The sequence below is a fragment of the Desulfovibrio sp. genome (genome assembly GCF_009712225.1).
Taxonomy (GTDB): Bacteria; Desulfobacterota; Desulfovibrionia; order Desulfovibrionales; family Desulfovibrionaceae; genus Desulfovibrio.
Genome location: NZ_WASP01000005.1, coordinates 186,110 through 237,228 on the forward strand (window position 1 = coordinate 186,110; position 51,119 = coordinate 237,228).

Below are 51,119 nucleotides of genomic sequence, written 5' to 3' on the forward strand. Positions count from 1 at the left end.
GGGGTGCGGCAGCCCGGGCCCCCCCCCCGCCTGTTCGTTTAATCGCTGGCTTCGTCAACCAGATAGACAATGGAGTAATAGGGAATGCCGCCGTGCAGCGAAAGACCGATCTGGCAGGTGCGGCTGGACGAATAGCCCACCTCGCAGGTGCTTACCTGCATGCGCAGGCCCTTGAGCGCGGCCTCGTTGAGTTCGGGGTGGGTAAAGCCACGGTCGCCAGCCCAGCCGCAGCAGTTGATGCCATCCGGCACCACCACTGTTTCGGCGCACTTGCGGGCCAGTTCTTCCAGCTTGCCCTCAAGACCCATCTTGCGCATGGAGCAGGTGGCGTGCAGGGCCACGGTTTTGGGCAGCTTCTTGAGCTTGAGCGTGTCCATGAGGTTCTCAAGAATAAACTGCACCGGTTCCATCAGCTTGATACTGGGGTCGAGGGTCTGCTTCATGTGCAAGAGGCAGGGGCTGGTTTCGCACAGCACGGGGTATTCGCCGTAGTTGCTGGCCTGGCGCAGGGCTTTTTCCAGCTCCTGTTCCTTTTTGTGGGCAGCATCGGCCAGGCCCTTGCTGGCAAAGGCCATGCCGCAGCACAGCTTGTCCAGGTTATTGGGCAGAATGACATCGTACCCGCCCTTGAGCAGTACGCTGATGACGGCTTCTGGCTCTGTACGGCGGTCGCTGTGTTCCTCGCCGGGGCCCATGTTTCGGGCAATGCAGCTGGGGAAATAGACAACCTTTTTGGCATTGGCCGTGTAGGGCGAGGGCAGAAAGACCGAGCGCCCGCCCTTGGGCATGTTTTTGTTCCACAGTGGCACCTTGTTGAAGGTCAGGCAGCGCAGCAGGCGCGAGCCGTCGCGCATGAGGGTGGTGCCAAGCATGCGGTGCAGGGTATCCACGCCGTTGAGCGCAATGGACATGGCCTTGCAGGTTCCCGCAAAGTGGTCGGCGATGGCTCCGGCAATGTTCTTGCCGAGCGAACCGGCGTCCTTTTTGCGCAGGCTTTTGATGAATACACCCGTATCCACGCCAGCGGGGCAGCGGGGGCGGCACAGGCTGTCTGTGGCGCAGGTGGCCTTGCCCATGTATTCGTAGCCCTTTTGCAGGGTTTTGAGCTCGCTGCTGCCGGGGTCGGTGGCGCGCAGGCGGCATATTTCGCGGTACACGGTAATGCGCTGGCGCGGCGTGAGCGTAAGATCACGCGAGGGGCAGACAGATTCGCAAAAACCGCATTCCATGCACTTGTCCACCAGTTCGTCGGCGGGGTGCAGGGGCTTGAGGTTTTTGAGGTGCCCCTGCGAATCACTGTTGAGCAGCACGCCGGGGTTGAGAATATTTTTGGGGTCGAGCAGGTTTTTGATGCCCTTCATGATGGCGTAGGCCTGCGTGCCCCACTCCAGTTCCACAAAGGGCGCGATGTTGCGGCCAGTGCCGTGCTCCGCCTTGAGCGAGCCATCGTACTTTTCCGTAACCAGCTTGCAGAAGTCTTCCATAAAGCCTTTGTAGCGGGCCACCTCTGCCGGCGCGCCAAAGTCCTGCCAGAACACAAAGTGCAGGTTGCCGTCGCGCGCGTGCCCAAAGAGCGGGGCCACCGTGTAGCCGTGGCGGGCAAACAGCTCCTGCAGGTCGGTGGCGGCTTCGCCCAGCCTGTCGAGGGTAAAGGCCACGTCTTCGATAACAATGGATGTGCCCACAGGGCGCATGCCGCCCACCGAGGCCAGAATGCCCTTGCGGATAAGCCACAGCTTTGTGAATTCCTCGGGCTTGTCGGTAAAGGCATAGGGGCGCACAAAGGTTACGCCGCTGAAGGCAGCGTTGATGGTGGCAATGTTCTTTTCAAGCTGCTCGTGGGTGGAGGCGCGGGTTTCCACCAGCAGTGAGCACACTTCGTCGCCCAGGGTTTCCAGCCCCTCGGGAAGGCCGGGGGTTCCCTCGACGGACCGAAGGGAGGCCCTGTCCATAAGCTCTGCCGCTGCCACGGGCAGGGTTGCCACGGCAGATGCCAGATCGCAGGCGGCCTTGACTGTGGGCAGGAACAGCAGGGCGGAGGCCTTGAAGGGGGCTTCTTCCACTGTGCGGTAGGTCACTTCGGCGATGAAGCCCAGCGTGCCTTCCGAACCAACCATGACATGCTGCAAAATTTCAAAGGGATCTTCGTAATCAACCAGGGCGTTGAGGCTGTAACCCGTGGTGTTTTTGATCTTGAACTTGCGGCGGATGCGGTCTGCAAGCTCCGGCTTGTCCATGATCTGTTTGCGCAGGTCACTAAGCCCGTTGAGAATATGGGCGTGGGTGCGGGCAAAGGCAGCGCGGCTTTTGGCATCTGCCGTATCCAGCAGCGTGCCGTCGGACAGCACCATGCGCGAAGAAATCACGGTCTTGTACGAGTTGTCGGAGGTGCCGCAGCACATACCGCTGGCATTGTTGGCAAAAATGCCGCCGATAAAGCAGCTGTCGATGGAGGCTGGGTCAGGCCCGATTTTTTTGCCAAATTCTGCCAGAATCTTGTTGGCACCAGAACCGATGATGCCGGGCTGCAGTGTTATGCGCTCTGCCCCCTCGCCCACGCGCCAGTTGCGCCAGCCCTTGCCGATGCGCACCAGCACCGAATCAGAGACCGCCTGCCCCGAAAGGCTTGTGCCCGCCGCGCGAAAGGTAACAGGCACACGCATGCGGTCGGCCAGACCCACCAGTTGCACCACCTCGACCTCGTCCAGCACATCCACCACGATTTTGGGAATCAGGCGGTACACGCTGGCGTCTGTGCCGTAGGCAAACCGCCGCAGGGGGTCTGTGTGAATGCGGTCTTTGGGAATAAAGTCCGAAAGGGCTTCCTTAAATTCCTTGTAGGGAGATGCAAGCATGGACAAACCTCCGTGGCGGCTCATGCCGTCATTGCGTGGGCGCTGATGGTGCGCTGGGGGAATTGCTGCCGTTCAAAACCTGGATGGGACCCCGGCAAATGTGCGTATGCGGGGATGTGCTGATCTGTAAATGACAATGAATTAACAGTAACAATTATTGGGGCGGATGGCTACTGTTTTGGGAGCTAAAAGCACTTAAGGACAGGCAAACCTTGTGCCTCTGCCGTCCATGCGCTACAAAAAAATAAAAACAGTTAGCTGATGTCTGTTTATTACGCCCTTGCAGCCGCGCAGGGGCTCGGGGGATTGTATATCTGTTTGGGGGTTCGTGGGTTCTGTTATCTGACCCTTACTGAGGAGGCTTCATGAAACCACTGATCGTCGCTTGCTGTGTTTCTCTGGCCCTGTTGCTGCCCTCGGCAGCCCTTACCTGCACCACTACCATTGTCACCAGGGGGGCCAGCGCCGACGGCTCGGTGATGGTCAGCCATTCGGACGATAACGACCTTGGGGACCAGTCCATCGTGTATGTTCCAGCCCGTGACTGGCCAGAGGGTGCGCAACGTCCCGTATACGATTCTGCCGTGGCCGTGCAGGAAAATCCCGCCACCAATACCTTTCTTGTGCCGCGCCTTTCCGACTCAAAACGCGCGCCCGGCTATAACCACCCCGATACACCGCACACGATTCCCATCGGCTTTATCCCGCAGGTGCGCCATACCTTTGCCTACATTGATGGCAACTACGGCATCATGAACGAGCACGGCCTCATGTTTGGCGAATGCACCGACGGCGCGCACAATACCTGCACGGCTGAGCCGGGCAAGCGCATCTTTTATTCGTCCGAGCTTTCGCGCGTGGCGCTTGAGCGCTGCAAAACCGCCCGCGAGGCCATTGAGCTGATGGGCGCACTCATTGAACAGTACGGCTACTATGGCACTGGAGAAACCCTGCCTGTGGCCGACAAAAACGAAGCCTGGGTCATGGAAATGGCTCCCTCCCCGGCGGGTACGGGCGGCCTGTGGGTGGCCCAGCGCGTGCCGGACGGCCAGTTTTTTGTGGCAGCCAACGAATTTCGCATCCGTGACATCACGCCCGGCAATCCCGACCAGATGTATGGCAAAACCCTGTTTGCCACGGTTGAGCGCTACAACATGCGCAGCCCCAGAGACCCCGCCAAGCCCATGGACTGGCTGGCTACAGTGAGCGACGGCGAATACAACCATCCCTACTACTCGTTGCGGCGCGTATGGCGGGCGCTCTCCATGGCGGCCCCCTCGCTCAAACTGCCCGCCTGGGTAGAGAGTGGTACAACCCGCGCTTACCCTTTCTCCATCAAGCCTGACAGACCGCTGACGATTGACGACCTCAAGCGCATGCACCGCGACCACTACGAAGGCACGGACTTTGACCTCACCAGGGGCGTGGCAGCGGGGCCTTACGGCAATCCCAACCGGTTTCTCGGCCCCAAGGACCCCAGCGGCGACGTAACCCCGGCCTCAAAGCTAGAAGGCGCGTGGGAACGGCCCATGGGCATGTTCTACACCGGCTACACCTATATTGCCCAGTATCAGCCCAAAGCTCCGGAGCCGCTCTCGCTGGTGTGCTGGATGGCGCTGGCCCCGGCGGCGGAATCGGTATTTGTGCCACTGGCCGTTGCGCCCATGCCTGCAGGCTATGAACAGGGCGACACCCGCCGCTTTGCCAACGATTCGGCCTGGTGGGCCTATGCGCTGGTGAGCGAATATGCCAACACCCGCTACGACGCTGTTTCAAAGGATATTCAGGGCAAGGCCGCAGGCATGGAAAAAGCCTTTACCGCCCGCGTGGCCGCCTTGCAAACAGAGCTTGCGCCCAAGGCGGCGTCTGCCCCGGCACAGGCACAGGCCGCCTTTGCCAAGGCCCTGCGTGCACAGGCCGAGGGTGCTGTGCGCGACTGGCGCGAGTATTTTCCGCAGCTGGTGGCGCGGTATTGCCAGGGCTTTATCAACAGCCCCGACAAAATGGCCCAGAAAGTTGGCTATTCCGATGAATGGCTGCGCCGTACAGATTATTACAAGGGCCCGATTTCGTATAAAAAGCCCCGGCAGTAGGCTTTGCAATCTGCCAAACATGTCAGGAGGAATGCTGTATGCAATGCAATCGTCGGCGTTTTCTGCAATCCATGGCAGTGACGGGCGCGGGCCTGTGCCTGCCCACACTTGGCTGGGCGGGCTTTGACCCCCTGTGGAAACCGGGAACAGTCTGCGCCAACCCCATTGATGTGACCGTGTTTGAAATGTTCAAGATCGGCCCCGGCCCCTCAAGTTCGCACACCATCGCGCCCATGGCGGCGGGCAACGACTTTATCGGCCTGTGCGCCAAACTGCCGCAGGAACAGCTGGCCCAGGCAGATGCCATCAAGGTGCACCTGTACGGCAGCCTTGCGGCCACGGGCAAGGGCCACGGTACAGACCGCGCCGTGGCGGCGGGCCTGCTTGGGCAAAAACCCGAGGAGTGCAAGGCCGAATTTCTGGATAACCTGTTTGTAAAACCGGACGACACGCGCACCGTGCTGCTTGGCCCGGCCAAAATTTCGCTCAAGGATTCGGACGTTATTTTTGAGCAGGGAACCATCGAGGCCCCGTTCAGCAACGTGCTGATCATTGAGCTGCTGGGCAAGGGCAAACAGCTGGCCTCGCGCGAATACTATTCGGTGGGCGGCGGCTTTTTACAGTGGAAGGGCTGGAAAGCACCGGAAAAAGGCAAGCCCGTGCATGCCTTTGATTCCATGAACGGCCTGCTCGAAATAGTGAAGGCCACAGGCAAGAGCATTCCGCTCATCATGCTTGAAAACGAGATGGCCATCACGGGGCAGTCGGAGCAGAACATCCGGCAGGGCGCGCAGCGCATCATCCATGTTATGGACAGCTGCGCAGTCACGGGCCTAGGGCTGGAGGGCAAGCTCAAGGGGCCGTTTGGCCTTGAGCGCCGCGCCAAGCTCATGCTCGAACAGGCCGCCCGTTCGCCGGAGCAGGCCGATGCCTTTGCGGCGCGTCTTTCTGCCTACGGGCAGGCGGGCTCGGAAGAAAACGCCATGGGCCACCCCATTGTTACCGCGCCCACGGCGGGCTCGGCGGGGGTTATGCCTGCGGTGGTGCATATGCTCATCAAGGAGCGCGGCAAAACAGAGGCCCAGCTTGTGGACGGTCTGATGGTTGCCTCCATGGTAGGTACGCTCATCAAGCGCCACGCCAGTGTGGCAGGCGCGGATGTGGGCTGTCAGGGCGAGATAGGCTCTGCCTCAAGCATGGCGGCGGCCATGTTGGCGCAGGTGATGGGCGAAACGCCCGATGTTGTGGAAAACGCCGCGGAATTTGCACTGGAGCACCACCTTGGCATGACCTGCGACCCGGTGGGCGGCTATGTGCAGATTCCCTGCATTTCGCGCAACGCCATGAGCTCTGTGAAATCGTGGAACGCCTGGATGATGGCCCGCACCGGGCAGGGAACCAAGCACCCTGTGGGGCTCGACCTGTGCATACGCACCATGAACCAGACCGGCCGCGATATGAAGGACGACTACCGCGAAACCGCCAGGGGCGGGCTGGCCTTGTTCTATACGCAGAGCTGCTAGCGCTTCAAACAATCTGCAAGTCAAAAATCAAGAGAGCTGGAACCTTCGCAGGTTCCAGCTCTCTTGATTTACGTACAGGTAAAATGGCGGAGGGGGAGGGATTTGAACCCCCGGAAGGCTCACACCTTCAACGGTTTTCAAGACCGCCGCGATCAACCGCTCTGCCACCCCTCCGCAGGGGTGTTTTCTCCGGGTTGGTGCAGTGGCGGCCTAAAAGCCGCGTACACGCCGGGAGAAAATGTCGACGGCGCAATTACCCTGTTTGCAAGGCAATAGCGCCGCCGAAAAAATTGTGCCGCTACGCCACTTACTTAATGGCGTCTTTCAGGCCCTTGCCGGGCGTGAACTTGGCAACCTTGCTGGCAGGAATGGTGATTTCCTTGCCGGTGCGGGGGTTGCGACCCTTGCGGGCGGCGCGCTCAACCACTTTGAAGCTGCCGAAACCGGTGAAGGTCACGGATTCGCCAGAGGCCAGGGCTTCGCGCAGCGAGGCCACCACGGCGTCAAGAGCTTCTTCGGCTTTGGCCTTGGTGGGCAGGCCGGCTTTGGCATGGATTTTTTCTACAAGCTCAGCTTTGGTCATGATGCTACTCCATAAAGGATTTCGGTTATTCCCTGCTAGCCGTACCGGGCAACATGCCAGATTGCTGGTTTGTGACCCGATTCGTCGCACTCAAATGAAACTGTCGCCAAAAAGCCGCCAAGGCCTTCTAGCGTCATGGGGGAATCGTAAGCAAAACCGCTTCCGCTGCGGTCAGAACTTTTGTTTCCTTACGTTAGGGGCGGTTTCATGTCAACGAAAAACCGCAGAATCCCGCGTCCGCTCTAGCTTTTCAAGCAAAACCGTTTAGCTGAACAGTAACCGGGAAAATTCTAAAGCCGCACAGTTTGTTTTTTATCCTGCTGAAATATAATGCTTATACAAGCTGGCTACAGATCCACCAGGCTCACTTCGCCATGACCAAGCTCGCGGCCCAGAAAAAGGCTGCCGGTGCGGGCAAAGCGGGCGGTGTTGTCTGTGGTCAAAAATCTGTAATGGGCGGGGCCGTTGCCCTGGCACAGCAGGTTTGTGGCCTTGAGCTCTTCTGCCACTCGCAGGGCTGTGGTGGCGGCAGAATCCACTATGCGCACCTGCGATCCAACCACGTTTTGCAAGGCCTCCTGCAAAAGGGGAAAGTGCGTGCAGCCCAGCAGCAGGGTGTCGGGTGCGGCTGTGCCGGTGGCGCAGGTCTCGTTGGTGCTGTCCGAAAAAATGTCGGCAAGGTAGCGGCTGGCCACTCCTTCAACAATGGGGCCGTTCATCCAGCCTTCTTCTGCCAGCGGTACAAACAGCGTGCAGGCCCGGCCAGTGACAACGGCCTCTGGCCGGATGCGGGTAATGGCCTGCTGGTACGCGCCGCCAGAAATGGTGGCCTCTGTGGCAACAACCACAATATGGCCATTTACGCTGGCCTGCGCTGCCGCCTGCGCGCCGGGGGCCACAACGCCCATGACCGGCAGGGGGGCAAACTGCTCGCGCACGGCTTCAAGCGCCGCCGAGGTAGCCGTGTTGCAGGCGATCACCAGCATTTTTACGCCCATGTCCACCAGCTTTTGGGCGGCCTTGAGGGTGTAACGTATGATGGTGTCCCGCCCCTTGGTTCCGTAGGGCAGGCGGGCTGTGTCGCCAAGGTAGAGCAGGTCTTCGTGGGGCAGGCGTTCTGCCAGCGCCTTGAAAACCGTCAGGCCGCCCATGCCCGAATCAAACAGGCCAATGGGCAACCGCGAAGAATCGTTCATTGCATTTCCTTTACAGTGCCGCGTGCGCAACTGCCTGCGCACGCTTGAAATTTGCGCCAGCCCGAAACAGGCAGAGCGCCCCTGGCTGCCGTGGCAGGCCAAAGACGCTCCGTCCAGAAACTTGTGGGCCAGATTCTCTGGTCAGAAAAATCCGGGCGGCTGCGGCGCTAGAAACCTTGGCCCAAATAGCGCATGGCTGTAAAGAGCAAAACTACGGCCAAAAGCGCCTTAAGCGCGATGGAGGGCACATACTTCTGGCAACGCGCACCGGCGTACATGCCGCACATACCGCCCAGCCCCACCAGCATGCCAAGGCGCCAGTCGGGCGCGACGGCCATGGCCGGGTACAGCGGCGCAAGCATCGCATAAAACGACACGCCAGCCACAGATGTTATAAAGGTGGCAAACAGGGTAGAGCCTGCAACCACATAAACGGGCAGGCCAAAAAACGAAACCAGAAACGGTGCCATGATGGCCCCGCCGCCGATGCCGTAAATGCCGCCGATAAGCCCCACCACAAGGCTCAGCAGCATCAGGCCGCGGGTGGCGACCACGTACTTGGTTTCCTGAAAAACAAAGGCAACTTCCTTCATGTTCCAGTACAGCACGTTGCAGCACATGCGCCTGCCGTTTTTGTCTTCGCACACGGGCGAGTTTTCTTTCTTTTCCTTGCGCGTCCACAGCGAGGACCTGCCCTGCCATGTGGTCAGGGCCATGCGTCCGCCTATGTAAAGCAGCACAAGGCCTGCAAATATCTTGAAGCTATGCGGGTTGGGCAGCAGATTTATGCGTACGACTGCCCCAATAAAAACACCGGGCAGCGTGCCCAGGGCAATGGTAATGGCCAGCGGCCACACCAGCCGCCCCTCTCGCCAGTAGCGCCACACGCCAGATGGACAGGCAATAACATTAAAGAACTGGTTGGTGGCGCTGACGCTGGGGTTGGTATAGCCCAGCACGCTCATCTGAAAGGGCAGCAGCAAAAATGCGCCCGAAATACCGCCCATGGAAGTGATAAAGGAGATGCCAAGAGCCACGGCAAAGGGAACGACCGGGTTGCATTCAATACCAGCAGTGGGAAAGTACATGCGGGCCTCCTGCACTTGTGGCAAGCTATCTATCTTTAAAAAAAGAATTTTATCTGTCTATTGCACATCCTCATGTTCACGGTTTTTATATTAACCGTGAATATTGAGATTGTCACGTAATTCACTACCTGTTTGCTTGTTTTTTTATGGCCCGAATCTGGCGGGGCGTGTCCACTGTGCGCGTTGCCTGCGCAAAGGCAAAAAGGTATACTCTTCTTTTAAAAGCCACTAGCCGCCATTCCCCCCACGGCAACAACAAGCAGAGGATGCACCATGCTGGCCATTCTGGATTATAAGGCAGGCAACCAAACGAGCGTGCGCCGTGCCCTTGAGCATTTGGGTATACCTTGCGCCATCACAGCAGACCCCGCAACGCTGGAAAGCGCCCACGGCATCATTTTTCCCGGTGTTGGCGCGGCCGGTCAGGCTATGCGCGCCCTGCACCCCACCGGACTCGACAATCTGCTGCGCGATGCCGTCAAGCGCGGCCAGCCCCTGCTGGGCATTTGCCTCGGCTGCCAGATTCTGCTTGACCGCAGTGAAGAAAACGACACCAAGACGCTCGGCATTGTGCCTGGCCTGTGCCGCCGTTTTGAAGACAACATGGTTGAAGAGAACGGAACGCCCGCGCCCATTCCGCACATGGGCTGGAACAGCCTGAATGTCACCGCCCCCTGCCCCCTGCTTGAAGGCGTGGCACCCTCGGCGGAATTTTACTTTGTGCACAGTTATTATGTGGAGCCAGACCCCACCTTTGTTATTGCCACAACCACCTACGGCAAGCAGTTCTGCTCTGTTTACGGGCGCGACGGCCTGTGGGCCACCCAGTTTCACCCCGAAAAGAGCGGGCGGCCCGGTCTGACCATTTTGCGCAACTTCTACGATTACTGCGAGGCCCGTCATGCTCAGTAAGCGAGTCATTCCCTGTCTGGATGTGCGCAACGGACGGCTGACCAAGGGCGTAAAGTTTGTGGGCAATGAAGACATCGGCGATCCCGTGGAAACCGCACGCCGCTATTATGAGGAAGGTGCGGACGAGATCGTTTTTTACGACATCACGGCTTCAGCCGAGGCGCGTGGTATCTTTATTGATGTGGTTGAGCGCGTGGCGGAACAGATTTTCATTCCCTTCTCTGTGGGCGGCGGCATTTCTACCGTGGCCGACATGCGCGCCGTGCTGCTGGCTGGTGCGGAAAAGGTTTCTGTCAATTCCGCTGCCGTCAAGGATCCCCAGATCATCAGTGACGGGGCCGATGCCTTTGGCTCGCAGGCCATTGTGGTGGGCATGGACGTGCTTGCCGTGCCAGTGAGTGCTGAAATTCCTTCGGGTTACGAAATTGTCATCCACGGTGGCCGTAAGCGTATGGGGATAGACGCCATTGCCTGGGCACGCCGCTGTCAGGATCTGGGCGCTGGTGAACTGTGCGTCAATTCCATTGATGCCGACGGCACCAAGGACGGCTACGAGCTCAAACTCACCCGCGCCATTGTCGACGCCGTGTCCATTCCCGTCATTGCCTCCGGGGGCGCTGGCGAACCGCGCCATATGCTCGAGGCAGTAACCGAGGGCGGGGCCTCTGCCGCGCTCATCGCTTCCATTGTCCATTACGGGCAGTATTCCATTCGTCAGTGCAAGGAATACATGGCCGAACACGGGGCCAAGGTGCGCACCACCTGGTAGCCTTGCAGATTGCAGGGCAAAATCCGTTGAGGCAATGAGGGCTACACCCGGAAAGAACCATTATGAGTGATAGATATGATTGCGCCACAGGGCAGGTTCCTGCAGCGCTTGCAAAAGTGCTGGGTGGGCTGCCGCGCGTTGCGGTGGCCTATTCCGGCGGGCTGGACAGCCGTTTTCTGTGCCACGCGGCCCTGCTGTGCGGCTGTGATGTGCTGGCCGTGCACGTTTTTGGCCCGCACATTCCCCCGCAGGAAAGCGCCGGGGCCACTGCCTGGGCGCAGCAGCGCGGCTTGCCCCTGCGCACTGCCCGGTTTGATCCTCTGGCCCTGTCAGAGGTGGAAACCAACAGTCCCCAACGTTGCTACGGTTGCAAGACCGGCCTTGTGAACCTGCTGCGCGGTGAGCTTGCAGTCATTGCGGGCGAAGGGCAGGGGCGTGTGCTGTGTGATGGAACCAATGCGGACGATCTGCTGGCATACAGGCCGGGGCTGCGCGCTCTGGAAGAAGGCCGCGTGCGTTCGCCGCTGGCCGAGGCCGGGCTCAGCAAGGCCGCCATTCGCGAGGCAGCCCGCGCCACAGGGCTGGACAGGCCCGAGCAGCGCGCACGGCCCTGTCTGCTCACGCGCATGGCTTACGGCATGCGGCCGGATGCAGCCACACTGGCGCGGCTTGCTGCTGCGGAGGAAGATCTTGCAGAATCTGGTCAGCTGGGCGATTTTCGGCTGCGGCTCACTCCTGAACCCGTGTTGCAGGCAGAAAAAATGCCAGACCATCTGCTGCCTCGGGTGCAGTGCATTTTGCAGCATCTCGGATTCTGGCCCTGCAAGATGGAAATCGGCGGCAACATCAGCGGTTTTTATGATGCTGGCGGGGTTGGTCGCAAATCATAACACATCTTGCATGTTTTTGGCCTCAAGTGGCTGTTTTCGGCCCCACATGCGCCTCAGGGCTGGACTTTGCCAATAAAAGGGCCTATGAATACCCACTTATATCAACGGGGCTTGCCCCTGGAGGGAACCATGGCACATAAGAAAATTGAGCGTAAGAAAGAACTGGATCGCCGTCGTAAGCGCCGTGAAGAGCGCCTGAAGCAGCGCGTGCGCGAAGCCAAGGCCGCCAAGGCCTAAGCTTTTACACGGGAACCGGCGTTCCGACGGCTGCGAATCTGCGCGCCGTCACAAATATGGTGCTCAGCCCGGCTGCCTTAGCGGCAGCCGCGCAGGGCGCAAACCAGCAGCAGCGGTCAGCGCGGCGGCATGCCGTGTCATGGCCTTTTTAGCATTACCATGCCTATCTACGAATATCAGTGCCCCAAGTGTCAGCATACGTTTGAGGAATGGGTCAAGGCATCGGAATCCCACGGGCAGGAACCCTGCCCCAAGTGTGGTGAGTCTTCGCCCCGTATCATGTCGCAGACGTCGTTTGTCCTTAAGGGCGGCGGCTGGTACGTGAGCGACTACGGTTACCGCAAGGGCGTGAACGAAGAAGGCGCTTCCAGCACCAGCTCGTCCTCCACCTCTGGCGATTCTGCCGCGTCCTCTGGCAGCCAGGCAGCTGAAAAAGCGCCCGCAGCTACCCCCGATTCAGGAACCAGCGCCGCCAAGGCGGCTCCCGCCCCTTCGCCAACCACAGGGGCCGCTGCGTCGGCTCCCACCAAGGCCGCCAGCGCGGCTTCATGAGGCAGCCATGATCGATCGCTACACCCGTCAGGAAATGGGCCGCATTTGGACCCTCGAAAACCGCTATCAGGCATGGCTTGATGTGGAAGTGGCTGTTTGCCGGGCCTGGAGCGACATGGGCCGCATCCCGGCTGAAGCGGTAGAAAATATCACGGCCAAGGCGTCCATTGATGTGGACCGCATTCTGGCCATTGAAGAAGTGACCCGCCACGACGTCATCGCCTTTCTGACCTCGCTGGAAGAAAAGGTGGGGGCTGAAGCCGCGCGTTATATCCACCTTGGCTGTACCTCGTCCGACATCGTGGACACGGCCAACGCCCTTCTGCTTGTGCAGGCTGGCCGCCTGATCCTCAAGGATATTCGCGGCCTTCTGACCGCTATTGAATCGCTGGCCAACCGTCACAAGGGCGTGCTGTGCATGGGCCGCACCCACGGCATCCACGCCGAACCCACCAGCTTTGGCCTTAAAATGGCCGGATTCTACGCCGAATTTGAACGCCATCTGGCTCGGGTCGAAGCCGGTGTGGAAAGCATTCGCGTGGGCAAGATTTCTGGCGCTGTGGGCACGTATGCGTTTTTGTCGCCCGAGCTTGAGCAGCGCGCGCTGGGCTACCTTGGCCTTGAGGTTGACCCGCACTCCACACAGATCATCCAGCGCGACCGCTATGCGCACTTCTTCACCTCGCTGGCCGTGCTGGCTGGCGGCGTGGAACGCCTTTGTGTTGAGCTGCGCCACCTGCAGCGCACCGAAGTGCTGGAAGTCGAAGAAGGTTTTGCCAAGGGGCAGAAGGGTTCGTCGGCCATGCCGCACAAAAAGAACCCCATCTCCGCCGAGAACATGAGCGGTCTTTCGCGCCTGCTGCGCACCAACGCCCTTGCCTCGCTGGAAAATCAGGCTCTGTGGCACGAGCGCGACATCAGCCACTCTTCCGTTGAGCGGGTTATCATGCCCGATTCCACCATTCTGGCCGACTACGTGCTCACCCGCCTCACCAAGCTGCTTGAAGGTCTGGTGGTCAAGCCCGAGCGCATGCGCGAAAACATGGAGCGTTCTTACGGTCTCTATTTTTCGCAGCGCGTACTGACGGCCCTGATCGCCACGGGGCTTCCGCGCCAGCAGGCCTACGAGGCCGTGCAGCGCCTTGCCATGCAAAGCTGGGAGAGCCGCATTCCCTTCCCCGATCTGGTGCGCGGTGATGTCGACATGAGCGGACGCCTTGGCGAAGCCGCACTGGCCGAGCTTTTTGACCCGGCCTACTATCTGCAACACGAAGACGAAATCTTTGCCCGCGTATTCAAGAACGCTGCGGCCAATAAGGCGTAAGGATCTGTCATGCATACTCCTTCTTCTGAAGAACTGCTGGAACTCAAGCGCCGTTTGGCTCGTTTGCTGGTTGAAAAATCTTACCGCGAGGGAGATTTTGTGCTGGCATCAGGCCGCAGAAGCGACTATTATTTTGATTGCCGCGTCACGGCGTTGCATGCCGAAGGTTCGTGGCTTATCGGAACCCTGTTCAACCACATGCTTCGCGAGATGGACATCAAGGGCGTTGGCGGCATGACCATGGGCGCAGACCCGCTGGTTGCCGCTACAACCGTTATTTCGCACGAGCAGGGCAGACCCCTCGATGGTCTTCTGGTTCGCAAAGAAGCCAAGGGCCACGGTACGGGGCAGTTTGTGGAAGGTCTGGGCAACTTTCATACGGGTGACCGTGTGGCGATGCTTGAAGATGTTGTTACCACCGGCGGTTCTCTGCTGAAGGCCTGTGATCGCGTGCGCGATGCCGGCCTGTCCATTGTGGCGGTGTGCGCTATTCTGGATCGGGAGGAAGGTGGCCGGGAAAAGCTCCGTGAGGCGGGATATGACCTGCTTGCGCTCTTTACCCGTGCGGAATTGGTGGCTCTTGCGCGTTAAGGCAGCCACCGCCCCCTGTGCCTCGGTCCATGGGGCCGTGGCGCATGGTATGTTCAGCTCTGTGGCTGTGCGTGTGCTCGGCGGTTTGCGCCAGTGCCTGGCGTGCGGGCTGCTGGCCTTTGGCATTGGCTGCCCCCTGGCTTCGCCGCACCTGGCCCAGGCCGAAGAATGGCAGGCCTCGCTGTACAACGAGGGGTTGCCTACCCATCTGGTTGCTGTTGATAAAAAGCGCCAGACCTTCATGTTTTTTGAGAAAAAAAGTCCCCTCAAGCTCAAGTATACCTACCCCTGCACAACCGGTCAGCTCACGGGCGACAAACAGTCGCTCAACGACCTGCGCACCCCCGAGGGCATCTATTTTGTGGAATACAAAATAGCCAGCGGGCTGGATTTCAAGGAATACGGCGGCATAGCCTATACCCTGAACTATCCCAACCCGGTGGACAGGCTGCGCGGTAAAACCGGCCACGGCATCTGGATACACAGCAAGGGTTTTGGCATTGAGCCTCTCGCCACTCGTGGCTGCGTGGCCATTGGTCTCAAGGAAATTGACGAGGTGGGCCCCCAGCTCACCCCCGGTACCGCCGTGGTGCTGGCTGAAAAAATGGACGAAACCGCCCAGCCCCGGTCCGACACTGGCACCGCCCAGGAACTGCGCCGTCTGATGCAGAACTGGAGCAATGCCTGGGCCTCGCGCTCGGTGAAGATGTTTGACTACTACGATCCCGATGCCTATTCCAAAGCCATGACAGAAAATTTCGTCGCTTTCAGGCAAAACAAGGAACGTCTGTTCAAGTCACTGCAATTCATCAAGATATTCAATAGAAAAATCAATGTGCTGGAAGGCCCTGGTTACTGGGTAACCTGGTCAGAGCAGCTCTATACGGCATCCAACCTTTCCACCGAGGGTGTACGCAGGCTGTACTGGCAGCGCGGCAAGGACCAGAAATTCCGCATTGTCGGCATGGAGTGGGCCCCCCGCGATCTTGGCATGCGTGCCGATTTTCAGAAAGGCCAACTGGTGGCCGAGGCTCCCCTGCAGCAGGTCAGCGACGCTTCTTCCGAGGCGCCGCAGCCGCCTCGCCTCGACATGCCTGAAGCCGCGCCGGAAAAAACCGCGCCGGTTGCCATGACCGTGCCGCAGCCCTCACAGGACAAAACAGCACAGGCCGCCACCGCCAAGCCCGGTCAGGGCGAAAAACTTGTGGCCGCCAATGATCCTTTGGTTCCCAAACGTGGCAGCACGCCGCCCCCGGCTGAAGTGAACTGGGGCGCTCGCCCCAGCATGGAAGAAGCCGCCCGCACCGAAGCCGAAGCCGCGCAGAAAAATGCGGCCGCCAAGGCAGCAGAGCAGGCAGCCCCGCAAACTCCTGCAGCTTTGGCAGCCAGCCAGCTGCCGCCGCCCGCGTCCGTGCAGGCTCCTGTTCAGGCCCCGGCAACAGCTCAGGTGGCGGGTCAGATGACCGCGCAGCCTGTGGCGCAAGCCGCCGCGTCAACCCCGGCTTCCGCTCCCGCTCCGCTGGCACTCACGCCAGATGTGGTGGCCGGACTGGAAAAGGCTGTTAAGGCCTGGAACGCGGACTTTGCCTCCCGCTCCATGGACATTGCCTCTCTGTACGACCAGGCCCGCTTTAACCGCGAGGCGGGAACCCCGCGCGGTTACTCGTACAATTCCACCATGCGCGAGTTCGAGCGCCGCTTTGCAGCGCCCTGGCTGCGCCTCATAAGCCGCAAGCCCAAGTTTGAATTGCAGGGCACGCTGGCCGTGAGCCATGTGGAACAGCTGGTGGTGACCCCCAACGCCATGGAACAGGGCGTGCGCAGCTTCTGGTGGAACCGTGATGACAAGGGCGACTTCCGCATTGTTGCCACGCAGTTCAGGCCGGACGAGCTGGGCCTTGCCGCCGATTATCTCGATCAGGTAAGCGACGACGTGAGCGCCATGGTTGAAAAGTGGCGTAAGGCATGGGAAGCCGGACGGATTGAGGAATACATCGAATACTACGCCGACGACGCCATCCAGCAGGGCCGTTGGGGCGCAAAGAATATCCAGAAGCAGAAAGAACAGCTCTGGCAACGGGTCAAGCCCACGCTTGTGCAGATTACCGGCCTGCGGCTGGTGGCTGACAAGCAGGGCATACGCGCAGACATGAATCAGGTTTACGCCGACAGCTCTGGCCATACAGACCGGGGTACAAAGACCCTGCTGCTGCGCTTTGACGGTAAAAACTGGCGCATAGCACGCGAAGACTGGGCCTTGCTGGGCGCTCCTGTAGAGCCCGTGGGTACTGTTCAATAGAAGCGACATCACATTGGCCGTCCTACCTGGGCGGCCAATGCTTACTGGTCAGCAATGACGGTGGGGAATCATAACAGCTGGTTATGGACGGCCACCCCAGGATTCAAACGTCATTGCCCGTGAGGACTGTTTGAAATATAGCGAAAACCTCAGCATAATCCTGATGCGGGATAACGGTCCCCGGCGTAGCTATCGAGTGCGCAGGGCGCGTTTTGTGGCGGCCCTGACCGTGATGGCCTGCATGCCACTGCTTTGCGCCGTGCTGGGCTGGCTGTGCTGGACGCTGTGGCAGCAGAACGTGCAGTTGCGCGACAACGTGCTGCGTTTTGAAAGCGACTATCAGGTTGCCCAGGCCAATGCCGAACGGCTGGAAAATCTGGAAGAACTGCTGCGCGAAGAAAATATTCCCGGTCGTGAGCTTGTACTTCGCAGGCTTGGTACCGGCGGCGCAGCTGCAGAAGCCCCGGGTGAAGGTCCGGCTGCGCCTGCCAGCAATGCCCCCGCTGCCGAAAAGCAGGCAAAAGACCAGCCCAAGGATGCCGCGCGGGCCAATGACGGTCCGGGACACGAGGACTTTCCCTCCATTGACCTTGATTATGTCAAGGTGGGCAACGTTCAGGTGCGCGAAATCCGGGGTGGCAAGCTTCGTCTGGCCCTTGATCTGCGGAATACCGACAGCCAGAAGATTCTTTCGGGCGTGGTGAGCGGCACTCTGCTTACTGCAGATGGTAAAACCTACCCCCTGCGTTTTGATCAGGAAGACGTGGGCAATTTCCGCATCAGCCGCTTCAAGCGCGCAGTCATGGTGGCCGCCACCGAAAAACAGATAAGCCTCACCAATGCACAGGTCATTCTTGAAGTGCGCAGTCAGGAAAACACCGTGGTGTTCCGCAATATATTTGCCGTGGAGCATTAGACTGCGGTTTGCAGCGCGGGCAGGTCACATGCTTCAGGAACGGGCCGGGGCAGACAGAGCGGAGCGGACGTAAAGCGGAGGCCGCATTGGCTGATCATCCCCAGTATAGTTGCCAGTTTGCAACCATCCATAGCGATTGGCCCTGGATGCGCCAGACAGAAGACGGCTGCGGCGGCATGGGTCGTGTCCAGTTTGCGCTTGCGCAGCAAGCCGTAGAGGCGCAGCCCAACCCCCGGCATGCTGAAATATGGCTGGTTGTTTTTGACGAAGCTCCGGCGGGATTCTGTACCACCGTACCCCGTGAGCGGCGCATCCTGTATGTTACAGAACCGCCTGAAATCAAAAAATACCCCCGCTCCTACCTTGCCCAGTTCGGCATTGTTGTTTCGCCCTATGATTTTCGCTCTGTTGAGCGCCGCAGCATGGTCATTGGCAACCCCTGCCTCAACTGGCACTTCGGGGTCAGCCGCAGCGACAGCGGCTACGTGAGCAAATTCGGCAAGCTGGACGATTTGCGCCACCTGCCAATGCCGCAGAAAACGGGCCTTGTTTCAGTGGTCTGCTCAAATAAAACCGCCACCGAGGCCCAGCGCGCCCGCCTTGCACTGGTGGAGCTGCTCAGAGATCGGCTGGGGGACGCCCTGCATGTCTATGGTCGCGGCTTCAACCCCGTGGACGACAAAATGTCGGCCATTGCGCCCTACAAGTACCATGTGGTGCTTGAAAACAACCTGCTTCCGTACTTCTGGACAGAAAAACTCTCTGACGCATGGCTTGGCTGGTCGCTGCCGCTGTATCTTGGCGCACCCAACCTTGCTGAAGCCTGCCCATCTGCAGGCATTGTGCCCCTGCGCCCAAATGCGCCCGAAGCCAGCGTTGCGCTGGTAGTACAGGCTCTTGAATCACAATTGTGGGATATCCGGCAGGCCGAGCTGGCCCAATGCCGTGCGTGGATGCTGGAAACCACCAATGTCTTTGCCTCAGCGGTCCGCATGCTTGAAACGGCGACAGACTATCGCCGCAAGCAGCCCATGCTTGCGGTGCCAGAGCCAATTTTTGGCGTCAGCAGGGCAGATGTGGCCGCCATGCACCGCCAGGGCCGCACACAAAATCCGTAACGCGTCAACTCCAAGAGCACGACACCCCCATGAGCACTGTCAGGCCCGAAATAACCGTGGCCATGCCCGCCTACAATGCCGCCGCACACCTGCGCGAGGCGGTTGATTCCATTCTCACGCAGACGTTTGAGGATTTTGAGCTGCTCGTGGTGGACGACGGTTCCACGGATGACACCTATGCCATTGCCACGGCCATGGCTGCGGAAGACAGCCGGGTGCGCACCGAACGACTGCCAGACAACATGGGGCGTGCCACTGCCCGCAACATGGCCCTGGGGCGGGCGCGGGGGCGTTACCTGGCCTGGATGGACGCTGATGATATCGCCTTGCCCCGCAGGCTGGAACTGCAGCGCGCCTGCCTTGAAGCGCAACCAGACACACATATTTGCGGTGGAGGCGTGGAATATTTTGGCTACTCCCAGGCGTTGGAACTCTTTCCCGAGCTACCGGAAGCCGCCCGGGCAGCGGCCCTGTTTGGCGCGCCCGTACCCAACGGGTGCTCTATGCTGCGGCTGGACGCGGTGCGCGCCTTTGGCTTACGCTATGACGCAGCGCTGGCGCGGGCAGAAGACATGGCCTTTTGGGCCGACGCCCTGCTGGCGGCTGGCCTGCGGGCCACAAACCTGCAAATTCCACTGTTGCGCTATCGTTATGCGCCTGCGCCACAGGCCCGGCAGTGGCATGTGCGCGCCCTGTTGGGCCACGTGTTTCCGGCTTTGGGCATATGCGCCAGCGGAGCTCAGGCACAGCTTCACGCGGGCCTTGTGTACGGCGCAGCCGCCCATTCTGCCACTGCAACAGACGCGCTGGTCTGGCTCGACACGCTCTGGCAGGCATGGAAGACCCGCTACGGGCACGATGCCCACATGCAGCGGCACATTGTGGTGTTTGCGGCGCGCGTTCTGCGCGAGGTGGTCGCGCCCCAACTGGCGCAAGAGGCTGCCAGTACGCTGCAACATCTTTCCATTGCAGAACTTATGTAAAAATAATTTGCATATCTGACAGGCTTCGTATCTATTTGTTCCGCGCTGTTAGCGCGTTTTTTTACAGCTGGAGGACACCATGCACGATTTTGTCTACTACACGCCCACAAAAATCATTTTTGGCAAAAATACAGAGCAGCAGTGCGGCGGGCTTGTCAAAGCCCACAAATGCCGCAAGGTGCTGATCCACTACGGCGGCCAGAGCGCACTACGTTCGGGCCTCGTGGACAGGATCAAGGCCTCGCTCGAGGCAGATGGGCTGGCATACGTCACTTTGGGCGGCGTGGTGCCCAACCCCCGGCTTTCGCTGATCCGCGAGGGTATTGAACTGGCCCGTAGCGAGGGCGTGGACTTTGTGCTGGCCGTAGGCGGCGGCAGCGTTATCGACTCTGCCAAGGCTATTGCCTACGGGGCCGCCAACGAGGGCGACGTTTGGGATTTTTATATGGCCAAGCGCAAACCCGACACTTGCCTGCCCATCGGCTGCGTGGTCACCATTGCCGCAGCTGGTAGCGAAATGAGCAGCTCCACCGTGGTGACCAACGAAGAAAACGGCTTCAAGCGCAGTTTTAAGACAGACATGGCGCGCCCGGCCTTTGCCATCATGAACCCGGAACTGACCCTCACGCTGCCCGCCTTTCAGACGGCCTGCGGCTGCGTGGATATTCTCATGCACACCATGGAGCGGTATTTTGGCCACGGCTCCAACATGGACATTACCGACAGCATCAGCGAGGGCCTCTTGCGCACGGTCATGCACCATGCCACTGTGCTGCGCGACGACCCGGCCAACTACGAATCCCGGGCCGAAGTCATGTGGGCGGGCAGCCTCTCGCACAACGGCCTCACTGGCTGCGGCTCGGACGGTGGCGACTGGGCCACGCACATGATCGAACACGAACTGAGTGGCATGTTTGACGTGGCGCACGGCGCGGGCCTTTCGGCCATATGGGGCAGCTGGGCGCGGCATGTGTTGCCGCAACGCCCCGACCGATTTGCCCTGTTTGCTGAAAGGGTCATGGGCGTTGCGCGGGCTGAGTCCGACACTGTCACCGGCTTGCGCGGCATTGAAGCCATGGAGTCCTTTTTCCGCTCGCTGAACATGCCCATTTCGCTCAAGGAGCTGGATCTCGCCCCCACAGATGCCCAGCTTGCTGAAATGGCGGAAAAAGCCCTTGTGGGCAAAAGCCATATAGGCAGTGTAAAAAAATTGCTGCCTCCCGATATCGTGGCCATATTTGCTGCCTCGCGCTAGGGCGCAACCTCTCTGGCCCGTTTCAGCCATGCGGATGTCTGCACTGACTGAAGCGGGCCAGCTGCATCAGTGCGCACGCAAAAGAGGAGCCTGCATGCATAATGACTTTGAAGCCCGCCTTGCGGTGCGCTTTCCGCGTGCCGTGGTCATGGGCATAACGGGCAACTGGGCCTTTGCGGCGGGTACGGTGCTGCTGGCCCTGCGGCGGCATAATCCGGCCCTGAACGCAGACATCATCGTGTTTTGCGATGGAGCCTTGCCCGCAGAAGACGCCCGCATCCTGCAAGAGCTGGGCGCGCAGCTTGCGCCCTTTACGCCCGTGAATGCCGAGCTGACCGAAGAAGCCCTGTCGGTATTTTCGCCGCTCAGTCTGGCAAAGTTCCACTGCTTTGACCTGCTGCGCCAGTACGAATCGGTTGTGTGGCTTGATTCTGACATTCTGGTGCAGGATTCGCTGGAAGATCTTTTTGCCTGCGGCCCGCTGGGGCTGGCTCTGGAAGACCCGGAATTTTCGGACCCGGCGGGGGCCAAGCCCGCCCAGATTAACCTGCACGGCCCAGTGCAGGATTTTAACGGCAGTGCGGATAACCTGAATTCCGGCGTCATCGTATTTCGCAATGACCTGCCCGAACCTGAAGTACTACGACAGATGTGCATTGATTTTGTGCGCAGGCACGGCAAGCTGCTGCGCTATCCCGATCAGGCGGCCTTTAACGCGCTGGCGCAGATGTTGTTGCGGCAAAACTCACAGTGTGTGCAGCTGCTGCCCCAGCGATTCAACGCCCATCCGCGTAACCCTGCGGCTACCTTTGCGCCGGTGGTGCACGCCTTTGGAGCCTACAAGCTGTGGAACGACGGCCTTACGGCAACGTGCTTTCCCGAGTGGCAGCGCGACTACGCCCGCTGGCAGCGCCTCGGCGGCAGCCCCTATTCCGGAACCGTGGAAAACGCGGAATTTCTTGCAGGCGGCGCATTTTCACTGCTCACGGGGCTGTGTGGTACCATAGAAAATGCCCAGGCGGCCATTGCCGACATGCAGCAAAAACTTGAAGTCGAAACACGGGTTCGCGCCCGTCTGGAAGCCGTGGTCAGCAGGCTCGGCTAGGCTGCGGTTTTCAAATTGCGTGGCCTTGAGAGGCCCCACAAAAAGCCCTTGCGATGGTTGTCGTGAGGGCTTTTTTTCTTGTGTGGGGCAAGGTGTGTCGACCTGCGCAGAGCATGGCAAAAGAGGGTAGTATTTACCTAAATTTTGTTGTGATTTGTCAGGGGGCTGCATATGCCAAAAGGAAATCTGGACAATATCTAGAAAATGGTATGGAATATTACGTATGGTTGTAGTTTTAACTGTCACAGGCTGTGTTTCTGGGTACTCTGTGCAGATTTACGCTAAAGGACCGACCATATGGCCATCAAGGAATACCTGTTACGCAGCTTCCGCATCAAGATTCTTGCCCTGGTGATCGTTCCGCCATGTCTTTTCATTCTTTCCGTTCTGGTTGTTATCTCTGTTTTGCGCGTCCGTCTTTCCGACGATGTTCAGTCTGTACTCAGCGAACACATGAACAGCCTGTATTACAGCCTTATTACTGAGTACAGCAACGAGATCACCAGCAATGTCAACCTGCGCGTCAAGCTCATCACCAATGAGCTGAAAATTCTCGCCGGAACAGCCCAGACCTTCATTGACCTTGGCGAAGACGCCAACAGGGCTGGCGAGGTTCTGCAAGATTATTCATTCTATCATAACGATTTTGTGCACAACCAGCAGCAGAACTGGTCCAACATTACCCGTGGCGCCGCTGATATGAGCCTGAGCGTATGGAGTTACCAGCACGACCATGCGGGCAACATCAACAGAGTCACAAAAACCTATGCTTCTACCTTTGCCGCTCTCAAACCCCTTATGAACGCCATGGGGCGGCGCGGTGCGCAAAAGGGCTGGCTCTACCTGGCTGGGCCCAAGGCTGAGCCCTTCATGCTCGTGTATCCGTGGGCACAGATGCCCGCCATTTTTGATGAAAAATACAAGGGTCACAACAGTCATAACTGGTGGGACTTTTTCTTTCCCGGCATGGTTGAGGAATGGGAAAGGTGGCTTCGGGAGCATCCGACCGAAGCTCTGTCCAGTCAGGACATGACGACCATCACGCCATTTTATGACGATGCTGGCGGCACCGGCACGATGCTTACGTTTTTTTATCCGCTTTGGACGGCAGGGCGGGACGCCAACAGCGGGGCAGTGGCCATTGATATTGGCGTAGATATGCTGGCGGGTATTGTGCACAGCGCCAAAGTCGGTCAATCGGGATTTGCCTTTATCATGTCTGACGAGGGCGAGGGGCTCAACCTCACAGGCGAGCAGAGGGACCAGTTGGGAGTGAGTGATCAGGTGGCCTGTGGTCACGGGGTTACCCGGTACAGCACAAACATATTTTGCAGCACAATTCCAGAAATAGCCTCGCTCAGGCTGCCACCACAGGATGAAGATTACAGGCTGTACACAGTGGCGGGCAGGGACGGCGAATACTATCTGGCAGTGCACGAAATGGGGCGCGTATTGCGGTGGAACGGCAATACCACATCGCCCGCAAGGTTCTTTGTGGTGGTGGCGCTGCCAAAATCTGAAGTTTTCACCATACAGAACGTCATACAGAAGGAAATTGCCGGGGCTTCCTCCTCGGCTCTCGGCATGGCAACCATGGCAGCGTTGTTGATTGGCATGCTGACCATTATGCTGGGTATCCACCTTGTCTTGCGCTGCACCAAGCAGATGCACCTGCTGATGCGGCGCATGGATCAGCTCGGCAAGGGGGATTTTTATTCCGAAGTTCCCGTGATTGTGCAGGACGATCTGGGCAAGCTCGCCCAGATATTCAATACCATGACCGCCGACCTTGCCGCTTCGCGCGCGCAGCTGCAGAACTACGCCACAAGACTGGAAGGAATGGTGGCGGAACGCACAAAGGAACTGGATGAGGCCAACAAGCAGCTGGCAGACATCTCTCGCAAGGACGCCCTCACGGGGCTGTACAACCGCAGGCACTTTGATGAAGCCCTGCCGTTGATGTGGCGTGTGGCCAAGCGCGAGGGCAAGACCCTGTTTCTCATCATGTTTGATGTGGATCATTTCAAGCAGTTCAACGACATCTACGGCCATCTGGCGGGCGATGAATGCCTGCGGCGCGTTGCCGCGCTGGCCACGGGCTGCGCCAACAGACCGCAGGACATTGTGTTTCGCTATGGCGGTGAGGAGTTTGTAGTACTGCTTGTTGGTGGCGCAAATGATGCGCGGCACGTGGGCGAGTGCATACGAAAGGCCGTGGAGGATGAAAAAATTCCTCATGCAGGTGGATGCGACCCGTGGCTGACCATCAGCATTGGCATTGCCTCTGTGCACGATTTTTCCAGTACTTCATCGGCAGATCTTCTGGCGCAGGCAGATGCGGCCCTGTACCGCAGCAAACGTGAGGGCAGAAACTGCATGTTTGAGAGCCGGAACGGTGATCTGGTGGCAGTGAAACCGGAGTAGAGGGCAGGTACAACCTTTCTCAGGGATGAAATAGAAAAATTCATCAAGCCGTATATTCACGGTTGATAGGCAGATGTGATTACGCTTGAGCAAAATTTTTGCGTCAGAAAACGAAAAAAGGTTGGGTGCAGTGTCTGCATCCAACCTTTAACTTTTAATGGTGCGCCCGGCGAGATTCGAACTCACGGCCTTTGGCTCCGGAGGCCAACGCTCTATCCAACTGAGCTACGAGCGCATAAGAACATTTCTGATATGCTTTGTACCGGCGGCTGTCAAGGCCAGTGGACACGGCGCAATCCGGCCAGGTGCGCAGGCCTGGGGCGTGCATAACAGAGTCAGCTGGGGCAGGCTGCGCAGGTTTGCGCGCGGCAGCAATGTGGGATAAAAATATGGGCAAGGGGGCACGCGCCCCAATGATTTGCAATAGTGGAGAATGCATGCGCGATATACTTGTTGGGGTAAGCGGCGCCAGCGGTATGCCGCTGGCCTTGAGTCTTATGCGGCTGCTGGCGGCCATGCCCCAGGTGCGCACCCACTGCGTGGTTTCAGACGGCGCCCGGGCCGTGCTTAAGGCCGAATGCGGCGCGTCTGCCGATGTGCTCACTTCGCTGGCCCACACCGTATATGCCGCTGAAGACCTGGGCGCAGGCCCGGCCAGCGGCTCGTGGTGGCGGCGCGGCAGCGAGCCTGCTGCTATGCTGGTTGTGCCGTGTTCCATGGGTACCGTGGGCGCCATTGCCAGCGGGGCCACGCGCAATCTTGTGCACCGTGCTGCGGATGTGGCGCTGAAAGAGCGCCTGCCTCTGGTGCTTGTGACGCGCGAGAGTCCGCTCTCTGCCATCCACCTGCGCAACATGCTTGCCCTGCGAGAGGCTGGCGCGGTGGTGATGCCGTTCTCTCCTTGTTTTTATCTGCGCCCATCGGGTGTGGACGAGCTGCTGGACCAGTTTTGCGGCCGCATCTTCGATCAGGTGGGACTTGCGCACAACCTTGCCCGCTGGACTGGCGAGGCATAGCCCTGCCCTGCATGTGTGCCGTCTGCGGCCATTCCGTTTTGTGATTCCGTTTATATTCAAGTATTGCTAAAGACTTACGCTGGAGGCAGCATGAGCGACATAACCTGGTTTGGACATTCGGCTTTCAAAATCAGCTCGCCTGAAGCACAGGTGGTCATTGATCCCTTTTTTGCCCCTTCTGCGGGTGTTACCGTCGACGCAGCCGGTGATGTTGATATTGTGCTTGTAACCCACGACCACGCCGACCATGTGGGCGACGCCGTTTCCCTGTGCCGCCGCACCGGCGCGCATCTTGGAGCCATAGTGGGCACTGCGTGCAAACTTGGCGAGGCGGGTGTGCCCACAGAGCAGATAATCAACGGCATAGGTTTCAACATGGGAGGCACGGTGTCCCACAAGGGCGTGGATATAACCATGACCCAGGCCTATCATTCCAGCGATTCGGGCTCTCCGGCTGGCTATATTGTGCGCATGCCCGACGGCTTCACCGTGTACCATGCTGGCGATACCTGTATTTTCAGCGGCATGGAGCTGTGGGGCCAGCTGTACGACATTGATGTGGCCCTGTTGCCCGTGGGCGGCGTGTTTACCATGGATGCGCGCCAGGCTGCGCTGGCCTGCAAGCTGCTGCGCTGCAGGGCTGCTGTTCCCATGCACTGGGGAACATTCCCCGTGCTGGCCCAAAACGCTGCGTGCTTCAAGGTAGAACTGGAGCGCATGAAGCTCTCCTGCCGCTGTGTGGAAATGTCGCCCGGTGAAACCGTAAGCTTTGGCTGATTGCCGTCTCCAGCGCGGGGTCTGCCGGCGCTGGGGGCTGCCATTGCCAATTGCCGCAAGGATGATCAATGAGCGTTTCACTCAAGTGCCAATACGGACTGCGCGCCCTGTTTGAACTGGCCCGGCGCACGGGCAATGGTCCAACGCGCATACAGGAAATAGCCGAGTCACAGGCCATTCCGCCCCGCTTTCTCGAGAATATTCTTAACCAGCTGAGGCGTGGCGGTTTTGTGGAAAGCCGGCGCGGCAAGTCCGGGGGCTTTGTGCTGGCCCGCCCCGCAGGGCAGATAACCGCACTGGACGTCATACGCTTTCTTGACGGCCCGGTGCACCCGTTTGACTGCGAGGGCGAAAGTCCTGTGCGCAAATGTTCGCTAGGGCCAGACTGTGTATTCATGCCCCTGTGGCAGCGGGCGCGCCAGGCTCTGGAAGGCGTGTACGGCAGTACTACCCTGCAGGACCTGCTGGATGCGCAAGCGGCCAACATACCCGATTTCAGCATTTGACCACTTCTGCCTGCTCCCCTTGGGGACGGGCAGAATTTTTTTGCGCAGAGGGCTTGCCTTTCAGGAGTTCTGTTATTATCACTTAGTCAGTCGAATTAATGTAGTTAATGTCGGGCAAAGGAAGCAAAGCCCGCCCGACACGGCTGAACCATACAATCTGGATTGCACACAGCATCGCCAAGGCGGGTAAGGAGAACGCGTATGTCCAGAATTTATCAGAACAATCCCCTTTCTATCGGCAACACTCCCCTGGTGCGGCTTAATCGCGTGGTGGGGCCCAAGGCCACAGTGCTGGCCAAGATCGAAGGCCGCAACCCCTCGTACTCCGTCAAATGCCGCATTGGCGCAGCCATGATTGCCAATGCGGAAAGTCGTGGTCTGCTGCGCCCCGGCGTGGGCATTGTGGAGCCCACCAGCGGCAATACGGGTATTGCACTGGCTTATGTGGCAGCCGCCAAGGGCTATGAACTTACGCTCACCATGCCCGAGACCATGAGCCTTGAGCGCCGCCGCGTGGTGGCCATGCTGGGCGCAAAGCTGGTGCTCACCCCGGGTGCGGAGGGCATGCCCGGAGCCATTCGCAAGGCCGAAGAGCTGGCAGCCGCCAACCCCGGCGCGTTCTTTATGCCCCAGCAATTCAAGAATCCGGCCAACCCGGCCATTCATGAGGCCACCACCGGCCCCGAAATATGGAATGATACCGACGGTCAGGTGGACGCCATTGTGGCGGGCGTGGGTACGGGCGGCACCATTACGGGTATTTCACGCTATCTCAAGCACACGCGGGGCAAGAGCATCGTTTCCGTGGCGGTTGAGCCTGCTGCCAGCCCTGTGATCAGCCAGCACCTGGCAGGTCAGCCCCTGCAACCTGGGCCGCACAAGATACAGGGCATTGGTGCTGGTTTTATACCTGAAACGCTGGATGTCAGCCTGCTGGACAGGGTAGAAGCCGTGGGCAACGATGAGGCCATTGAATTTGCCCGCAGGCTGGCGCGTGAAGAGGGCATTCTGGCTGGTATCTCTTCGGGCGCAGCAGCTGCAGCAGCGGCGAGGCTTGCGGATCTGCCGGAATTTGAGGGCAAGACCATTGTGGTTATTTTGCCTGATGCGGGCGAACGTTATCTGTCGTCTGCCCTTTATGAGGGCATCGGCGAGTAGTCTGGCTGCAATGGCAGAAAAAGGCTGTAGGGCGTAAGCTCTACAGCCTTTTTGCGTTATGGCCGTCAGTGAAGCATTTCTTCGGCAATGGGCACGCCATGCTCAAAGAGCGTGGACAGAAAGGCCCTGGTGGTGCGGCTAAAGGTGGTGTTGGGCTGCGTGACAAGAAAGTAGTTGGTGTGCATGGAAAAATCTTTGACCGGCAAAGGAACCAGCGCACCATTTTCCAACTCCCTGGTTGCTGCATGGCGGGGCAGGGCTGTTATGCCCAAACCGTCAATGACCATCTGCTTGGTCACTTCCATGTTGTCCACGGTCACTATCATGGGAGGGTTAGCGCGGGGTGCATGTTTTTTTAGCCATTTTGCCACCTTGTCAGTCATGCGCGCGCCCTGCTCGCGCATGATCATGGTTTCGCGGGTAATGTCCGCTGCCTGCAGCATGCGGTGCGAAGCCGCAAGGGCGGACTGTTTGCCAGCCACGAGAATAAGCGGCTCGCGATGTAAAAAGTGCTGCTGTAACGTGGGGTGACCTGACGACGAGCCGCCAAACCCTATCTCCAGCTCTCCATTTTGCAGCTTGTCCGCAAGCTTGTGCGAATTACAGATAACCATGCGGATTTTGATGCGTGGGTACCGGTGATGAAAGCTGTTAACGAAAAATGGCAGCCAGTACGCACCCATAATGGCAGTTGCGCCGATGGTCAGGTCGCCGCTCTGCAGTTCGCCTATTTCCTGAAAGGCGTTGCGCAGCTCGCTGAGCACGCCAAATATTTGCTGGGTATATTTATAGAGAAGCTCCCCTTCGCTCGTGAGTCTGACGCTGCGACATGTTCTTTTGAACAGCACCACGCCCAGGCTTTGCTCAAGATTCTGAATCTGCATGCTGATGGCGGGTTGAGTAAGGAACAGCTCACGGGCAACCTGGGTAAAATTACCTGTTTCTGCCACTCGGTGGAAAGCTCTGAGACTTTCAATATTCATGCAGGCTCCTGATTGTGGCCATGTGTGCGGGGTCATGCACGTATGCCGGGTTTAACAGACTAAAAATTATAATAAAAAGCCAGGTTGCACTGCCAAGCATCACGCAGGTTGGGTTTGCCGACCCAACCGCCGCCCGCAACGGCGCCTCTGCCCCAGACGCTGCTTGATGTATCCAGGTTAAGCAAAACGTAGTGCGCTTCAAGATTCATGGTAAGATTTTTGTATATTTGCCATTCATTGACAAGGCTGAATTCAGTAGCGCTGTCTTTCGTGGTAAGATAAATGCCTTCGACGCCGGCATTAAAGTCGGTACCAACTCTGGTGGTGACGTAGTTGCCGCTGGCATTCTTTTTTCCAAGAAAATATTTGGCCATTACAGGGTCGTTTGTACCCCTGAAATGGTTGATGCGTATGGTATGCGTGAGGTCTTCAAGAAAAGAAATGTCCTTGAGTCTTGCGCCAAATCCCCAGGTGCCGGTCCAGACGGCCGTAACGGCGTTTTTGCGTGAAATGATGCTGCCGTTGCTGGCAAATTTGGAAAGCTGGTTGCCAGTGGTAGAGCGGATTGTCGGCATGCGCTGCGACCCGTTCTTTATGTCGCCCGTGTCGCCAGAACTGTACCAGGCGTAAATGCCGGGGATGCCCCAATCGAGCTTGTATTCGCCGAGCAAAAATCCTTCCCAGCCTGACCGGTTAAGCTGGGCATGCTCGTATGCCACGCTGCCGTATGTAAAATCCCAGGCCAGCCGAAAGGGATCGCTGCCCGTGTATTCTCCCGTTACCGCCCCCCAAAAGGCATTGCCGTATTCCGTCAGCCGGTCGGAATGCCCCTGCTTTGTCGCCCATACCGCCGGGAGCATGCCGGTGTACACGCTGGTAATACCGTTGCCCATCTGGTCGGACGTGTTGCTGGGCACACTGTTCCACGAACTATAGGCTTTGTTGACGCGGGGGTTCATCACATTGGGCCCGATGCTGGCGTGCATGAACCACGGCGTGATTTTGAGTCCGTCAAACGACAGGGGCACCAGAAGCCCGGCCGCATCCATGTTGTCCATGTAGTTTGCGGAGGTGCGGGGCTGCCCGGCAAGGCTGCCGGGGTAATTGTCGTTGTAAAAGCGAAACCAGAACCCCGTAACGTCGGCATGTTCGTTGACCTTGTACGAGGCCACTATGCCTGGCACGTCGTCCTGAAAGATGTTGGACGTTTTTGCCACAAAGTTGGGCAATGTAATTTCCTGAATGCCCATACGTACCTTGAGTGGCGTATTGGGCAACGTCCAGTCCAGGTAGGCGTTTTTTACTTCAACAGCATTGCCGTCGGCCCCCAGGGCGCCGCCGTACGCATTTGTGCCGCCGGGGCGGTCCATTGCATTGCCCCACTGCTGATCGCCTATTTCAAACCATACGGTGCCTGAAAGATATTCCGAAGCTATTGCCTGCAGTTGCAGGCGTACCCGCTGGTTTGTGCCAAATTCATCCGCCGTGTTCGTCGCACCCCCGTTGTAGCCCGTGTAGGGCGAGGGGTTGGGCGCTTTATTGGTTGCGCGCGGGCTGTTGGCGAACTTTCCGTAGTTGCCGTAGTCGAAGTTTACAATCCATTGACCTTTGACTTTAAATTCAACTGATTCAGCACGTAACGGAGCCAATGCCAACCCCGCGGCCATGAGAAGGACGAGATGCTTTTTCATCGGATACCTCCCGAAAGATACATTTTGAATAAATGTATCCCAAAGACGTAATCCGCAGAAATCATGTTCTGTGATTGCAATGATAAATCCTGATTATGGGTGCGTGATTTATTATGCAGATCTCGACGTGTGTTACCAACACTGGTGATTTAATAGTTGCGCGTCAATCATAAGCTTTGTTTATGGTAGAGAAAGGCTCTTTTGATTTTTTTCAGTCGTAAATTTTTTGTATGGTTTTACGCAAGAGATCAAGCACATCACTGCCGGCATGTCCGGCAGCACTAACAAGGAGTATCATATGGGCAAGGAAATTGAACGCAAATTTTTGATAAATGGCGACGATTGGCGGGCGCTGGCGCAGGGCACCATGTACCGGCAGGGGTATCTCAACAGTGCCAAGGAGCGCACTGTTCGCGTGCGCACCGTTGGTGACAGGGCCTTTTTGACCATCAAGGGTATAACCGTCGGGGCCACGCGGGCAGAGTACGAGTACGAAATCCCCTTTGGCGACTGCAATGCCCTGTTGGACAACCTGGCCGAAAAACCCCTGATTGAAAAGAAGCGCTACAAGATAAAGCAGGGCGAATTTGTTTGGGAAATTGACGAATTTTTTGGCGATAATCAGGGGCTTATCGTGGCCGAGATCGAGCTGGTCAGCGAAGATCAGGTCTTCAACAAGCCGCAGTGGGTGGGTGAAGAAGTGACCGGCGATCCCCGGTATTTCAACTCAAACCTCATCAAGCACCCCTTTACCAAGTGGTAATGGGCCAGTCGCCGATCAAAGGAGTTTGTCATGCCTAACGTATTTGCCCAGAATGTCGCCACATCTGCCGCCGATGCCGAAAAAATTGTACCCAGGGCCGAGTTTCGTGTTTTTGGCCACGGCATAATCGATACGGTCAAGCAGCGTATGTGGAATTGCTCTGCAGTGCTCCACAAAGCCCGCAAAATGCCAGCGGAAACCTATTTTCTTTCGGTCAACACGACTGAAGCCAACGTGAAGGTACGCGATGGCCTGCTGGATATAAAAACAAAAACGGGTGAAACCCCAGAAGGATATGAAATTTTTCAACCGCGCGGCAAATTTCAGTTTCCTGTGAGCAGGCAGGACCTGTCTGTCATATTGGGGCACCTCAAGGTTGAAATGCCGTTGGACAAATCAACCTACGAAATTGAAGAATTCATCGAGATGGCCCGCGCCCATCCGCAACTGGCCCCCGTCACCGTGGAAAAAATGCGCTACGGCTTTACCGTGGACGGCATCATCTGCGAATTTGCCCAGGTGTGGTTTAACGGCGCACTGGTGGAATCTGCCTGCTGCGAAAGCGAAAATTACGCGGGAATGCGTAAGGCTGTGGAATATCTTGGTTTGGCAGACATGCCCAACATCAACTATCTTAAGGCTGCAAGGCGCATCATAGGCATGGAATAATACGATGCACCCCCGGCGGTTTCGTCCTGTCCCCCTACCATCGGGGCGAAACCGCCTTTCCGCCAAGGAGGTTCGGGCCATGTCTCAAGTACAAACGCCGCCCAGCACGTTTGATCCGCTGGATATGCGGAACTACACACTGGAAAAACTCCCGGAAATGAAAGGCGGCGTGTGGGTTGACCGGGTAAAGTTTATAGGTATCCCCCTCGCCATCTTTATGTTTTTGTATTTTGATCTGCGCTGGTGCGGTACCATCGGAGTGTTTGAAGCGCAGACCAAGGTTCCCCCCGCGCACTGCTATTCGGCCCTGGCGATTTTTGTGTCGTCGCTCATTCTCTGGCTGGCCGAATCGATCCCCAACTACCTAACATCATTTCTGATCATCATCGCAGCTGTGCTCACCGGGGTTATGAAAATGCGCCCGGCATTTGCCATGCTGGGCGAGCCCGTGATGGTGCTGAACATTGCCTCGTTCATCATGGCCAGCGCCCTTGTGGTTACAGGCCTTGCCAAGCGCATCTGCATCTATATGGTTTTGCGCATGGGCAACAATCTCGCGATGATGCTGCTCTGTTTTATCGGCCTCAATTTGCTGCTTGGGGCGTTTATCAGTGCCACATCGGCAAAAACAGCTCTTTTACTGCCGCTATTCATGGTCATTTCGGCCATGTACGGCGCAACGGGCGGAGAGAACCGCAACAACGTTGGCCGCAACATGGTGCTGCAAAATCTGTTGGCCAACAATGTGTCGGCCTCCGCCTTTATTACCGGCTCTGCAGCCAACCTGGTGGCGGCCACACTGCTGGAAACAGCCGGATACAAGGTTTATTACGCTGACTGGATCAAGGTAATGCTGCCCCTGAGCATAATGCAGTGCCTGTTTGCCTGGTATTCTGGTACGCGCTGGATATTCCCCCTCAGCAAGGAGGACTCCACGCCAAAGATGGAAGGCGGCACCGCCCGACTGCGGGACGAACTGTCCAAACTGGGAAAGGTCAGCTCTGCAGAAATTCGCGCTGGTCTGGTGTTTCTGGCAGTTCTGGCGTTGTGGGCCACAGACAAGCAGCACGGCATTCGTGCGGAAGTTGTTGCGCTGGTGGGTGCTGCCTGCGTGCTTATGCCCAGCTTGTGCAAGCTGCCGCGTCTGGGCGTCATCAAGTGGAACGACGCCGACATCCCTTGGCACATGCTGATGTTCAGCTGGGGTGCATATGTACTTGGCGGGCTGGTTGAAAAAACTGATATAGTGGGGCTGTGGATACATTCCATGCTTGATAGCTGGAATGCCGCAGCCTTGCCCAAGGTTGCCGTTTTTGGCGTGCTGGCGTTGGTTTTTGCGCTGACAACTTTGATAAGCGAGAGCAAAACGGCCCGCACCATCGTTATGTTCCCGATCATTATTGCCGTTGCCAAAAAATTTGGCTGGGACGTGATAGGGTTCAGTCTTCCCATGGCCTTTCTTATCAACCAGGTGTATGTGCTCTACTTCAACTCCAAGCCAGCCAACATCAGTTATCTGACAAACCAGTATTCCAGCTGGGAATCCTTCAAATTTGGCATACTGCAATTGCTGGCTTGCCTCGTAATGCTGATATTATGGACGCAATACGCCATGCCTCATATGGGATTTGACAGCAGGCTGTGGTAATTTTTTACAGCGCCCAATAAATAAGGCCACCCGCGCGGGCAAAGCGGGTGGCCTTATTTATTGGGCGCTGCGGGCTTACTTCTGGCTGTTGACCAGGTGGAGCAGATCCCGCAGGTAGGTCTGCCGATGATTGATGTAAAATAGGAGAACGCTTCGATAGTTATTGCCCACAAGCGAGCCTTCAATCAGCATGCGGCTTATGTCGTGCCGCCTGCAGAGTACAAGCTGCAGCCGGGCAATGGCGTTGCGCTCTGTGCGGCTCATGCCGCGCAGCAGCCGGGCAAAGACCTCCTGCGCGCGGGGCAGATAAAACCAAAAATACATGAGGTCCAGCGCATGGATAAACAGTGTGCGTTGCGTGGGCTGACGCCGTTCGCCGTCATCGTCTTTTTTATGCGCATCTGCAGCTGGTTTGTCCAGGTGATGCGCGAGTTCAAACAGGGCATTGCCAGCGCGCAGGCTGTCCAGCTTTTCCGCGTAATCCCAGTGCCGCATCCGCAGGTTGTTGCGGCTGTCCGCGTAGCCTTCGATGATCGCTGCCACGGCATCAGAGGCTGTTTTTGAAATAATTGCGGCGCAGGGTATGATGTAAGACAGCGGGTCGGCTACGCCTGCCAGAGCCAGCAGCTGAACAGCTGTGGCATTAAAAAAACCTGACACGGGGATAGCCAGAACACTACGGAACAGATTGCCCACAATGGCAGCGCGCGGAAAGCCTCGATACAAATTGTGCGCCGAAATATACAGGCCGTTTACAATGTTTAGTACGGCAAAGACCAGCAGAGGGTGATCCTGCACACTCACGCCAAAGCCTTTTTCCAACAAACCTATTCGTATGCCCGCCTCAAGTATCAGAACAGAGACGCCCGTGTACAGGAGCGAATCGCAAAGCCTGCCAACGTCGACATGGTCGCGCCAGCCAAGGAGGCTGCGGCGGGATCCGCCATTGCCGGAGATCACCATCTGGATGGCATTGCGCACGCCAGTGACGGCAAACCATATCCACGCGCCAAACCAGGCCAGGAACCACCACTGCTGCGTGTACCAGAACGTCAACGCGGCGGGGATAAAGCCCGCCGTAACTTTAAGGGCGTTACTTGCGGAGGTGTTAAGGTAGGCGAAACCCGGAAATCTGCTGCCGGTTGTCGCGCGCAACAGGCCATTGCTGCGGGGGGGGGCCTGCGGGCCGGTCAGGCTTACCATATTGCCCACGTCGGAAACCCGCGCCGTCTCCACATGCACTGACCAGTTGTGCTGACGGCTGCCGCATGAGCCGCTTGCGGTTTTCTGCGCGCCCCGAATGCGTATGTGTCGCTCTTCCAGCGCGGTTTTTATGGGGACAGGCATGGTGTTTACTGCCTGACGTTGTATGGCCTTGCGGGCACGGAGTGGCAGCGTAGCCGGAAAAGCCAGACCCATGCGGATCGGCGCTTCGCGGCTGGCGGAAGCCGAGCCCATATGGCATTTGAGGGAAATTCTGCGGTAATGGTCGCACAACAGGGGCAGATTGCCGAGGATGTACCGCAGTTTTGCCGTGCGTCGTCCAGACTGCGCTTCGGATTGCATACGCTGCACCATGCCCAGTACCATTTGTCGAACCTTCAGGGTATCGCCCCTGTTCAGCGCCGTGCGCAGACTGCTGATGTCACCCAGATGCTGCAGCCGCCCCTCATGCCAGTAACGGGCGTTGAACAGCTCCAGATGGGTAATGCGCCCACGGCAATCCCACAGCAGCTCCAGCACATCCTCCTGAGCCAGATCCGCGAGGCCCAGCACGATGCGGCTGTCGGCGTGCAGGCGAGCAAGGCTGCGCACCAGGGTTGCGGGAGAGATGGAGTGCAGCCTGGGCGGATTTACTTCGGCAGGGATGACGGCAAGTGATTGGGTCAGGCTTGTGGCGAGGGCTTCCCGGTAGTTCAAGGCATCGAGACGCTGCAGTTCCCGTCTGGAAGACGCGTCTTTCCTGTCCTGTAATCGCGTTGCCTGCAACTGGAGGGTCGACAGTACATGGGCCTGCAGGCAGTCTTTGATATGGGCCAGGGTGATTTGCCCCTCGCCGACATGCCGTTGCACAACCGCGCGTGGGACGGGCAAAATTTCAAGATCAAGCGCTTCTGCCAGCTCCAGGCGGTAGCTGTGGTTCCAGGCGTCAAGCTGGCGCAGTGTGCGTTCGCCCTTCCAATCCGCCAGGGCTTTGCCCTGCGCCATCAGCGCGCTCACATCTGGCTGATCCAGAAAATCGAGAAAGGCCCGGTAGTCCGCAAAGCCGCGCGGCATCCATAACAATCGTATTTTTTTACCCCGGAATTCAGATTCGAACTGAACGGCAACACGGGCGGTGATGCCCACAATTTCTGCCGCCTGCAATACTTCTTCAACCGCCTGCCGCCGAATATGGTCGCAGTAGACAATGGTAATGTGGCGGATGCCCTTGATCCAGGCATCCAGAATAAGGCGTGTCGGTGTTTTTTTGCCGCTGCTGTGGGCGTCGTGCACGTGGTCGTCAAAGACAAGCTGGTTCCAGCTTTCGGGCATTTCAAGCAGGTGGTAGCGCATCAGCATGCGGCGTACCAGACGCGGGGTTCCAGTTGCGGTGCGCCGGAATTCATGGGCGAGCTTCAACCGTTCGCCCTCCGTATTGCGGGCCACGAGGTCTTTCATTATCTGCACCAGCGCCCGTGCGGTGTTGATGCGCAGGGTGGAGTGGGCGCTGGCCAGGGTTTCGCTGTACAGCATGTTCAGGGCTGTCAGACGGTGAGTAGTGTGGTCCATGTTTTTGCTGGTGAGGATATGGATGACCGCGTGAGCGATGCGAAATTCCGGCGCGTAGACCAGTCCTTTTATTCCATGCGGATGAAAATTGACGTCCAGAATTTCGTGAATATGGTCGTGTGTGGAGTTGCCAGATTCGATTGATTTGATCATCTCCAGCAATTCGTAATCCCTGGAATCAAAGAAAAGTTTTTCCGCAATCATGTGGTTCTCCTGAAAGGCACGGCAATGGCAGTATTTTTTCTTTGCCGTGTACCGTCTTTCAGAAAAATTACATAATAATATCTTTTAATAATTGTTATAAATTAAAGCGGGCAGGCGCTTGCTCCTCGCGGAGAAGGCCTGCCCGTAATATGTGGATGGGGTGATTGAGGCTGCTTACAGCTCGTCCAGCGCGCAAAGCGCAGGCGTCAGCTCACCAAGGCTGTTGATAAGCGCCATATTCTCGCTGTAGTCCACCGGGCAGGCCACCAGCGATACCCCGGGTTCGTCCAGGGCCTTCTGCAGGGTGGGCAAAAGCTCGGCGGCACTTTTTACGCTGTAGCCCTTGGCCCCAAAGCTTTCAGCATAGGCCACAAAATCGGGGTTGCCAAAATCCACGCAGTCGTGCGAGCCCGATTCCATGTCCATCTTCCACTTGATCAGCCCGTAGCTGTCGTCTACCCACACCAGAATCTTGAGCGGGATGTTCTCGCGAACGGCGGTTTCCATTTCCTGCGAATTCATAAGGAAGCTGCCGTCACCCATGACAGCCAGCACCTTGCGGTCAGGGTGCGCCAGATGCGCGCCAATGGCCCCGGGCAGGGAAAATGCCATGGTGGAAAGGCCGTTGGAAACAATGCAGGTAAGGGGCGCATAGGTGGGATACAGCCGTGCCATCCACATCTTGATAGCCCCCGTGTCGGCCAGCACAATATCCTCGTCGCCCATGGCGGCGCGTATGTCGTTCACAATACGCTGCGGCTTGAGGGGGAATGCATCGCTCTGACGGCCCTTGGCAAGCTCTGCCTCCACCAGTTCGCGAATTCTGGCCCCGCGCCCGGCAGAGAGCAGCGGCTCTGACCCGAGCGCCTTGGCAAGAGCGGCAAGGGCAAGGCCCACGTCTGCCATGATGCTTACTTCGGGGTTATAGTGGGCGTCCACATCGGGCATAAAGGTATTGATATGGATGATGCGCTTGTCCGAGCGGGGGTTAATGCGCATGGGCGTGAATTCCTGCAGCTCGTAGCCGATGGAAAGAATCACGTCTGCCTGATCAAAGGCGCAGTTTTCGTAGTCGTGCCGCATGAAGCCGATAACTCCAAGCGACTGGGGGCTGCGGTCGCTGATAACACCCTTGCCCATAAAGGTGGTGGCCACGGGAATGTTGTAGCGCTCGGCAAAGGCGGCCAGCACGGCGGCATTGCCCGTGCGGGCAACGCCATGCCCGGCCATGATCACCGGCTTGCGCGCGCTGCGCAGCAGGGCGGCGGCCTCTGTCACCGCGGCGGGTGAGGGAATGGCCTTGGCGCAGGGGGTTGCCTTGAGGGGCGTAGCCTGGGGCATGGGGGCCGCTTCCACATCTTCAGGAATGGCAAGGTAGGTCGCGCCGGGGCGCTCCTCCTGCGCAACCTGAAAGGCATTGCGTACCATCTCGGGCACAGACAGCGGCGTAAGCACGGTGTCGGCCCACTTGGTCACGGGTTTGAACATGCCCACAAGGTCAACAATCTGGTGCGATTCCTTGTAAATGCGCTTGAGCCCCACCTGTGCAGAGATGGCAACCAGCGGGCTGGAGTTGGTCTGCGCGTCGGCCACGCCCAGCAGCAGGTTGATGGCACCCGGCCCCAGGGTGGCGGTGCATACGCCAGCCTTGCCGGTCAGGCGGCCGTAAATGTCGGCCATGAACGAGGCTCCCTGCTCGTGGCGGGCCAGAATAAAGCGGATGTCGCCCGAAGCGGCCACAGCACGCACAAACCTGATGTTTTCTTCGCCGGGGATGCCAAAGACATATTTAACGCCTTCGGCCCTGAGGCATGACACAAGAAACTGGGCGACGTTCTGCTGATCCATGAACAACCTCGTTGCGGGCGTTTATCCAGGGCGGTTGCCCTGCGGTTACTGCCAAAGGTCGCTGCAAGCCAGCCGCGCGGCACGGGGGCGGTCAGGCGTTATTTTTGCGCTACGGCGCGTTCAATCACATCTGCCCAGTGGTGCAGAATGAAGATGTGGGCTTCCTGAATACGGGCCGTTATCTGATGGGGAACCACCACGGCCATGTCGGCCAGTGATTCAAGCTTGCCGCCGTCTCGCCCCAGCAGGGCGATGGAGGCTATGCCCTGGGTGCGGGCCTCGTTGACTGCGGCAATGATGTTGGCCGAGTTGCCAGAGGTGGAAATGCCCACAAAAACATCACCGGGGCGGGCCAGAGCCTCTACCTGCCGGGAAAAGACGTCGTCAAAACCAAAGTCGTTGCCAATGGCCGTGAGGTTTGAGGTGTCTGTGGTCAGGGCTATGCAGCCCAGAGCCTTGCGGTTGAGCTGAAAGCGCCCCACAAGCTCTGCCGCAAAGTGCTGGGCATCGGCCGCCGAACCGCCGTTGCCTGCAACAAGCACCTTGCCGCCAGCCGCAATGGCGGCCTTCATCCGTTCTGCCGCAGCTTCTACCGCAGGCCGCAAGGTCTGCAAGGTGCTGAAAAGTTCCAGATGGGCGCCAAGGGACGTGTCAAAAAGCGAATTCGTCATGGGGGCCTTGCTGCACGGTTTGTTTCCGCCATGTTTCTGGCGGAATGGTCTGTTAAAAACGTTCCACAAGACTAACAAGGCGAGCAGCAAAAGAAAAGCATCTGCCGCCCGTGCTTGCGGGCGCGGCACGCATGCCGTACATGCAGGGGAGGAGGCGTTATGAGCACATTCATGGAGCAGTGGGCATTGCTGCTGGCCCCCAATCGCAAAAACAGCGGGGGCATAAAGCCCGACCCGCTGGTCGAAGGGCGCAATCCCTTTCTGGCGGACTACGACCGTATCATCTTTTCCAGCTCGTTTCGCAGGCTGGCAAGAAAAACGCAGGTGCACCCCCTGGTGCGCAATGACCATATTCACAACCGGCTTACCCATTCGCTCGAGGTAAGCTGCGTAGGTCGTTCGCTGGGGCTTGGCGTGGGCGCGGCCCTGCGCCATCGCGGTGACCTGCCGACAGAGTACACGCCCGATCACCTCGGGCAGATCATACAGGCCTCCTGCCTTGCCCACGATATCGGCAATCCGCCATTCGGGCATGCCGGCGAGGAGGCCATTCGCGACTGGTTCAAGGATTCCGGCCACAAGGAGCAGTATTTCAAAAATCTGCAACCTGCTGAATGGGCAGACTTTACGGCTTTTGACGGCAATGCGCAGGGTTTCAGGGTTATCAACGCTCTTGAAAACAACAAGGATCGCGGCGGATTTCGGCTGACGTTTCCTGTCATCGCCGCACTGGTTAAGTACCCGCGTTCGGCCTACGAGGCTCAGGGTGTGGGCAAGAGCAAATTTAACTTTTATACGGCAGAGCGGGCGCTGTTTGCCGAAATTTTTGGAGAGATGGGTCTTGCCAGCGGCGGAGGCTGCCGCAGGCATCCACTTTCATATCTGCTGGAGGCGGCAGACGACATCTGCTACCGCATCATCGACATGGAAGATGCCCGCGAGCTGCGCATTATCTCCTACGCGGACTTCAAGGAGGCCATGACGCCCCTGCTCGACGCCCAGTGCCTCGACGACCCGCGCCTTGATTCCATGGACTCTGACCGCAGGCGTACAAGCATGCTGCGCACCACGGCCATGGGGCGCATCATTCCGTCCATCACGCAGACCTTTATGGACAATTACGAGGCAATCATGGATGGCAGCCTTGAGGGCAGCCTGCTGAACCATGCCCGAGATGACGTGGCCGGTTTCATGAGCGCCGCCGGGCGGGTTTTTAACAGCAAGATCATGAACAACCCACAGAAAACAGCGCTGGAGATAGGCACGTACACGCTCTACCGCCGCCTGCTGGACGTGTTTATTCCCGCCTGCTTCAACTACACCAAGGGCAATACCATGAGCTATCAGGAAACCCGCGCGCTCACGCTCATGGGTGCCAACGCCCCGGGCAGGGACGACAGCCTGTACATGGCTTATCTGCGTGTGCTGGATTTTGTGTCTGGCATGACAGACGACTACGCCACCTTTATCTCGCAGCAGTTTTCCGGCACATCTGGGCTGTAACCTGCGTAAATAAAGGACAAAAAACTGATGTCTGTGTAAATATCGGACAAAATACGGCCAGATGAACCAGTGCCGCAAATGTAGGATGCCGCGCAATCCATGCCCAAGGGCATGTGCTGCGCGGCATCTTTCGCCGAACCTGGCTATGCAGGTTGTCAGGTGCGCCCCTGTTAAAGGGCTATGGCGGCATTTGCAAACGAAACCTGCGGCAGCATGCGGCGTTGCTCATCGTGCCAGTCGTTTTCGGGCACAAGAGCGTCGAGCGTCAGGTCACGCAGCTGCTCGTAGCATTCCACCAGCGAGTACACGTCAGTTTCGATGATGGCGTGCGGGCAACGGGGTTCGTCAAAGGCGTCAAAAACTGAATCAAGTGCGTGCAGGTCACCGCGTTCGGCCCTGGCATACAGCCCCTTGGTGTCGCGTTCCACCAGGGTTTGCAGCGAGCAGCGCACCCACACCTCGTGGTAATTGGGCAACAGAGCCCGGTTGGCCTGTCGCATGCCTTCATAAGGCGTGGCTGCGGCCACCACACACAGCTTGCCGCTGGCCTGCAGATTCATGGCATGGTCGCGCAGCGCATCTGTATTGCGCATACGCTGCTGGGGAGTTCCCGCGCTCAGGCCCTTGCTGCGGCAAAAGCTGTCGGCATCGATGAATTCGGCATCAATGCCCTGCCCGTCGAGGTACAGGCGCAATAGTGAGCCCAGGGTGGTTTTTCCACTGCCGGAAAGTCCCAGCAACCAGATGATCGGTGTCATGCTATCCTCACTTGCTTGCGATGCGCTTAAGCACGCGGCTTATCTGCAAATAAGGAATGCAATTTTGCGGCCATTATTAGTTTTTTTAGTAAATTAGAATTGTTATGGATATCCAATAAATGGAATGTGCGGCAATTTTGACAGTGTGGGCCGCTTGCCGCCAGCCTGCGGGGTTCCCATGAATTCTATTTTTTTCTCACGGTCTTTCAGGCAGATGGCAGGGCGAATCGCGGCATGCGCTGCAATAATCAAGCTCATTGTCGCATTTAACATGCTAATTTTTTTGTTTTTCAGTGATGGGTCTGTTCTGCGTAATCGATGGCAAGCTGTGGCCTGGAATACGCAGCCTTCTGACTCAGGGGCCTGTTGACAAGCGGCTATGGAATTTATAATAGGAGTGAGCACTTCGTTTATTAATGTCAGTGCGCAGGAGACCCCTATGGCCCGTCCAAAGAATGAAAAGCTTGAAGCGCAACGGCGTGAAGAAATTTTGCAGGCTGCGGCCCGTGTGTTCCGGGCCAAAGGGTTTCACCTTGCCAGAACAGAAGACATCTGCACTGAAGCGGGCACGAGCGCTGGAACGCTGTTCCGTTATTTCAAGTCAAAAAAAGAAATCATCGAGGCCATTGTTGAAGCAGAAATGAAGGCCAACGATGAAGATCTGCTGGCCCTGGCTCAGCGTCAGGCCGTAGAGGGGCTGGCCACGCTGAAGGCCCAGGAACTGGAAGAAATGCTTCGCCCCAGCGGGTACGGGTTGGCAACAGAGAGCTGGCTTGAGCTTTCACGCAGTCCGGAAGGCAGAAAGGAGCTTGCCTCTTCGTCGGCCAGACTGGAAGCTGCCCTTGCCGCCTTGCTGGCACAAGGGCAGGCAGAGGGCTGGGTGCGCCCAGACCTCAACACCAAGGGGGCCGCCAACCTGTTGCTCATTTTGTACACCGGTGTGCAGTTTGACGCGGACCTTGGTATGGACCTTGATTACGAGGCCTCGGCCCAGGCCATCTCTGACCTGATCAAAAGTTTTATTCTGGCCTGATAGCTTCGTTGCATTACTTTGCAGCCTGCACAGATGTTGGTTTAATAGAATGACGGAGTACTCCGTTTATTATGGGGTGTGTATGGTTTCCATCGCGCGTTCGAGCCTTTTATACGAATGGCGGCGCTACCTGGCCGCAGTGCTGGCGGTTACGTTTGCCGGACTTTTAACTGTGGTGCAGCTAGCTCTGCTGCTCGGTTTGTTCGGTACGGTTTCTGTTCCTTTGGATCAGTCCACGGCAGAGCTGTGGATTGGCTTTCGCAACACTGCCAGTGTGGATCTTGGCCGGGCTGTGAGCCAGAGCGCCGATGCCAGAGCCTGGATGCATCCGGGTGTTGCCTATGTTGAGAGATTTGTCAGCGCTTACGGCGATCTGCGAAGGGCTGATGGCGTCCCTGTTTCCGTGACCATCAATGGCATTGATACCAGCGACAATGCCTCGGCCTTTTCGCGGTTACTCTCGTCAGAGCAGCGAGCTCTGCTGCGCGAACCAGATGCCGTTCTTATTGATGTGGCAGATGTAGGCAAACTTGGTGCGGAGGGCAGCACCCTGGTGGAAATTAACGGCAAGAGGGCGCGTATCGCTGGTACAGTCAAAGGCCTGCGCGCAATCGGCGGGGTAAACGCACTGGCCTCGCTTGCCACGGCAAGAAGGCTCGCACCTGAAACAGCCAGCCAGACAACGTATTATCTGGTGCGTCTTAAACCTGGCTTTGAAGCCGAGCAGGTGCAGAAGGAAATAGCTGATACTGGTCTTGTCTCACGCTACAGCGTGTGGTTGGCAGATGATTTTTCGGCTCAGTCACAGGCCTACTGGCTTTTTGAATCGGGCAGCGGCGTAGGGACGGGTTTTGCCTCATTGCTTGCCCTGCTTGTGGGTGTGGCAATTACCAGCCAGACGCTTTCAGCTGCCATCAACGCCTCCATCAAGGAATTTGCGGCCCTGCGGGCATTGGGGGTGTCCAGGCACAGCCTGCGATGTGTAGTTATCGAACAGGCTGCCTGGATTGGATTTGTCGGGCTGCTGCTCACGGCTGCGCTGACCCTTGCCATTGCCCTGCTGGGGGAGAGCGCCAATATCGCCATGGCTTTTCCTGTGTGGCTGCTGGCAGGTAACGCCCTTATCATGATGGTCATTGCCATCTGCTCCGGCTTACTTGCGCTCAAGCCCCTGCTCAATACCGAACCAGTCACACTATTGCGTTAAGGAGCCGTGCAATGTCCAGAATTCCCACGTTGCAGGCCACAGACATATCAAAGGCTTTTGTCACCGGCAGCATTTCGCAGCAGGTAATCAAACAGTGCTCGCTCAACGTCTATCCCGGAGAGCTCACCCTGCTCGTGGGGCCCTCCGGATCAGGAAAGAGCACCATGCTTTCCATGCTGTCTGGTCTGCTGCATCCGGATGCCGGAGTGGTCATGGCTCTCGGCACCAATTTGTGGAGCCTGAGCGAAAAGGATCTGGACATGTTCCGACTGGAACATTGCGGCTTTATTTTTCAGGGTTTTAACCTTTTCGGCCCGCTAAGCGCCTTGGACAACGTGATTTTGCCCCTCCAGTACATGGGCATCACGGGAGATGAAGCCAGGCACAGGGCGCAGCAGGCGCTGGAAGAAGTAGGCCTTGGCGGGCGCAGCCATCTGCGACCCCTTGAACTGTCTGGCGGTGAAAAACAGCGGGTTGCCATAGCCCGGGCTCTGGTAAAAAGACCGCAGATGATTTTTGCCGACGAACCAACCTCGGCCCTTGATAAAACCAACAGTGAAACCGTCATCACATTGCTTCAAGGCATCGCCGGGCAGCACAATGCTACCGTGCTGGGAGTCACCCATGACCCTCGTCTGCTTTCTCACGCCGACAGGGTTATTCATCTCGAAGACGGTATTCTGATGCAGGATACCCGTAATTCGCAAGAATTATCAGCGGAGTGCAAATGAACAGTCTTGCCGTACGTACAATAAAAACAGGCGGAGCCATGCTCTGTATCATGCTGTGTGTTTTTGGGGCATCCTTGTTGGCTGTCGGGCAGGAGCAGGAAGGGCCGCAGGCTCCTGTCGCGGAAGTGCTGGCCAGCGCCAAGGGCCGTGTTGATGTGGAGGGGGGAGTAATCAAGCTTGCCGCTCGCAGGGACGGCGTAATTACCGCTGTACTGGCAGAAGAAGGAGAAAGCGTGCTAGCGGGCAGTGTGCTGGCCTGTCTGGATGACAGCCTTGCGCGCAACAGGCTGAATCTGGCAGAGCGGGAGCTGAAACATGCCGAGCTTCAGGTTGGGCGTAACGAAATTTTATTGCGGGCAGCGCAGAGGGAGCTGGAGCGGTTACGGCCCATGGTCAGGACCAAGGCTGTGGCCATGCGCGAGTTTGACCAGGCGGGGGATGCCCTTGTGGTGGCCGAAGTTGATCTGCGCAGCAGTATTGCCGCAGTGGATGTGGCCCGTGCCCGCGTGGTGGTCGCACAGAATGAGGTAAATGAATACCGGATTGTAGCGCCGCTTGATGGCCGTATTGTTCAGCGCCAGGCGCGTCCGGGTAACGGCGTGAGCACACTGAATGTGACGCCCCTGTTCAGCTTTGTGCCCAACAGCCCGTTGATTGTCCGCGCGGAACTGGACGAACAGTATCTGTCACAGGTCTGGGCAGGGCAGCGCGTGGTTATTGTGCCCGAGAGCGACCAGCTTCGCACCATGACCGGCACTGTGCTGCGCATAGGCCGGGTGGTGGGGCAGCGCCTGCCACCGGAAGATCCGGCTGAAAAGCAGGACACAAGAGTTGTCGAGGTGGTTATGACTCTTGAGAAGGGCAGCCTGCTGATAGGGCAAAGGGTGGTTGCACGTTTTCTTGCAGACGGCAAAAGCAGCCATAAAGACTGACCGGGGCTTTTGTGCCTTGGGGAAAGGATAAAAGCAGGGCCGCCCATATCTGTGGACGGCCCTGAAATTTGCGCATGGCTATAAAATGAAGAAACGGGAGGTCAGTGATCTGACCTCCCGGTGACTTCTGGCGGAGCGGAAGGGACTCGAACCCTCGGCCTCCGGCGTGACAGGCCGGCGTTATAACCGACTTAACTACCGCTCCGTTTTTGGGATGGTGGGCAGTACAGGACTTGAACCTGTGGCCCCCGCCGTGTGAAGGCGGTGCTCTACCAGCTGAGCTAACTGCCCTCCCGGCGAATTCGAGTTCTACGCAAACACCCCCCTGGAGTCAAGCGGAAATTTTAAAGTAAAAAAATTTTTACAAGGCATTTTTTATAACATACTGATTTTTAATAATAAATACAAAAAATAATTTTTTAGGGGCGCAATGGCGTTGTTGCGGTGCCTCTTGTGGAGTGCTAGACCTCCTTTAGCACAGTGCAGATAGCTGAATTCCGCTGTTTTCGCGCTTCACGCGCAGAAAGCATATGTGGAAGTGCCGCCGCAGAGGCGGCTTTCTGTTCTGGGCAATCAGTTGCAGAGGCATAAGAAAATGAGATTTGTTTTCAAGCAGTTATGGCTTGCGGCTTTCTGCCTTGCGGTTGGCTTTGTTGCTGCGCCTGCACAGGCACGCGTGGTGGACGGCTACGTCATCATGGATCAACCCATGCGCGAAAACCTGTGCGCCCTCACATTTGATGACGGCCCGTCGGTTAACACGCCGCACCTGCTGGATATGCTGGAAGAATACGGCATACCTGCAACGTTCTTTCTGCTGGGCAACCAGGCAGAACGCCATCCCGACATCGTCAGGCGCATCATTGCCGAGGGGCACGAGGTGGGCAACCATTCCTACTCGCACCCCAACCTGCGCGTTGTGAGCCCTGCCCGCAAGGAAGAAGAACTGCGCCGCACAGATACCATACTGCGCAACCTCGGGGCTTCGCCCGTGTTCATGCGCCCGCCTTACGGTTCGTATGACGCCGCCACTGAGAAGGTGGCCGAAGGGCTTGGCCTCTCTCTTATGCTCTGGTCCATGGACAGCCGCGACTGGCAGCGCCTGCCCGACAACTACGCCACACTACGCAACAACCGGGGCACGGTTTACGCTCCGGGAACCCTGCGCGGCATATTTCTGTTCCATGATTCACACAAGCGCACGGTGGATGATCTGCCGCGCATTGTCCGCGACCTGCGGGCTGGCGGCTGCCAGCGTTTTGTGACGGTGAGCGACTATCTTGCCGGGCTTATGGATCCCGAACCTGGCCTGCTCATGACCCGCATAAAGCGTGGCACCCCCGGTGTGGATGAGCCCTCCATGGTTGCCCGCCACAAGGTTGAGAGCGTGCATCAGGCAGAAGAACTGCCCCCGCACAGCTACCCCGCCGGTTCAAGCGACATTCCCATGGCCCGCAGCAGCACGCCCTGGCAGATTGGCGAAAGCCAGACCCCGGCGGGCATGACCGGTCAGGCCACCCTGCCTGGCGCGTCTGATCAGCCGGTCAGGGATGAGGCGCAGACCATGAACAATGGCGCCGCCCAGTCGCGCGAGGGGTCTGCTCTTGGCGCGCCCAAGGCTCCGGCATCGTAGTTTTGGGCAAAATGTTTGCTTTGACATTATTTCAGTAAAGGCGTGTAATCCAAATAACGGAAGAATTTTCGCCAACACAGATTTTCCACTGTCCTCCCCCCACAGGGAAGTACAAAAGAAAGGCCCGGGTCATCTCGATCCGGGCCTTTCTGCATTTGCGCAAATGTGAAGTGCTGGCGTGCTGTTATGAAAGCCGCGTCCTGAAATCCTGGTAGCCGAATTCGCGCAGCATCCTGAAGCGCGGCTCGCCAGCTGCGTCGCCCTCGCAGATGCCGATGGAGGGCAACCGCAGACCATTGAAGGTGGTGGTTTTGACCATGCTGTAAATGGCCATGTCTTCAAACACCAGCCTTTGCCCCGGCACCAATGGGGCGTTGAACGAATATTCGCCAGCCACATCACCAGCCAGGCACGATTTGCCCGCCAGGCGGCAGGTCCAGGGCCTTTCGGCCGCTTCGCCCGCCAGTTCTGCTACGCCGTCCGATTCATAGCGCACGCGCGGGCGGTAGGGCATTTCGATCACATCGGGCATGTGGCAGGGCACGCCAATGTCCAGAATGGCCACAGGGATGTCTGCCTGCACCACATCAAGCACGGTGGCCACAAGCCAGCCCGCGTCGAGGGCCACGGCTTCGCCTGGCTCAAGATAAATCTGCGCGTTGTAGCGGTCGCGCCAGGTGGTCAGACAGTGGCAGAGCAGATCAATGTCATAGCCGGGTTTTGTAATGTGGTGCCCGCCGCCAAAGTTGATCCAGCGACACTGGGGCAGCCATTGCCCAAAATGGCGCTCAACGGCGGTCAGGGTGCGCTCAAGCGCATCGGCCCCCTGCTCGCAGAGGGTGTGGAAATGCAGCCCCGAAATGCCCTCCAGCGCGGATGGATCAAAATGTCTGGGCCGAATGCCAAGGCGCGAGCCGGGCGCGCAGGGATTGTAGATGGCCGCGGCCCCCTCGGAATGCTCGGGGTTGATGCGCAGGCCGCACTCTATCTGGCGGTCGGGGCAGCGGCTCTTGTTCTGCATGGCCACCGCCGGACCAAACTCGCGCCACTGGGCAACGGAATTGAACACGATGTGGTCGACAAGGGTGAGCAGTTCTGCCATTTCGCGCCGGTTCCAGGCTGCGGCAAAGGCGTGCACCTCGCCGCCAAAATCTTCACGCGCAAGGCGGGCTTCATCCACAGAGCTTGCGCACGCGCCCCACAGGGGGCCATGCCCCTTGCTGCGCGAAAGCAGGGGAAACGTGGCCCATGCGGCATAGCCCTTGAGCGCCAGCAGAATTTTGGCCCCTGTGCGCTCCTGAACCGTGTTCAGAATGGCGGCATTGGCCTGAAGCTGGGCTTCATCCAGCACAAAGCAGGGCGAGGGAATGCGGGCCGGATCGAACAGAAGGTTCTGGCAGTGCATGTTTGGTCCTTTCAGAGAAAATTAAACTGTTAGCTGTATGTGCGCTACGGTTGCCACACAAACCTGTCGCGCCCTTCGCGCTTGGCCGTGTATAGCTGACCGTCCGCCGCATTGATGAGCGTCTCAAGGTCGCTTGCGCGCTGCTCTGCCATGCCGATGGAAACGGAAATGACAATGCTGAGAGCGCCGATCTGTACTGGCTTTGAACTGACAGAACTGCGAAAATTTTCAAGCTTGCGTGCAAATTCCTGTTTTTCCACTCCGGGTGCGACCAGGCAAAACTCCTCGCCGCCGTAACGCCCGCAAATGAACGGCGCGGGAAACTCCTCACGCAGCATGGCCCCAAGCTGGCGCAGGGCAATATCACCCGCAAGGTGGCCGTATCGATCGTTGACCTGCTTGAAGTAATCCACGTCGATCATGGCCGCACACAGGTTGCGGCGATCCTTGCGCGCCTCGGTCACGGCCTCTTGCGCCAGGGCAAAAAACTGACGACGCACCAGCAGGCTGGTGAGGGCATCGCGTTCGGCCAGGGCGCGGTTGTTGCGGATCAGGTCCTGAATGTCAAGGTTCATGGAAATACGGCACAGCAGTTCTTCAAACGAGGCTGTCTTGAAAACGTAGTCGTTGGCTCCCGATCGCAGAAAACGCGCACCTGATTCCGTACCCACGGAAATGACAATGATGGACAGCTCGTCCATGGTATGGCTTTTGCGGATGGCGGCGGTCAGGGCCATGCCATCCATGCCGGGCATATAGTGGTCGGCCAGCACAATACGAATGGCGGGATGATCCTTGAGCAGCTGCAGTGCCTCAAGCCCGTTGCTTGCCGTGTACGCCGTAATGCGCTGCCGGCGCAGGAGCTCCGAAACCTGCATGCACCACAGGTTTGAGTCGTCCACGATCAGGGCTTCCACACCGCTGTTGGCGCGCAGTCGGCGCACCACGCGCATGAGGTACATCATATCATCGGGGGTGCGCTTGACAATGTAGTCTGTAACACCCTGCAACATCAGGCGTTTGTAGATTCCCTCGTCAAAATGGGCGCTCACCACAACCACAGGAATGTTGTTGGCCAGAATTTCCGGCACTACTTCGCCATTGGGGGCGTCGGGCAGGTTGAGGTCGCACAAGGCCAGAAAATACTGCGAGGCGTCCGCTTGCAGCAGCTGTCTGGCCTCGCCGAGGTTTTCAGCGCAGTCGTACGCCAACCCCAACTGTTCCTTGAGATTATGCGCCATGAATCGCGCGGTTGTCCGGCTATCTTCAACGATAAGAACTTTCTGCATGACTGCTTCCGCGTGGCGCTGTGGTTTGGGATAAAAAGGCAGCCGCACAAGTGTTATGTAACCCGTGCGGCATGGGGAGCGATGGTAGTAATTTTTGGCTGGACAGTCAAAAGACATCTGGGGCACGCATCTGCAATCCAACGCTACCTCTGCGTAATGCCTTGGCATTGCGCAAGAATAGTCGTAGTAATACGCATGTCACCGTCCATACTTCTTGCCATACTGTTTGCCGCCTTTCTTCACGCGCTGTGGAACATCATTGTCAAAAGCGGAGAAAACAAGCTTTTTGAAACGGGCCTGAACGCTTTTGGCGCCTGCTTGGGCGCGCTGTGCCTGCTGCCTTTTTTACCTCCGCTATCACAGGCAGCCTGGCCCTATCTTGCCATGTCGTGCCTGTGCCACCTCGGCTATTACATCTGCATTTCAGCGGCCTATGAACGCGTGGACATGTCCTTTGCCTATACGGTCATGCGGGGTTGCGCGCCCCTGCTTACGTCGCTGGCGCTGCTTGCCTTTGGCGTGAACATGTCTGTGGGGGCATGGTGCGGCGTACTGACGCTCTGTGCCGGCATTCTTTGCCTCGGCACGGACAACATGCGCCGTGGCTATGGCTGGAGCGAAGTTTTCATATCTCTGCGCACTTCGTGCATCATTATGGGCTATACCCTCGCCGATGGTCTGGGTGCACGAGAAAGCGGCAATGCTGCTACTTATACCACCTGGATTTTTCTGATCAACGCGCTGCCGGTGCACATTTACATTTTGTGGCGTCACGGTCTGAGCTATGTGGGCTATGCCCGCAAAAGGCTAGCGGTGGGCACGCTTGGCGGGCTTGCCAGCATGGGCTCGTACGGCATCGCCCTGTGGGCCATGACACTCGCTCCCATTGCCGTGGTGGCGGCATTGCGCGAAACCTCGGTGATTTTTGGCATGCTGCTGGCCATGTGGCTGCTGGGCGAGCGCTTTACTCCCTTGCGCGGCGTTTCTGTTCTGCTTGTTGTGGGCGGGGCCGCCCTGCTCAAACTGGGCTGAGTGCAGCCGTGTATCTCTGGCTGGCGCAGCCTTGTGAGCGGGTTCGGCTGTGCTGCGCGTACAGAATGGATTTAGACGTAACCGATTGCCACATCCGCTGGCTTGTAAGCGATGCGTAACTCGAGGCTGGATATTTCAGGTTTGGCAACAAGAAAGGGGGGGCGCGCGGGGGGCGGG

42 protein-coding genes and 4 tRNA genes are annotated in these 51,119 nt (G+C 58.0%); 29 read left to right on the top strand and 17 right to left on the bottom strand.

Translation table 11 applies throughout. From position 1 onward, the window contains the following. Positions 1 to 38 precede the first annotated feature (38 nt). Positions 39 to 2,855, bottom strand: coding sequence for an FAD-binding and (Fe-S)-binding domain-containing protein (locus tag F8N36_RS04645; protein ID WP_291331636.1), 2,817 nt, complete (start codon positions 2,853 to 2,855; stop codon positions 39 to 41). Positions 2,856 to 3,220: 365 nt separating this feature from the next. On the opposite strand from F8N36_RS04645, the gene F8N36_RS04650 reads away from it, so the two are divergent. Beyond that, positions 3,221 to 4,948 carry a C69 family dipeptidase gene (locus F8N36_RS04650; protein ID WP_291331637.1) on the top strand — a complete coding sequence of 576 codons (1,728 nt, stop codon included), beginning with the start codon at positions 3,221 to 3,223 and terminating at the stop codon, positions 4,946 to 4,948. Positions 4,949 to 4,986: 38 nt separating this feature from the next. Further along, the gene (locus tag F8N36_RS04655; RefSeq protein WP_291331638.1) at positions 4,987 to 6,471 is read left to right on the top strand and encodes an L-serine ammonia-lyase; all 1,485 of its coding nucleotides are present in this window, start codon (positions 4,987 to 4,989) and stop codon (positions 6,469 to 6,471) included. Between the two features lie 84 nt (positions 6,472 to 6,555). Here the strand turns inward: F8N36_RS04655 and F8N36_RS04660 are convergent. From F8N36_RS04660 to F8N36_RS04675, 4 genes are all read right to left on the bottom strand, one after another. Beyond that, a tRNA-Ser gene (locus tag F8N36_RS04660) sits at positions 6,556 to 6,645 on the bottom strand. Positions 6,646 to 6,778: 133 nt separating this feature from the next. Then, a complete protein-coding gene (locus F8N36_RS04665) occupies positions 6,779 to 7,054 on the bottom strand; it encodes an HU family DNA-binding protein (RefSeq protein WP_022659096.1) in 276 nt (91 codons plus the stop codon). Between the two features lie 347 nt (positions 7,055 to 7,401). Beyond that, complete coding sequence (gene murI, locus F8N36_RS04670; protein ID WP_291331639.1) at positions 7,402 to 8,250, bottom strand: glutamate racemase; 849 nt, start codon at positions 8,248 to 8,250, stop codon at positions 7,402 to 7,404. 167 nt (positions 8,251 to 8,417) lie between these two features. Continuing rightward, on the bottom strand, positions 8,418 to 9,338 hold the full coding sequence (locus F8N36_RS04675) for a sulfite exporter TauE/SafE family protein (RefSeq protein WP_291331640.1): 921 nt from the start codon (positions 9,336 to 9,338) through the stop codon (positions 8,418 to 8,420). Between the two features lie 273 nt (positions 9,339 to 9,611). Between F8N36_RS04675 and hisH the strand changes: the two genes are divergently transcribed. The 13 genes from hisH (at position 9,612) to F8N36_RS04740 (ending at position 24,713) form a co-directional block, all read left to right on the top strand. Continuing rightward, complete coding sequence (gene hisH, locus F8N36_RS04680) at positions 9,612 to 10,250, top strand: imidazole glycerol phosphate synthase subunit HisH (RefSeq protein WP_291331641.1); 639 nt, start codon at positions 9,612 to 9,614, stop codon at positions 10,248 to 10,250. Then, complete coding sequence (gene hisF, locus F8N36_RS04685; protein ID WP_291331642.1) at positions 10,240 to 11,019, top strand: imidazole glycerol phosphate synthase subunit HisF; 780 nt, start codon at positions 10,240 to 10,242, stop codon at positions 11,017 to 11,019. Before hisH ends, hisF begins: the two co-directional genes overlap by 11 nt. A gap of 62 nt (positions 11,020 to 11,081) precedes the next feature. Beyond that, positions 11,082 to 11,909, top strand: coding sequence for a PP-loop family protein (locus F8N36_RS04690; protein ID WP_291331643.1), 828 nt, complete (start codon positions 11,082 to 11,084; stop codon positions 11,907 to 11,909). Between the two features lie 396 nt (positions 11,910 to 12,305). Then, positions 12,306 to 12,698: a zinc ribbon domain-containing protein gene (locus tag F8N36_RS04695; protein WP_291331644.1), complete on the top strand. Its 393-nt coding sequence runs from the start codon at positions 12,306 to 12,308 to the stop codon at positions 12,696 to 12,698. A gap of 7 nt (positions 12,699 to 12,705) precedes the next feature. Continuing rightward, on the top strand, positions 12,706 to 14,022 hold the full coding sequence (gene purB, locus F8N36_RS04700; RefSeq protein WP_291331645.1) for an adenylosuccinate lyase: 1,317 nt from the start codon (positions 12,706 to 12,708) through the stop codon (positions 14,020 to 14,022). A gap of 33 nt (positions 14,023 to 14,055) precedes the next feature. Then, a complete protein-coding gene (gene pyrE / locus F8N36_RS04705; protein ID WP_291331789.1) occupies positions 14,056 to 14,613 on the top strand; it encodes an orotate phosphoribosyltransferase in 558 nt (185 codons plus the stop codon). Between the two features lie 49 nt (positions 14,614 to 14,662). After that, positions 14,663 to 16,912, top strand: a complete 2,250-nt coding sequence (locus F8N36_RS04710) for a L,D-transpeptidase family protein (RefSeq protein WP_291331646.1) — start codon at positions 14,663 to 14,665, stop codon at positions 16,910 to 16,912. Between the two features lie 163 nt (positions 16,913 to 17,075). After that, on the top strand, positions 17,076 to 17,828 hold the full coding sequence (locus F8N36_RS04715) for a hypothetical protein (protein ID WP_291331647.1): 753 nt from the start codon (positions 17,076 to 17,078) through the stop codon (positions 17,826 to 17,828). A gap of 86 nt (positions 17,829 to 17,914) precedes the next feature. Continuing rightward, on the top strand, positions 17,915 to 18,946 hold the full coding sequence (locus F8N36_RS04720; RefSeq protein WP_291331648.1) for a glycosyltransferase family 10: 1,032 nt from the start codon (positions 17,915 to 17,917) through the stop codon (positions 18,944 to 18,946). A gap of 29 nt (positions 18,947 to 18,975) precedes the next feature. Then, positions 18,976 to 19,929, top strand: coding sequence for a glycosyltransferase family A protein (locus F8N36_RS04725; RefSeq protein ID WP_291331649.1), 954 nt, complete (start codon positions 18,976 to 18,978; stop codon positions 19,927 to 19,929). Between the two features lie 79 nt (positions 19,930 to 20,008). After that, the gene (locus F8N36_RS04730) at positions 20,009 to 21,184 is read left to right on the top strand and encodes an iron-containing alcohol dehydrogenase (RefSeq protein ID WP_291331650.1); all 1,176 of its coding nucleotides are present in this window, start codon (positions 20,009 to 20,011) and stop codon (positions 21,182 to 21,184) included. Between the two features lie 94 nt (positions 21,185 to 21,278). Then, positions 21,279 to 22,289 (top strand): glycosyltransferase, encoded by a 1,011-nt coding sequence (locus F8N36_RS04735; protein WP_291331651.1) that lies wholly within the window; start codon positions 21,279 to 21,281, stop codon positions 22,287 to 22,289. Positions 22,290 to 22,586: 297 nt separating this feature from the next. Beyond that, the gene (locus F8N36_RS04740; protein ID WP_291331652.1) at positions 22,587 to 24,713 is read left to right on the top strand and encodes a diguanylate cyclase; all 2,127 of its coding nucleotides are present in this window, start codon (positions 22,587 to 22,589) and stop codon (positions 24,711 to 24,713) included. 158 nt (positions 24,714 to 24,871) lie between these two features. Here F8N36_RS04740 and F8N36_RS04745 read toward each other — a convergent pair. Next, positions 24,872 to 24,948 (bottom strand) — tRNA-Arg (locus F8N36_RS04745). Positions 24,949 to 25,150: 202 nt separating this feature from the next. On the opposite strand from F8N36_RS04745, the gene F8N36_RS04750 reads away from it, so the two are divergent. The 4 genes from F8N36_RS04750 to cysK all read left to right on the top strand — a co-directional run bounded on the left by F8N36_RS04750 (position 25,151) and on the right by cysK (position 28,170). Further along, complete coding sequence (locus F8N36_RS04750; RefSeq protein ID WP_291331653.1) at positions 25,151 to 25,729, top strand: UbiX family flavin prenyltransferase; 579 nt, start codon at positions 25,151 to 25,153, stop codon at positions 25,727 to 25,729. A 90-nt stretch (positions 25,730 to 25,819) separates the two neighbouring features. Next, a complete protein-coding gene (locus F8N36_RS04755) occupies positions 25,820 to 26,506 on the top strand; it encodes a metal-dependent hydrolase (RefSeq protein ID WP_291331654.1) in 687 nt (228 codons plus the stop codon). 68 nt (positions 26,507 to 26,574) lie between these two features. Then, positions 26,575 to 27,012 carry an Rrf2 family transcriptional regulator gene (locus F8N36_RS04760; RefSeq protein ID WP_291331655.1) on the top strand — a complete coding sequence of 146 codons (438 nt, stop codon included), beginning with the start codon at positions 26,575 to 26,577 and terminating at the stop codon, positions 27,010 to 27,012. Between the two features lie 201 nt (positions 27,013 to 27,213). Then, positions 27,214 to 28,170 (top strand): cysteine synthase A, encoded by a 957-nt coding sequence (gene cysK, locus F8N36_RS04765; protein ID WP_291331656.1) that lies wholly within the window; start codon positions 27,214 to 27,216, stop codon positions 28,168 to 28,170. Positions 28,171 to 28,235: 65 nt separating this feature from the next. Here the strand turns inward: cysK and F8N36_RS04770 are convergent, their stop codons facing one another. Together F8N36_RS04770 and F8N36_RS04775 are read right to left on the bottom strand one after the other, a co-directional pair. After that, on the bottom strand, positions 28,236 to 29,153 hold the full coding sequence (locus tag F8N36_RS04770) for a LysR family transcriptional regulator (protein WP_291331657.1): 918 nt from the start codon (positions 29,151 to 29,153) through the stop codon (positions 28,236 to 28,238). 59 nt (positions 29,154 to 29,212) lie between these two features. Further along, a complete protein-coding gene (locus F8N36_RS04775; protein ID WP_291331658.1) occupies positions 29,213 to 30,844 on the bottom strand; it encodes an outer membrane homotrimeric porin in 1,632 nt (543 codons plus the stop codon). 298 nt (positions 30,845 to 31,142) lie between these two features. Between F8N36_RS04775 and F8N36_RS04780 the strand changes: the two genes are divergently transcribed. The 3 genes from F8N36_RS04780 (at position 31,143) to F8N36_RS04790 (ending at position 33,924) form a co-directional block, all read left to right on the top strand. Next, entirely contained in the window at positions 31,143 to 31,607 is a 465-nt protein-coding gene (locus F8N36_RS04780; protein ID WP_291331659.1) for a CYTH domain-containing protein, read from the top strand. 30 nt (positions 31,608 to 31,637) lie between these two features. Further along, complete coding sequence (locus tag F8N36_RS04785) at positions 31,638 to 32,276, top strand: hypothetical protein (RefSeq protein WP_291331660.1); 639 nt, start codon at positions 31,638 to 31,640, stop codon at positions 32,274 to 32,276. A gap of 79 nt (positions 32,277 to 32,355) precedes the next feature. Beyond that, on the top strand, positions 32,356 to 33,924 hold the full coding sequence (locus F8N36_RS04790; protein WP_291331661.1) for an SLC13 family permease: 1,569 nt from the start codon (positions 32,356 to 32,358) through the stop codon (positions 33,922 to 33,924). A 75-nt stretch (positions 33,925 to 33,999) separates the two neighbouring features. Here the strand turns inward: F8N36_RS04790 and F8N36_RS04795 are convergent, their stop codons facing one another. The 3 genes from F8N36_RS04795 to gmhA form a co-directional block, all read right to left on the bottom strand. Beyond that, the gene (locus F8N36_RS04795) at positions 34,000 to 36,900 is read right to left on the bottom strand and encodes a hypothetical protein (protein WP_291331662.1); all 2,901 of its coding nucleotides are present in this window, start codon (positions 36,898 to 36,900) and stop codon (positions 34,000 to 34,002) included. Between the two features lie 174 nt (positions 36,901 to 37,074). Next, positions 37,075 to 38,748: an acetolactate synthase large subunit gene (locus F8N36_RS04800; RefSeq protein WP_291331663.1), complete on the bottom strand. Its 1,674-nt coding sequence runs from the start codon at positions 38,746 to 38,748 to the stop codon at positions 37,075 to 37,077. A gap of 98 nt (positions 38,749 to 38,846) precedes the next feature. Then, positions 38,847 to 39,419: a D-sedoheptulose 7-phosphate isomerase gene (gene gmhA / locus F8N36_RS04805; RefSeq protein ID WP_291331664.1), complete on the bottom strand. Its 573-nt coding sequence runs from the start codon at positions 39,417 to 39,419 to the stop codon at positions 38,847 to 38,849. A gap of 159 nt (positions 39,420 to 39,578) precedes the next feature. Between gmhA and F8N36_RS04810 the strand changes: the two genes are divergently transcribed. Next, a complete protein-coding gene (locus F8N36_RS04810; RefSeq protein ID WP_291331665.1) occupies positions 39,579 to 40,922 on the top strand; it encodes a deoxyguanosinetriphosphate triphosphohydrolase in 1,344 nt (447 codons plus the stop codon). A 170-nt stretch (positions 40,923 to 41,092) separates the two neighbouring features. Here the strand turns inward: F8N36_RS04810 and F8N36_RS04815 are convergent, their stop codons facing one another. After that, a complete protein-coding gene (locus tag F8N36_RS04815) occupies positions 41,093 to 41,680 on the bottom strand; it encodes an adenylyl-sulfate kinase (RefSeq protein ID WP_291331666.1) in 588 nt (195 codons plus the stop codon). Positions 41,681 to 41,782: 102 nt separating this feature from the next. Further along, a complete protein-coding gene (locus tag F8N36_RS04820) occupies positions 41,783 to 41,938 on the bottom strand; it encodes a hypothetical protein (RefSeq protein WP_291331667.1) in 156 nt (51 codons plus the stop codon). A 181-nt stretch (positions 41,939 to 42,119) separates the two neighbouring features. Here F8N36_RS04820 and F8N36_RS04825 point away from each other — a divergent pair, with 181 nt between their 5' ends. From F8N36_RS04825 to F8N36_RS04840, 4 genes are read left to right on the top strand one after another with little or no spacing between them, the layout of a single operon-like run. After that, entirely contained in the window at positions 42,120 to 42,713 is a 594-nt protein-coding gene (locus F8N36_RS04825) for a TetR/AcrR family transcriptional regulator (RefSeq protein ID WP_291331668.1), read from the top strand. A 49-nt stretch (positions 42,714 to 42,762) separates the two neighbouring features. Continuing rightward, positions 42,763 to 43,920, top strand: a complete 1,158-nt coding sequence (locus F8N36_RS04830) for an ABC transporter permease (RefSeq protein ID WP_291331669.1) — start codon at positions 42,763 to 42,765, stop codon at positions 43,918 to 43,920. A gap of 11 nt (positions 43,921 to 43,931) precedes the next feature. Next, a complete protein-coding gene (locus F8N36_RS04835) occupies positions 43,932 to 44,651 on the top strand; it encodes an ABC transporter ATP-binding protein (RefSeq protein WP_291331670.1) in 720 nt (239 codons plus the stop codon). Positions 44,652 to 44,689: 38 nt separating this feature from the next. Next, the gene (locus F8N36_RS04840) at positions 44,690 to 45,583 is read left to right on the top strand and encodes an HlyD family efflux transporter periplasmic adaptor subunit (protein WP_291331671.1); all 894 of its coding nucleotides are present in this window, start codon (positions 44,690 to 44,692) and stop codon (positions 45,581 to 45,583) included. 128 nt (positions 45,584 to 45,711) lie between these two features. On the opposite strand, the gene F8N36_RS04845 is transcribed toward F8N36_RS04840, so the two are convergent. Then, a tRNA-Asp gene (locus F8N36_RS04845) sits at positions 45,712 to 45,788 on the bottom strand. Positions 45,789 to 45,798: 10 nt separating this feature from the next. After that, positions 45,799 to 45,874 (bottom strand) — tRNA-Val (locus tag F8N36_RS04850). 304 nt (positions 45,875 to 46,178) lie between these two features. On the opposite strand from F8N36_RS04850, the gene F8N36_RS04855 reads away from it, so the two are divergent. Next, a complete protein-coding gene (locus F8N36_RS04855) occupies positions 46,179 to 47,216 on the top strand; it encodes a polysaccharide deacetylase family protein (RefSeq protein ID WP_291331672.1) in 1,038 nt (345 codons plus the stop codon). A gap of 184 nt (positions 47,217 to 47,400) precedes the next feature. On the opposite strand, the gene nspC is transcribed toward F8N36_RS04855, so the two are convergent. Both nspC and F8N36_RS04865 read right to left on the bottom strand, forming a co-directional pair. Then, positions 47,401 to 48,621, bottom strand: a complete 1,221-nt coding sequence (nspC, locus tag F8N36_RS04860) for a carboxynorspermidine decarboxylase (protein ID WP_291331673.1) — start codon at positions 48,619 to 48,621, stop codon at positions 47,401 to 47,403. Between the two features lie 44 nt (positions 48,622 to 48,665). After that, positions 48,666 to 49,910 carry a diguanylate cyclase gene (locus F8N36_RS04865; protein ID WP_291331674.1) on the bottom strand — a complete coding sequence of 415 codons (1,245 nt, stop codon included), beginning with the start codon at positions 49,908 to 49,910 and terminating at the stop codon, positions 48,666 to 48,668. Positions 49,911 to 50,105: 195 nt separating this feature from the next. Here F8N36_RS04865 and F8N36_RS04870 point away from each other — a divergent pair, with 195 nt between their 5' ends. Continuing rightward, a complete protein-coding gene (locus F8N36_RS04870; protein WP_291331675.1) occupies positions 50,106 to 50,942 on the top strand; it encodes a DMT family transporter in 837 nt (278 codons plus the stop codon). Positions 50,943 to 51,119: the final 177 nt, after the last annotated feature.

Bases quoted from the DNA above. Each gene is read 5' to 3' on its own strand.
- F8N36_RS04645 (WP_291331636.1), bottom strand. From the start codon at position 2,855: ATGCTTGCATCTCCCTACAAGGAATTTAAGGAAGCCCTTTCGGACTTT.
- F8N36_RS04650 (WP_291331637.1), top strand. From the start codon at position 3,221: ATGAAACCACTGATCGTCGCTTGCTGTGTTTCTCTGGCCCTGTTGCTG.
- F8N36_RS04655 (WP_291331638.1), top strand. From the start codon at position 4,987: ATGCAATGCAATCGTCGGCGTTTTCTGCAATCCATGGCAGTGACGGGC.
- F8N36_RS04665 (WP_022659096.1), bottom strand. From the start codon at position 7,054: ATGACCAAAGCTGAGCTTGTAGAAAAAATCCATGCCAAAGCCGGCCTG.
- murI (WP_291331639.1), bottom strand. From the start codon at position 8,250: ATGAACGATTCTTCGCGGTTGCCCATTGGCCTGTTTGATTCGGGCATG.
- F8N36_RS04675 (WP_291331640.1), bottom strand. From the start codon at position 9,338: ATGTACTTTCCCACTGCTGGTATTGAATGCAACCCGGTCGTTCCCTTT.
- hisH (WP_291331641.1), top strand. From the start codon at position 9,612: ATGCTGGCCATTCTGGATTATAAGGCAGGCAACCAAACGAGCGTGCGC.
- hisF (WP_291331642.1), top strand. From the start codon at position 10,240: ATGCTCAGTAAGCGAGTCATTCCCTGTCTGGATGTGCGCAACGGACGG.
- F8N36_RS04690 (WP_291331643.1), top strand. From the start codon at position 11,082: ATGAGTGATAGATATGATTGCGCCACAGGGCAGGTTCCTGCAGCGCTT.
- F8N36_RS04695 (WP_291331644.1), top strand. From the start codon at position 12,306: ATGCCTATCTACGAATATCAGTGCCCCAAGTGTCAGCATACGTTTGAG.
- purB (WP_291331645.1), top strand. From the start codon at position 12,706: ATGATCGATCGCTACACCCGTCAGGAAATGGGCCGCATTTGGACCCTC.
- F8N36_RS04710 (WP_291331646.1), top strand. From the start codon at position 14,663: ATGTTCAGCTCTGTGGCTGTGCGTGTGCTCGGCGGTTTGCGCCAGTGC.
- F8N36_RS04715 (WP_291331647.1), top strand. From the start codon at position 17,076: ATGCGGGATAACGGTCCCCGGCGTAGCTATCGAGTGCGCAGGGCGCGT.
- F8N36_RS04725 (WP_291331649.1), top strand. From the start codon at position 18,976: ATGAGCACTGTCAGGCCCGAAATAACCGTGGCCATGCCCGCCTACAAT.
- F8N36_RS04730 (WP_291331650.1), top strand. From the start codon at position 20,009: ATGCACGATTTTGTCTACTACACGCCCACAAAAATCATTTTTGGCAAA.
- F8N36_RS04735 (WP_291331651.1), top strand. From the start codon at position 21,279: ATGCATAATGACTTTGAAGCCCGCCTTGCGGTGCGCTTTCCGCGTGCC.
- F8N36_RS04740 (WP_291331652.1), top strand. From the start codon at position 22,587: ATGGCCATCAAGGAATACCTGTTACGCAGCTTCCGCATCAAGATTCTT.
- F8N36_RS04750 (WP_291331653.1), top strand. From the start codon at position 25,151: ATGCGCGATATACTTGTTGGGGTAAGCGGCGCCAGCGGTATGCCGCTG.
- F8N36_RS04755 (WP_291331654.1), top strand. From the start codon at position 25,820: ATGAGCGACATAACCTGGTTTGGACATTCGGCTTTCAAAATCAGCTCG.
- F8N36_RS04760 (WP_291331655.1), top strand. From the start codon at position 26,575: ATGAGCGTTTCACTCAAGTGCCAATACGGACTGCGCGCCCTGTTTGAA.
- cysK (WP_291331656.1), top strand. From the start codon at position 27,214: ATGTCCAGAATTTATCAGAACAATCCCCTTTCTATCGGCAACACTCCC.
- F8N36_RS04770 (WP_291331657.1), bottom strand. From the start codon at position 29,153: ATGAATATTGAAAGTCTCAGAGCTTTCCACCGAGTGGCAGAAACAGGT.
- F8N36_RS04775 (WP_291331658.1), bottom strand. From the start codon at position 30,844: ATGAAAAAGCATCTCGTCCTTCTCATGGCCGCGGGGTTGGCATTGGCT.
- F8N36_RS04780 (WP_291331659.1), top strand. From the start codon at position 31,143: ATGGGCAAGGAAATTGAACGCAAATTTTTGATAAATGGCGACGATTGG.
- F8N36_RS04785 (WP_291331660.1), top strand. From the start codon at position 31,638: ATGCCTAACGTATTTGCCCAGAATGTCGCCACATCTGCCGCCGATGCC.
- F8N36_RS04790 (WP_291331661.1), top strand. From the start codon at position 32,356: ATGTCTCAAGTACAAACGCCGCCCAGCACGTTTGATCCGCTGGATATG.
- F8N36_RS04795 (WP_291331662.1), bottom strand. From the start codon at position 36,900: ATGATTGCGGAAAAACTTTTCTTTGATTCCAGGGATTACGAATTGCTG.
- F8N36_RS04800 (WP_291331663.1), bottom strand. From the start codon at position 38,748: ATGGATCAGCAGAACGTCGCCCAGTTTCTTGTGTCATGCCTCAGGGCC.
- gmhA (WP_291331664.1), bottom strand. From the start codon at position 39,419: ATGACGAATTCGCTTTTTGACACGTCCCTTGGCGCCCATCTGGAACTT.
- F8N36_RS04810 (WP_291331665.1), top strand. From the start codon at position 39,579: ATGAGCACATTCATGGAGCAGTGGGCATTGCTGCTGGCCCCCAATCGC.
- F8N36_RS04815 (WP_291331666.1), bottom strand. From the start codon at position 41,680: ATGACACCGATCATCTGGTTGCTGGGACTTTCCGGCAGTGGAAAAACC.
- F8N36_RS04820 (WP_291331667.1), bottom strand. From the start codon at position 41,938: ATGAGCTTGATTATTGCAGCGCATGCCGCGATTCGCCCTGCCATCTGC.
- F8N36_RS04825 (WP_291331668.1), top strand. From the start codon at position 42,120: ATGGCCCGTCCAAAGAATGAAAAGCTTGAAGCGCAACGGCGTGAAGAA.
- F8N36_RS04830 (WP_291331669.1), top strand. From the start codon at position 42,763: ATGACGGAGTACTCCGTTTATTATGGGGTGTGTATGGTTTCCATCGCG.
- F8N36_RS04835 (WP_291331670.1), top strand. From the start codon at position 43,932: ATGTCCAGAATTCCCACGTTGCAGGCCACAGACATATCAAAGGCTTTT.
- F8N36_RS04840 (WP_291331671.1), top strand. From the start codon at position 44,690: ATGCTCTGTATCATGCTGTGTGTTTTTGGGGCATCCTTGTTGGCTGTC.
- F8N36_RS04855 (WP_291331672.1), top strand. From the start codon at position 46,179: ATGAGATTTGTTTTCAAGCAGTTATGGCTTGCGGCTTTCTGCCTTGCG.
- nspC (WP_291331673.1), bottom strand. From the start codon at position 48,621: ATGCACTGCCAGAACCTTCTGTTCGATCCGGCCCGCATTCCCTCGCCC.
- F8N36_RS04865 (WP_291331674.1), bottom strand. From the start codon at position 49,910: ATGCAGAAAGTTCTTATCGTTGAAGATAGCCGGACAACCGCGCGATTC.
- F8N36_RS04870 (WP_291331675.1), top strand. From the start codon at position 50,106: ATGTCACCGTCCATACTTCTTGCCATACTGTTTGCCGCCTTTCTTCAC.